Origin of the sequence: Leptospira meyeri, from assembly GCF_004368965.1 — a bacterium.
GTDB classification, from domain to species: domain Bacteria; phylum Spirochaetota; class Leptospiria; order Leptospirales; family Leptospiraceae; genus Leptospira_A; species Leptospira_A meyeri.
Genome location: NZ_SORO01000004.1, coordinates 57,672 through 115,342 on the forward strand (window position 1 = coordinate 57,672; position 57,671 = coordinate 115,342).

Annotated in this window: 44 protein-coding genes (2 of these 44 cut by a window edge); 17 read left to right on the forward strand and 27 right to left on the reverse strand. The window is 36.7% G+C overall.

Annotated elements, in window-relative coordinates:
• Both CLV96_RS17910 and CLV96_RS17915 read right to left on the reverse strand, forming a co-directional pair.
• Positions 1-159, reverse strand: partial view of a MoaD/ThiS family protein gene (locus tag CLV96_RS17910; protein WP_004786085.1) — the 5' portion only. Its footprint begins 84 nt before the window's first position; the window shows 159 of its 243 coding nt (coding positions 1-159); it begins with the start codon at positions 157-159; its stop codon lies beyond the left edge, outside the window.
• The gene (locus CLV96_RS17915; protein ID WP_004785432.1) at positions 160-1,101 is read right to left on the reverse strand and encodes a radical SAM protein; all 942 of its coding nucleotides are present in this window, start codon (positions 1,099-1,101) and stop codon (positions 160-162) included. It lies immediately after the preceding gene.
• Positions 1,102-1,232: 131 nt separating this feature from the next.
• Between CLV96_RS17915 and CLV96_RS17920 the strand changes: the two genes are divergently transcribed.
• Positions 1,233-2,309 (forward strand): HesA/MoeB/ThiF family protein, encoded by a 1,077-nt coding sequence (locus CLV96_RS17920; RefSeq protein ID WP_004787130.1) that lies wholly within the window; start codon positions 1,233-1,235, stop codon positions 2,307-2,309.
• On the opposite strand, the gene CLV96_RS17925 is transcribed toward CLV96_RS17920, so the two are convergent.
• The 7 genes from CLV96_RS17925 to nirB all read right to left on the reverse strand — a co-directional run bounded on the left by CLV96_RS17925 (position 2,306) and on the right by nirB (position 11,931).
• On the reverse strand, positions 2,306-4,462 hold the full coding sequence (locus CLV96_RS17925) for a molybdopterin-dependent oxidoreductase (protein WP_004784906.1): 2,157 nt from the start codon (positions 4,460-4,462) through the stop codon (positions 2,306-2,308). The two genes, CLV96_RS17920 and CLV96_RS17925, sit on opposite strands and share 4 nt — an antisense overlap.
• 94 nt (positions 4,463-4,556) lie before the next feature.
• The gene (locus CLV96_RS17930; protein WP_196795730.1) at positions 4,557-5,912 is read right to left on the reverse strand and encodes an MFS transporter; all 1,356 of its coding nucleotides are present in this window, start codon (positions 5,910-5,912) and stop codon (positions 4,557-4,559) included.
• 205 nt (positions 5,913-6,117) lie between these two features.
• Entirely contained in the window at positions 6,118-7,308 is a 1,191-nt protein-coding gene (locus tag CLV96_RS17935) for a molybdopterin molybdotransferase MoeA (protein ID WP_004786416.1), read from the reverse strand.
• The gene (moaCB, locus tag CLV96_RS17940; protein WP_004785095.1) at positions 7,305-8,219 is read right to left on the reverse strand and encodes a bifunctional molybdenum cofactor biosynthesis protein MoaC/MoaB; all 915 of its coding nucleotides are present in this window, start codon (positions 8,217-8,219) and stop codon (positions 7,305-7,307) included. The genes CLV96_RS17935 and moaCB overlap by 4 nt, the downstream gene beginning before the upstream one ends.
• A 9-nt stretch (positions 8,220-8,228) precedes the next feature.
• Complete coding sequence (cobA, locus tag CLV96_RS17945; RefSeq protein ID WP_004785987.1) at positions 8,229-9,020, reverse strand: uroporphyrinogen-III C-methyltransferase; 792 nt, start codon at positions 9,018-9,020, stop codon at positions 8,229-8,231.
• Between the two features lie 9 nt (positions 9,021-9,029).
• Positions 9,030-9,398 carry a nitrite reductase small subunit NirD gene (nirD, locus tag CLV96_RS17950; RefSeq protein WP_004785526.1) on the reverse strand — a complete coding sequence of 123 codons (369 nt, stop codon included), beginning with the start codon at positions 9,396-9,398 and terminating at the stop codon, positions 9,030-9,032.
• 10 nt (positions 9,399-9,408) lie between these two features.
• Positions 9,409-11,931 (reverse strand): nitrite reductase large subunit NirB, encoded by a 2,523-nt coding sequence (nirB, locus tag CLV96_RS17955; RefSeq protein WP_004786503.1) that lies wholly within the window; start codon positions 11,929-11,931, stop codon positions 9,409-9,411.
• Positions 11,932-12,361: 430 nt separating this feature from the next.
• On the opposite strand from nirB, the gene CLV96_RS17960 reads away from it, so the two are divergent.
• Both CLV96_RS17960 and CLV96_RS17965 read left to right on the forward strand, forming a co-directional pair.
• Positions 12,362-15,883: a nitrate reductase gene (locus tag CLV96_RS17960; RefSeq protein WP_004786671.1), complete on the forward strand. Its 3,522-nt coding sequence runs from the start codon at positions 12,362-12,364 to the stop codon at positions 15,881-15,883.
• A gap of 104 nt (positions 15,884-15,987) precedes the next feature.
• Positions 15,988-17,130, forward strand: a complete 1,143-nt coding sequence (locus tag CLV96_RS17965) for a PepSY-associated TM helix domain-containing protein (protein ID WP_243836544.1) — start codon at positions 15,988-15,990, stop codon at positions 17,128-17,130.
• A gap of 8 nt (positions 17,131-17,138) precedes the next feature.
• Here CLV96_RS17965 and CLV96_RS17970 read toward each other — a convergent pair whose 3' ends face one another.
• Both CLV96_RS17970 and CLV96_RS17975 read right to left on the reverse strand, forming a co-directional pair.
• Positions 17,139-17,696, reverse strand: coding sequence for an LIC_11695 family lipoprotein (locus CLV96_RS17970; RefSeq protein ID WP_004785984.1), 558 nt, complete (start codon positions 17,694-17,696; stop codon positions 17,139-17,141).
• A 16-nt stretch (positions 17,697-17,712) separates the two neighbouring features.
• On the reverse strand, positions 17,713-20,106 hold the full coding sequence (locus CLV96_RS17975) for a TonB-dependent receptor (RefSeq protein WP_004785135.1): 2,394 nt from the start codon (positions 20,104-20,106) through the stop codon (positions 17,713-17,715).
• A 130-nt stretch (positions 20,107-20,236) separates the two neighbouring features.
• Between CLV96_RS17975 and CLV96_RS17980 the strand changes: the two genes are divergently transcribed.
• Positions 20,237-20,668 carry a DoxX family protein gene (locus tag CLV96_RS17980; RefSeq protein WP_004786577.1) on the forward strand — a complete coding sequence of 144 codons (432 nt, stop codon included), beginning with the start codon at positions 20,237-20,239 and terminating at the stop codon, positions 20,666-20,668.
• Positions 20,669-20,735: 67 nt separating this feature from the next.
• Here the strand turns inward: CLV96_RS17980 and CLV96_RS17985 are convergent, their stop codons facing one another.
• Entirely contained in the window at positions 20,736-21,146 is a 411-nt protein-coding gene (locus CLV96_RS17985) for a CoA-binding protein (RefSeq protein ID WP_004785299.1), read from the reverse strand.
• 159 nt (positions 21,147-21,305) lie between these two features.
• On the opposite strand from CLV96_RS17985, the gene CLV96_RS17990 reads away from it, so the two are divergent.
• From CLV96_RS17990 to CLV96_RS18000, 3 genes are all read left to right on the forward strand, one after another.
• Positions 21,306-22,451 (forward strand): hypothetical protein, encoded by a 1,146-nt coding sequence (locus CLV96_RS17990; RefSeq protein ID WP_004784407.1) that lies wholly within the window; start codon positions 21,306-21,308, stop codon positions 22,449-22,451.
• A 15-nt stretch (positions 22,452-22,466) separates the two neighbouring features.
• Positions 22,467-23,189: a flagellin family protein gene (locus CLV96_RS17995; protein ID WP_004787421.1), complete on the forward strand. Its 723-nt coding sequence runs from the start codon at positions 22,467-22,469 to the stop codon at positions 23,187-23,189.
• An 86-nt stretch (positions 23,190-23,275) separates the two neighbouring features.
• A complete protein-coding gene (locus CLV96_RS18000) occupies positions 23,276-23,821 on the forward strand; it encodes a DUF4334 domain-containing protein (RefSeq protein WP_004786421.1) in 546 nt (181 codons plus the stop codon).
• Between the two features lie 52 nt (positions 23,822-23,873).
• Here the strand turns inward: CLV96_RS18000 and CLV96_RS18005 are convergent, their stop codons facing one another.
• Together CLV96_RS18005 and CLV96_RS18010 are read right to left on the reverse strand one after the other, a co-directional pair.
• On the reverse strand, positions 23,874-25,565 hold the full coding sequence (locus tag CLV96_RS18005; RefSeq protein ID WP_004786811.1) for a methyl-accepting chemotaxis protein: 1,692 nt from the start codon (positions 25,563-25,565) through the stop codon (positions 23,874-23,876).
• A gap of 118 nt (positions 25,566-25,683) precedes the next feature.
• Positions 25,684-26,820: a DJ-1/PfpI family protein gene (locus tag CLV96_RS18010; protein WP_243836545.1), complete on the reverse strand. Its 1,137-nt coding sequence runs from the start codon at positions 26,818-26,820 to the stop codon at positions 25,684-25,686.
• 118 nt (positions 26,821-26,938) lie between these two features.
• On the opposite strand from CLV96_RS18010, the gene CLV96_RS18015 reads away from it, so the two are divergent.
• Positions 26,939-28,057: an AraC family transcriptional regulator gene (locus CLV96_RS18015; protein WP_004786683.1), complete on the forward strand. Its 1,119-nt coding sequence runs from the start codon at positions 26,939-26,941 to the stop codon at positions 28,055-28,057.
• 1 nt (position 28,058) lies between these two features.
• Here the strand turns inward: CLV96_RS18015 and CLV96_RS18020 are convergent, their stop codons facing one another.
• From CLV96_RS18020 to CLV96_RS18045, 6 genes are all read right to left on the reverse strand, one after another.
• On the reverse strand, positions 28,059-29,222 hold the full coding sequence (locus CLV96_RS18020; protein ID WP_081581536.1) for a YheT family hydrolase: 1,164 nt from the start codon (positions 29,220-29,222) through the stop codon (positions 28,059-28,061).
• Positions 29,223-29,231: 9 nt separating this feature from the next.
• Positions 29,232-30,923 carry a glycoside hydrolase family 2 protein gene (locus CLV96_RS18025; RefSeq protein WP_004784587.1) on the reverse strand — a complete coding sequence of 564 codons (1,692 nt, stop codon included), beginning with the start codon at positions 30,921-30,923 and terminating at the stop codon, positions 29,232-29,234.
• Positions 30,920-32,251 carry an MFS transporter gene (locus CLV96_RS18030; RefSeq protein ID WP_004786515.1) on the reverse strand — a complete coding sequence of 444 codons (1,332 nt, stop codon included), beginning with the start codon at positions 32,249-32,251 and terminating at the stop codon, positions 30,920-30,922. Before CLV96_RS18030 ends, CLV96_RS18025 begins: the two co-directional genes overlap by 4 nt.
• Before the next feature lie 95 nt (positions 32,252-32,346).
• Positions 32,347-33,870: a lipid A deacylase LpxR family protein gene (locus CLV96_RS18035; protein WP_004785275.1), complete on the reverse strand. Its 1,524-nt coding sequence runs from the start codon at positions 33,868-33,870 to the stop codon at positions 32,347-32,349.
• A gap of 70 nt (positions 33,871-33,940) precedes the next feature.
• Positions 33,941-36,616, reverse strand: a complete 2,676-nt coding sequence (locus CLV96_RS18040; protein ID WP_004784231.1) for a beta strand repeat-containing protein — start codon at positions 36,614-36,616, stop codon at positions 33,941-33,943.
• Positions 36,617-36,901: 285 nt separating this feature from the next.
• Entirely contained in the window at positions 36,902-37,219 is a 318-nt protein-coding gene (locus CLV96_RS18045) for a DUF3817 domain-containing protein (RefSeq protein WP_004784883.1), read from the reverse strand.
• 226 nt (positions 37,220-37,445) lie between these two features.
• On the opposite strand from CLV96_RS18045, the gene CLV96_RS18050 reads away from it, so the two are divergent.
• A complete protein-coding gene (locus CLV96_RS18050; protein WP_004786551.1) occupies positions 37,446-39,458 on the forward strand; it encodes a neutral/alkaline non-lysosomal ceramidase N-terminal domain-containing protein in 2,013 nt (670 codons plus the stop codon).
• A gap of 36 nt (positions 39,459-39,494) precedes the next feature.
• Positions 39,495-41,867 carry a hypothetical protein gene (locus tag CLV96_RS18055; RefSeq protein WP_004787513.1) on the forward strand — a complete coding sequence of 791 codons (2,373 nt, stop codon included), beginning with the start codon at positions 39,495-39,497 and terminating at the stop codon, positions 41,865-41,867.
• Here CLV96_RS18055 and CLV96_RS18060 read toward each other — a convergent pair.
• Positions 41,774-43,213 (reverse strand): hypothetical protein, encoded by a 1,440-nt coding sequence (locus CLV96_RS18060; RefSeq protein ID WP_040917109.1) that lies wholly within the window; start codon positions 43,211-43,213, stop codon positions 41,774-41,776. The genes CLV96_RS18055 and CLV96_RS18060 overlap by 94 nt on opposite strands.
• Before the next feature lie 21 nt (positions 43,214-43,234).
• The gene (locus CLV96_RS18065) at positions 43,235-44,542 is read right to left on the reverse strand and encodes a lactonase family protein (RefSeq protein ID WP_004786898.1); all 1,308 of its coding nucleotides are present in this window, start codon (positions 44,540-44,542) and stop codon (positions 43,235-43,237) included.
• A 268-nt stretch (positions 44,543-44,810) separates the two neighbouring features.
• On the opposite strand from CLV96_RS18065, the gene CLV96_RS18070 reads away from it, so the two are divergent.
• From CLV96_RS18070 to CLV96_RS18090, 5 genes are all read left to right on the forward strand, one after another.
• The gene (locus CLV96_RS18070) at positions 44,811-45,614 is read left to right on the forward strand and encodes an SDR family NAD(P)-dependent oxidoreductase (protein WP_004784836.1); all 804 of its coding nucleotides are present in this window, start codon (positions 44,811-44,813) and stop codon (positions 45,612-45,614) included.
• A 15-nt stretch (positions 45,615-45,629) separates the two neighbouring features.
• Positions 45,630-46,049: a hypothetical protein gene (locus CLV96_RS18075; protein WP_004787413.1), complete on the forward strand. Its 420-nt coding sequence runs from the start codon at positions 45,630-45,632 to the stop codon at positions 46,047-46,049.
• 67 nt (positions 46,050-46,116) lie between these two features.
• Positions 46,117-49,236: an HAD-IC family P-type ATPase gene (locus CLV96_RS18080; RefSeq protein WP_040917108.1), complete on the forward strand. Its 3,120-nt coding sequence runs from the start codon at positions 46,117-46,119 to the stop codon at positions 49,234-49,236.
• Positions 49,237-49,380: 144 nt separating this feature from the next.
• A complete protein-coding gene (locus CLV96_RS18085) occupies positions 49,381-50,622 on the forward strand; it encodes a response regulator (RefSeq protein WP_004786858.1) in 1,242 nt (413 codons plus the stop codon).
• 4 nt (positions 50,623-50,626) lie between these two features.
• On the forward strand, positions 50,627-52,057 hold the full coding sequence (locus CLV96_RS18090) for a PAS domain-containing sensor histidine kinase (RefSeq protein WP_004787556.1): 1,431 nt from the start codon (positions 50,627-50,629) through the stop codon (positions 52,055-52,057).
• Here CLV96_RS18090 and CLV96_RS18095 read toward each other — a convergent pair.
• Together CLV96_RS18095 and CLV96_RS18100 are read right to left on the reverse strand one after the other, a co-directional pair.
• Entirely contained in the window at positions 52,047-53,162 is a 1,116-nt protein-coding gene (locus CLV96_RS18095) for a hypothetical protein (RefSeq protein ID WP_004787029.1), read from the reverse strand. The two genes, CLV96_RS18090 and CLV96_RS18095, sit on opposite strands and share 11 nt — an antisense overlap.
• 73 nt (positions 53,163-53,235) lie before the next feature.
• Positions 53,236-53,520, reverse strand: coding sequence for an STAS domain-containing protein (locus CLV96_RS18100; RefSeq protein WP_035983216.1), 285 nt, complete (start codon positions 53,518-53,520; stop codon positions 53,236-53,238).
• Between the two features lie 114 nt (positions 53,521-53,634).
• On the opposite strand from CLV96_RS18100, the gene CLV96_RS18105 reads away from it, so the two are divergent.
• Positions 53,635-53,940 (forward strand): hypothetical protein, encoded by a 306-nt coding sequence (locus CLV96_RS18105; protein ID WP_040917107.1) that lies wholly within the window; start codon positions 53,635-53,637, stop codon positions 53,938-53,940.
• 7 nt (positions 53,941-53,947) lie between these two features.
• On the opposite strand, the gene CLV96_RS18110 is transcribed toward CLV96_RS18105, so the two are convergent.
• Positions 53,948-54,862 (reverse strand): hypothetical protein, encoded by a 915-nt coding sequence (locus CLV96_RS18110; RefSeq protein WP_004786203.1) that lies wholly within the window; start codon positions 54,860-54,862, stop codon positions 53,948-53,950.
• The gene (locus CLV96_RS18115) at positions 54,859-56,289 is read right to left on the reverse strand and encodes an LA_3751/LA_3752 family putative glycosyltransferase (protein ID WP_004785457.1); all 1,431 of its coding nucleotides are present in this window, start codon (positions 56,287-56,289) and stop codon (positions 54,859-54,861) included. Before CLV96_RS18115 ends, CLV96_RS18110 begins: the two co-directional genes overlap by 4 nt.
• A gap of 47 nt (positions 56,290-56,336) precedes the next feature.
• Between CLV96_RS18115 and CLV96_RS18120 the strand changes: the two genes are divergently transcribed.
• On the forward strand, positions 56,337-57,443 hold the full coding sequence (locus CLV96_RS18120; protein ID WP_004786469.1) for an SGNH/GDSL hydrolase family protein: 1,107 nt from the start codon (positions 56,337-56,339) through the stop codon (positions 57,441-57,443).
• A gap of 17 nt (positions 57,444-57,460) precedes the next feature.
• Here CLV96_RS18120 and cueR read toward each other — a convergent pair whose 3' ends face one another.
• Positions 57,461-57,671, reverse strand: the 3' portion of a protein-coding gene (gene cueR / locus CLV96_RS18125) for a Cu(I)-responsive transcriptional regulator (protein ID WP_004785541.1). It continues 179 nt past the right edge of the window; 211 of the gene's 390 nt are visible here — the last part of the coding sequence; the start codon falls outside the window, past its right edge; the stop codon is at positions 57,461-57,463.

Below are 57,671 nucleotides of genomic sequence, written 5' to 3' on the forward strand. Positions count from 1 at the left end.
TGAAATTCTGCTGACTTTTATCAGGTGACTCGCTTCCGGTTTTTGGTTTTGAAGGTGTTTTTTTAAGTCTAGAACTGTTTGTATTCCATCAATGGTAAGTTCTTGTTTTGGTGGAAAAAAATCTTTCAGTGCAGCAAATGATAAAAGTTGAATCTTCATTTATCCTCCAATAAATTTCATAGACAGTTCTGAACCAGTAAACTGTGTTTTTTTTGTCTTCATTGCTTGTTCTAAAATGGCGGACACTTCGGATGATTCCGAGGGTAAATCAAAAGAGGTTTTGTCGCTCAGACATCCGTAGATTCTGCCAAGGGAATCCATTCGCAATCGATTGCAACCTTCACAAAATGGTTCTGAATGATTGGCGATAATTCCAAAAACAAAACCTTCGTCTGTGATATGATAGGTTGCCGTAGAATCAATGGGAGTAAGGTATGGTTTGAAATTGTATTTTTTTTTAATGGTATTTCGAATTTCTTCCGCTGAATAAAAACAATCCAAATGTTCTTCCTGTAAAGGCCCCATTTTCATAAATTCTAAATAACGAATAGGGATTTTATTTTCGCCAGCCCACGTTAGTAAGTCCAAAATTTCCGTATCATTGTATCCCCTTAATACCGTAGAGTTGACTTTCACTTCCAATCCAATTTGGTTTGCTTCCACAATACGTTTCAAAAGAAGGTTAACTGGAAGTTTGCGATCACTAAGTCTTTCAAAGCCTGATTGAGACAGACTATCCAATGAAAAATTCATTCGAGTGAGGCCTGCTTGTTTCATATTTTCGATCAGTCCATCCTCAAAAAAACCATTGGATGTTATAGCAATTTCTTTGACCTGCAGTTTATTCAAAGTTTTAATTAATAGAATTAGGTCTTTATGAAGAGTTGGTTCTCCTCCTGTTAGGTGGACTTCCTTGATATCAATATGGTTTTTTAGAATATTAATTTTTTCTTCTAAAAGTTCTGGAGTAAGGAAATGAGTTTTAGGATATAAGATGTTTGGGTTTGGTTTGTTTTTCGGCGCACAATAAACACATGCAAAACTACAATGTGATAAAATACTCACTCGGAGAACTTCAAATTTTCTAGTATTCTCTTTCACCTTAAGGTCGAGTTTTATCTAGTTTTCTCAGGTGGAAACAAAAATAGAAGATTGTATTTAGTTATTAAACTATTTTGCCTGCATTTTAATTTCTCCTTGCTTACGTTCATTCGTAAATTCTCCTCTTATTTATGGGTTCTCTCGAGGATCAATTTTTTCAGCGTCAAATCCAAGTTCCTGAAATTGGCTTTGTTGGTCAAAAAAAATGGAAGGATTCATCTGTTCTTGTCATTGGGCTTGGGGGGCTAGGTTGTCCAGCAGCATTACATCTTAGTCTTGCCGGGATTGGTCGTATCGGTCTAGTTGATTTTGATTTGGTCGAGGTTTCCAACCTCCATCGCCAAACACTGTTTACACTTGATGACGTAGGAAAACCAAAAACGGAGGTAGTTGCAAAAAAATTGTCGGAACATTGTCCATGGTTGCGAGTGGAATGTTTTTCTGAATTTATTTCGGAATCAACAAAACCTGAATTATTTAATTCTTGGGATATAGTATTGGATTGTACGGATACGATTACTTCTAAGTATGCGATTAATGATTTATGTATTAAAAAATCAATTCCACTTGTAACTGCATCAGTGTTTCGCACAAGTGCTCAATTTGCAATTTTTTCAGGAGAAGGGAAACCATGTTACCGTTGTTTGTTTCCTGATTTAAAGGAAGGTGATACTCTAAACTGTAGTATTGGTGGTGTACTCGGTGTGCAAACAGCATTGGCGGGAACCTACCAAACTTCCTTGGTCTTACAATACCTTTTAGACCCTGATAATACGGATCTCGCTTCCGTATATTTTTTGGAATGGAATCCTCCCACTCTTTTTCAATCGAAGATCGATCCTAACCTGGGATGCCCATCTTGCGGATCAGGGAAAAAAGAAATTAATTTTGAATCGGATCGATTAGAGATTCATGTTGAGGATTTTTTGTCTTATCAGACAAGAGGAAATGTCCTTCTTGTTGATGTAAGAGAAAAAGAAGAGGCAGACGCTCAACCAATCCCTGGTTGTTTCCATCTACCACTTTCAGAATTAGAGAAAGGCTTTATGCCTGAATTGCAGAACAATATAACGCTTGTTTGTATTTGCGAAACAGGGGTCCGTTCTAAAAAAGCTCTAACTTATCTCCCAAACAATTTGGAAAAATACTCTCTGGTTGGGGGTAGGCGAGCTTACACCCAATTCATAAAAAAACAAATTTCTGATTAGGCTGTTTGTTTTTTAATCAAAACTTTAATCCCACTAAATGCGGCGTTACCTGAGAACTCATCAATGGTTTGGTCATCGGTTAAATCATTGATGCTCACTCCAGAAAATTCTTTAGCCACCTTTTGGTTCGTCCCACTTCGATTGTGTCCAAATCCATGTGGTATACTAACGACACCTTTCATTAATTCTTCGGTAATCTCTACTGGAATTTGAATTTTCCCAACGGAGGATTCAACAATTACCTCTTCTTCATTCAAAATTCCCAATGTACTTGCATCGTCAGGATGGATCATAATCGTACAACGCGGTTTTCCTGTCATTAGTTTTGGTAAGTTATGCATCCAGGAATTATTACTTCGCAAATGCCTTCGTCCTATTAGTAAAAAATGCGAATTTTCTGAAGCCAGGTCTTCCCATTCATTAAACTTCCGACGAAGCCTTGGTAGGTCATCTTTTAAAATACTTGGGATAAGTTGGATTTTTTTATCTTCTGTATACAATCGATCCGGGAAACTGGGTTTCAGTGGACCTAAGTCAATTCCATGAGGATTGTTTTTGAGTAAATCTAAACTCATTTCACCTCCAGGAGTTCCTTTGGAACCGTAAGGTCCCGATTTGAGTGCATGATCAATGATGCTAGCGGGTGTTAGTTTGGTTCTAATGATTTCTTTCGGTAGTTCTTTTCCTGCTCTTGTTAATTCCAAACGTTTTGTAAGATCAGAAAATATTTCCCAATCATGCAACATTCCCGGTTCTGGAGAAAAAAGTGGTTGGTTGTATCTTACTGTATTTCTTACAGCAAAAACATTAAAAATCAAATCATAGTGATCATGTTCTAAAGCGGATGTTGGAGGTAAGATATAATGTGCATGTTTTGTCGTTTCGTTCAGATAAAAATCAACACTAACCATAAAATCTAAACTTGCGAGAGCCTTGTCCAACTTTGTTCCATTAGGTGTAGATAAAACCGGGTTTCCAGCCGAGGTAAAGAGGGCACGTATTTTTCCTTCTCCTTCCGTGAGAATTTCTTCAGCCAGGGCTGCAACAGGCAGTTCTTCGCTGAATTCAGGAAGTTTACGAACTCTTGATTGGTATGAATTAAAACTACCGGGTGACGAGCGCATCACAGATCCTTCTCCAACCAAGTCAACCGCAGGAAGAGTAAACATAGCCCCACCTTTTTGATCTAAATTCCCTGTGACAAGATTAATGACATTGATAAGCCATTGACAAATTGCACCAAACTCTTGCGTCGAAACTCCAACCCTTCCATAACAAACAGCGGAGGCCGCATTCGCAAATTCGAATGTAATTCTTTCGATGGTTTCTTTAGATACACCGGTAATTTTAGAAACTCTTTCTGGACTATATTCTTTTGTGATGTTTTCTAAGGATTTGAGATCTTCATTCCGAATCAAATGACTTGGTTTGATGAGTTGTTTTTCAAAAAGAAAATGAAGGACAGCCAGTAGAAAGTATGCATCTGTTCCTGGTTTGATAAAAAGATGTTCGTTTGCATGTATTGCCGTTTCTGATTTCCTCGGATCAACCACGACGTATTTTCCACCTCGATCCTGAATGGCTTTGAGTCTTTTTTTGACATCTGGAACACTCATTAAACTTCCGTTAGATGCGAATGGGTTGCCTCCTAAAATTAAGAAAAAATCGGTATGGTCAATATCTGGTATCGGTACCAATAGTTGGTGTCCAAACATTAAATAAGAAAGTAATTGGTGGGGTAACTGGTCTACTGAAGTGGCCGAAAAATTATTTTTGGTTTTGAGCCGGCTAGCGAATCTTTGTCCCAGCAACATAGATCCATAATTATGAACAGTAGGATTTCCATTATAAATGGCAACAGCGTTGTTTCCAAACTCAGATTGAATTCTGACAAGTTGATTGGCAATATCAGAGAGGGCATCCACCCAAGTAACAGACTCCCAACCTGATTTTGTTCGTTTGAGCGGGAATTTGATTCGATCTGGGTCTTCGTATAAACTTTTTAGTTCGGGGCCTTTGGGACAAATATGACCACGACTGAATTTGTCGTCAGGATCTCCCTTAAAACCTTGGATAGAACCATCTTTCAAGTCGATCTGAAGTCCACACATTGCCTCACATAAACTGCAAGACCGGTAATGAATTTGATGCATAACTCTCTCCTAAGACGGAGATTCTAAGAGAGAGTTTTTTAAGATACAAGTGCAAAACGGATCGTGTTTCGATAAAATCGATCCATTTTTTGTATTAAGTGGCCGAAGCCAAAGACGTTTCTTTTTCAACCGGAGGTAATATTTTGTTCATTTCGTCGCCAACCTCTTTTTCTTCTTCAGTTGAAAATCGAACAAGTAAGGTAAAGAAGGCGGCTACAGTTACAGTGACACCAATGATGAGTAACGCATTCTGGTAACTAAGATCTCCTCTAAATAAAAATCCAGCAGAGACAGCACCAGCATTTCCACCAGCACCAACAATACCGGAGACGGCACCAATTGCTTTTTTATTCACAAAAGGGACAACAGAGAATGTGGCACCTTCTGACATCTGTACAAACAAACTAAAAACGATCATGGAGGAAATTGCAAGAATCAGTGAACTCATTTGCGAAAATAAAATCAAACAAAGTCCTTCTCCAGCTAAAACAGCTGATAACCAAATGACTCTTCCACGAAGACCCCATTTGATTCCAAATTTATCTCCAAAGGCACCACCAAGTGTTCTTGCAAATAAATTCATTAAACCAAAAAGTCCAGCGATAAGTCCTGCAGTTGTTGGCGACAACTGAAACTGATCTACATAATATAACGCTGCGATATTGTTGATAGTAAGTTCAATTCCAAAACAAGCACCATAAGCAAGAAACAACAACCAAACTCTAGGATCTTTGATGACTAACAAAAAGTTGCTAAGTGAATTTTTCTTTCCACCTTGAAACGTGGGATAGGTTTCTTTGATATCTTTAAAGTTTCCACCAGGAGTATCTTGTGTTCCAAAATAATAAATGATACCCATAAAGAATAATGCAGCACCAGGAACCACCATCGCAAGTCTCCAGGAAACTCCTGTAGTAAAACCAAAGGCAACAAAAAAACCAAAAAGGATTGGCATCACCATTTGTGTCACACCACCTCCTAAGTTTCCCCAACCTGCTGTTGTTGCATTTGCCGTACCAATGATATTAGGTGCAAACATAACAGAAGTATGGTATTGGGTGATTACAAAAGAAGCTCCAATCGCTCCAATGGCCAATCTTAATAACAAAAAAGAAAGATAACTATCGGCAAGCCCAATGCACATGACAGGGATAGATCCCAAAGTTAAAAGAATTGTATAGGAGATCCGTGGTCCAATTTTGTCACATAACCAGCCTATGAACAATCGCATAAAGATTGTTATGGCAACAGAGGCGATGATGATATTGCCAACTTGCGCCTTTGTTAAGGACAGTTCTTCTCTAACATAAACCATAAGTGGAGCAATTCCAAACCAACCAAAAAAACATAGAAAGAATGCAATCCATGTTAGGTGAAAGGTGCGCATTTGTGGTGTCGCCAGGCTGAATAATTCGATTTTAGTTGCTTTCGCATGAGGTGTAATTGTCACGGGAAGTTTACTCCTTTTGCTAAAAAACAATGCAAAAAGCGTACCATAGCGCGAAATGTCCTAAAATGGGCTAAAACGCTTTGAAATTGAACTTTACGCTTATGGATTTCCCTCGTGTAGAAAATGTACTACAATCGGACAATATTTTGACCAAAAAACAAAAGATCTGTGTACGGAATGTACAAATGGAGAGAAAGATTTTTGTTTACCAAGGTAAAAACTCGATAGTATCTTCTTTTTGAATTTGAGAAAGTTCGTTTGGAAAAATGGCAAGCCCGTCAGAGGAAATCCCAGCCCGTATGTCTCCGCTTCCATTAAAAGCAACAGGTGTCAGATAGGTTTTGTCGGAGGTTTCTAATTTTACAGGAAAAAATTCCGTAAGAGAACCTTTTTTTTGTTTGGTGGTAGAAAAGGGGAGTTTATAAACAGGATGGATTGTTAGCCCGAATGATTGTCGTAAATATGGTTCTAAAAAAATACGTGAACATGTTTGTACGCTGAATGGGTTTCCTGGCATTCCGAAAACAATGGTGCCGTTTCGTTTTCCAAACCAAATTGGTTTTCCTGGTTTGATTGCCGATTTGTGAAAAATAAGTTCTACACCTAATTTATGTAAAATGGATGGAACTAAGTCCATATTACCCATCGACACTCCACCAGAAAGAATTAAAATATCACCTTCTAACCCACATTTTATGGATTCCGTCATTATTGATTCAATATCTTGAACATGAGTGATTAATTTTGGTGAGATTTTGAATTTGGATAAAATAGAACTAATTGTAAAAGAATTCGAATCTCTGATTTGGTAAGGGAGCGGTGTTTGGTGAATTGAAACCACTTCGTTTCCGGTAGAAATAATATGGACTTTGGGTGATTGGACAACAGGAACTTTTTCTTTTCCGAGACTTGCAAGTAGTGAGATTTCTGAAGTGCCAATTTGGATACCTTTGGGTAAAACTAGCTGGTTTTTCTTTACATCTTCACCTTGTTTGGCGATATTATTCCATGGTTTAACTTCTTGAATCGAAAAAGAAACTTGTTTTTTGTTGTTCGATTCGTTTAGAATACAATCTTCAATTTTAATCACAACATCAAATCCATTTGGTACGGGAGCACCTGTCATGATCCGAATAGCCTCATCTCCCGATTCTAGTTGGATATTACTTCCTGCAGGGAGTTCTTTTTTATAAACGTAGACTTTGTTCGGAGAAAAATCACCTGAAAAAATAGCAAATCCGTCCATCGCCGAACGGTGGAATGGTGGATAATCTCTATCTGCAGTGACTGGTTCTGCAAGGACTCTACCAAAAGATTGCTCTAATGAAATGACTTCCGTGGGATAAATTTTTGTTTCTGAAAGAATTTTACTGAGAGCTTCCTGATAAGATATCAATGACCTTCACCTCTCATCATTTTTTTTGCATGAAAGATGGCAGGTAAAATCGCAGTCATACTTTCTTTTGCCCCGTTGCTACTTCCTGGAATAGTAACTATGAGTGATTTCCCAATCCTCCCGGCAAGAGAACGAGATAACATTGCAAAGGGAGTTCTATCTTGTCCAAAGGAACGCATTACCTCAGCGATACCAGGGATTTCCTGCTCTAACATTTGTCTAATGGCGTCGGTAGTATTGTCTCTAGGTCCAAGACCCGTACCCCCAGTAGTAACAATTAAGTCAATTTTTTCTGAACTCCAATTGGAGATCACTTTTTGAATTTCCGTTGGTTCATCCGGTACAATTAGTATTTCTAAAACTTCTACTCCTTCTGCTTGGAGAAGTTCAGCAATTACCTTTCCTGATCCATCTTCTTTTTTACCAGCAAAACAAGAATCTGAACAAACCAATATCTTTGCATTCGATCCACTTGCGAATTTTGAGATTTGTGAATCCGTTTTTCCGCCTTTTTTTTCTAAAAGTTTGATAGAAGAAATTTCAATTTCTTTATCGATTGGTTTTAATAGATCGTAAATGACAAGGGCTGCTACTGTAACACCTGTAAGGGCTTCCATTTCAATTCCTGTTTTGCCGATTGACTTTGCTTGCGTTTGGATTCGGATAGCATTTTTTGGCTCTAGAATTTCGAAATGAATGGAAAAAGAATCAATTGGAACCGGATGGCAATGAGGAATTAACTCAGCTGTTTTTTTAGATCCAAGTAGTGCAGCTGCTTTGGCTACACCAAAGATATCTCCTTTTGGAAGATTGTTTGCTTTAACCCTTTCAATCGTGTTGGGATTACAATATACATATCCCTCGGCTTCTGCATACCGAAGTGTGGTTCTTTTTCCTGTGATATCATTCATTCCTATCCCTTATAGGGATGTGAGAATGGAAGAATAGTCATTTTTCAAAATTTCCATCTCTCTATAGAATCTGACAATCTCTCCGATCACAAGAATGGCAGGGGATTTGACTTGGTTTTCTAGAATGATGGACTGGATTGAATCTAGATTCCCTGTAAAAACTCGTTCTGTGTTTAAAGTTGCATTTTGGATGACCGCAATATGGGTTTCGCTAGAGTTCCCTGCAACCAATAGTTCTGATACAATGAGGTCGATTGAATTAAGCCCCATATAGACAATGATCGTTTTACCAACACAGTTTAGGTTTTTAAAAGAATCTGAGTTAACTCCATCTTTTTTGTGGCCTGATAAAAACAAAATTTCTCTCGCATAATCTCTATGGGTTAGTGGGAATCCCAGGGAAGACGCCACACCTGAGGCTGTTGTGATTCCAGCAATAATCTCGCAAGAGATTCCTGCGGAAATAAGGTTTGAATACTCTTCACCGACTCTTCCGAATATAGATGGGTCACCACCTTTTAATCTTACCACTGTTTTATACTCATTTGCGGCTTGGATGAGTTTTGTATTAATTTCGTCTTGTAAACAACTATGGATACCTAATCTTTTTCCAACATAGACCATTTGGATTTTTTTTCGACAAACACCTAAAATTCTAGGGGAAACCAAATCGTCATAAAAAACAATATCTGCTTTGCGTAATGTTTTTAATGCTTTGACAGTCAGAAGATCTGGATCTCCCGGACCTGCTCCCACTAGATACACTTTACCTTTGTTTGTTCTTTTGTTGAGGGTATCCATATATACCAATTAACTATTGCTACATGAAGATGAATCTATCTCTAAGTATACAGATCCATTTTCGACAATCACTGGATAAACATTGACTTTGTAGTTTTCTCCACTTAGGCAATCTCCGTTAGTGAGCGAAAAGTTTCTTTTATGCAGTGGACAAACTATTTTTGGCTCTCCATTATTATCTCCCAAAAACCCCCGAGACAATACCATATCACCGGTATGTGGGCAGGCGTTATCGCAAGCATACCATTCATTTCGAGATTCAAAATAGAATATGGCAATTTGTTTCTCTCCCACTTTTGCAGAGACTCCACCTTCTTTTTCAAAATCAGAAACTGGACCTATTAAAACTCGTTCTTTGTTTTTGATACTTGTTCCCATTTTGGTTCTCCTATTGCGAATTTACTAAATCTTTTTCCACCCAATCCACTGGACGAATTTGCCCGCGTTCTTCAATGAACTTGATATTTGGATCTATTTCAGCGCTGTTAACAAAATGTCTAAACTTCTTTTGTTTTTCTGGATCTTCTACAACGTCTTTCCATTCACAGAGGTAAGTATTCACAAGAGCATTCATTTCTTCATCAAGTTGTGAATTGATACCCAATCGATCATTAATAACCACATCTTTTAAATATTCAATCCCACCTTCCAATTGTTCCAACCAAGTAGAAGTCCTCATTAGTTTATCCGCTGTTCGTATATAAAACATCATATAGCGGTCGATGTACTTGATACAAGTATCTTCATCTAAATCTTCGGCAAAAAGGATTGCATGTTTCGGGTTTACACCTCCGTTTCCACCAATATAAAGATTCCAACCTCTTTCTGTTGCAATGATTCCGAAGTCTTTCCCGCGAGCTTCTGCACATTCGCGGATACAACCGGACACTCCGCACTTTAATTTATGTGGAGCTCGAATGCCTTTGTATCGTTCTTCTAATTTGATTGCAAAAGATGTGCTGTCTTGAACACCGAACCGGCACCAGGTAGAGCCAACACAACTTTTAACAGTTCGCATTGATTTTCCATAAGCATGTCCACTTTCAAATCCAAACTCAATCAAGTCTTTCCAAATGGCTGGGAGTTGGTCGATTCTTGCACCTAATAAGTCAATCCGTTGTCCACCCGTGATTTTGCAGTATAGATTATACTTTTTGGCTACGTCTCCAATGGCAATGAGTTTGTCAGGGGTAATTTCTCCACCTGGGATTCGAGGGACAACGGAATAGGTTCCCCCCCTTTGTATATTTGCAAGGTATTTGTCATTTGTATCTTGGATTTCTCTATGTTTTAAGATTGGTTCGTTCCATATACTTGCAAGAATCGATGCAACAGCAGGTTTACAAACTTCACATCCATTTCCTCGGCCAAGTTCTTTGATCACATCTGGAAAAGTTTTTAATGACTTTACTTTGATGACTTGGAAAAGTTCTTTTCTGGAATATTTGAAATGTTCGCAGAGATGTTCTGTGACTACTTTTCCTTGGACTTTTAATTCTGCTTTTAGGATTGAATTTACTTGTGGTAAACAACCACCACATCCACTTCCAGCTTTGGAACAATTTTTTAAACTGGTAATGTCATAACATTCTTTTTCACGAATGGCTTTTAGAATATCGCCTTTGGACACATTATTACAGGAGCAGATTTTTGCTTCATCTGGCAATATATCTGCGCCAAATAAGTTCTCTGCAGACACAGAGCCAACAATTAAAGTCTCCGGCTCCTCAGGAAGTTCCATTTTATTCAAATAAAAAGACAAAAGGTTCCCATAGGCTTTTGCGTCTCCAACAAGGATACCTCCGAGTAAATATTTCCCGTCCGGAGATATGACTAATTTTTTATAAACACCGCTTCTTGGATTTTTAAAAACAATAGGTATATGTTCGGCTTGCCCAAGTGCATCACCGAAAGAAGCCACTTCAACACCAATTAATTTTAGTTTGGTGGATAAATCTGATCCTGTGTAAACTTTTGGTTTACTACCTGGGCTACATAAGTTAAAAGCAAGAGTCTCGGCCATTTCATATCCGGGTGCCACAAGTCCATATATAAAATTTCTATGTAATGCTACTTCTCCAATCGCATAGATGCCGTATACGTTTGTCCCCATACCATCGTCAACGATGATACCACCACGTTCACCAACGGCAATCCCGGCTTCTTTTGCCAATTCATCTCTTGGACGAATTCCAGCTGATACAATCAACATATCAAACTGTAGGTTGCCTCCATCTTTGAATTCAAATCCCTCTATTTTTTCATTCCCAAGGACTTTTTCTGTTTGTTTGTTTAAATGAATCTCAACACCAATTTCTTCAATTTTTGATTTTAAAATAGAAGCCCCACCATCATCCAATTGCCTTGGCATAAGCCTTGGAGCAAATTCAATAACATGTGTTTCTTTTCCCAAATCGACTAAAGCTTTTGCTGCTTCAAGTCCTAGTAGTCCACCACCTAACACAGCGGCCTTTTTTATTTTTTTGCTGTATTCCATTGTTTGTTCGAGATCTTCAATGGTTCTATAAATAAAAACTCCTTCTTTATCTAAACCTTCGAGGGGAGGAACAAAGGGTGAGGAACCAGTTGCAAAAATCAATTCGTCAAATTCTAGTTCAGTTCCTAAATTTGTTACTAACTTACGTTTAATGGTGTCTATGGATATGGCAGGTTCAGATAATAACAATTTGATTCCGTTAGATCTATACCAGTCGGGTGGACAAAGGTACAAAGAATCTGCAGATTTATCGGCAAAGTATTCAGAAAGATGGACCCGATCATAAGCGCGCCTTGGTTCTTCTCCAAGAACTGTGATTTCAAATTTGTCTGTGCCACCAAACTCCACCAATTTTTCGCAGAATCTGTGCCCAACCATACCGTTTCCGATGACGATTAACTTTCGCTTGATCATTTTGTTACCCTACCTGGATCCAAAAGTATTCCGACTGACGACCTAGAATGGTTCCAATCTTCCTACTATATGCACGAAGTGTACCTAAGAGAGGCAGCTAGTTTAAAAATCCGACTGGTTTGAGGCCGAACTTAGGGAATTCAGAGAGACTAACCAAGAAAAGAGGAGGAATCATTCAGATTCTAAGGTTATCAACTCGATTTCGGTAGCGAGTTTCCAAAGTAACTGAGTTTCCTTTTCCAACTGCTTTCTTCTTTTTTATTAGAATCTAATGAATATGTACGTTTTATACGCAAAATGTTAAACGAAAAATTTGAACCTTTCGGATTCCAAATTTCAAATTGGGAAGATTTAGCTCAAATTCATATTGGAATAAGCATTTTTATGAATTTTTCAGCAATTGGCATAGTTATTGCTGGTTGGTTCCGTGATGACAAGAGAATCCTATCCTTCGACTTGCTCCTACTGCGGAGTTGGTTGCGGAGTTACCGTACATAAAACTAATTCCACTGAGATTTTCATCGAAGGGGATACGGAACATCCTGCGAATAAAGGACACTTATGTTCAAAGGGAATGAACTTACATTATACGGTAATGGATAAAACTGATCGGGTTCTTTATCCATTACATAGAAAAGATAGAAACAATCAATTATCGAAAGTTAGTTGGGATTTCGCTTTGTCTGGAATTGCAGACCAGTTTAAAAAATTGATTCAGACTTATGGACCTGATTCTGTCGGGTTTTATGTATCGGGTCAACTTCTTACAGAAGAATATTATATTATTAACAAACTCATTAAAGGCTTTATTGGTAGTAACAATATTGATACAAACTCTAGACTCTGCATGAGTTCTGCCGTAGTTGGATATAAAATGGCATTAGGGGAAGATAGTGTCCCAATTACATATGAAGATATTGAGTTAGCTGATTGTTTTTTAATTGCTGGCGCTAATCCTGCTTGGTGTCATCCCATTTTATTTCGTAGGATCGAAGCACATAAGAAGAAACATCCTGAAATAAAGATCATCGTAGTTGATCCAAGAAGAACTGATACATGTGAAGATGCTGACTTACATTTGCAAATCCATCCTGGTACAGATATTTTTCTTTTTCATGCTATCGCAAAGATTCTTATCGTTAACAATTGGATCGATTCTGATTTTATTCAAAAGCATACAGAAGGGATCGAAGACTTAAAACTCCTATTGTCAGAGTTCGACGTAGAGTCAGCAGCCGAAATATGTGGTATCCCCGTTAGTGATATTCATTTAGCAGCATCTTATATTGGTAAGGCGAAAGGATTTTTGTCACTTTGGGCGATGGGATTAAACCAAAGTGTAGTGGGTGTCAATAAAAACTTGGCACTTATCAATTTGTCCCTCCTAACAGGAAAAATTGGAAAACCAGGAAGTGGCCCATTTTCTTTAACTGGCCAACCAAATGCTATGGGAGGCAGGGAAGTTGGGGGTTTGTGTAATTTACTACCGGCACACCGAGATTTGAGTAATCTTAGACACCGGGAAGAAGTGGCAAAGTTTTGGGGAGTAGAAACCGAAGTCATTCAAAGTAAACCTGGGTTTACTGCTGTGGAGATGTTTGAAAATCTAAGAACAGGAAAGATGAAAGCAGTATGGATTATTTGTACAAACCCAACAACAAGTTTGCCTGATGCACGTATGGTTGAACAAGGATTACGTGCTGCCGAGCTTGTTGTGGTTCAAGATATATCTTTGAATTCTGCTGCAATCCCTTTTGCCGATTATGTTCTTCCAGCTGCTGGATGGGCAGAAAAACAAGGAACTATGACAAATTCGGATCGTAGGGTTACTTATCTTTCAAAAATTCTGGAGCCACCTGGTCAAGCGTTAGCTGATACTTTTATCATTAAAAAATTTGCAGATAAAATGGGGTTTGGGTCTTCTTTTAGTTATCAAACAGAAGAAGATGTTTTTTTAGAGCATTGCGCTTTAACTAAAAATACAAAGATTGATATTAGTGGACTCGATTATACGATTTTAAAAGAAAAACGATCTGTACAATGGCCTTATCCTCATAAAGATCACGGGGGAACTCCTCGTTTATTTTCTGATCATATTTTTTATCGGGCGAATGGAAAAGCAAAGATCTTTAACGTTTCACCTGAAGACACTTCCGAAAAAACTTCTGAGTTGTTTCCCTTTATTTTAACTACAGGAAGAATTCGTGATCAGTGGCATACCATGACAAGGACTGGGAAGGTTCGAAAATTGATGGAACACAAATCGGAGCCATATCTAGAGATCCATCCAGAAGATGCAAAACGAATTGCTCTCGAAGATGGTGTCATTGCTGAAGTTTCAAATGAAAGAGGACTTGTAAGAGTTCGCTCTAAAATCACTGATACGATTAAACAGGGAACTGTTTTTTTACCAATGCATTGGGGTAAAAAAAATAAAAACGATGAATCCAGGGCCAACAATCTAACGAATAAAGACTATGATCCATTTTCCAAACAACCAGGATTTAAAATTTCTGCGGTTCAAGTAAAACCTTTTACCAAAGAGAAAGAAAAAATTCTGATCATTGGTGGTGGTAATAGTACTTATGCTTTTATAAAAAATTATAAAGAATTAGTTCCTAGTGATGAAATCACTGTTATTTGTAAGGAAGAATATCCACTTTATAATCGAATCCTCCTTCCTGATTTTATCAGTGGTGAAAAAGAATTTCAAGAGCTCTCCAATGCTAATTCGGAAGAAGTTGTTTCGTGGAATATCAATTTACACACTTCAACATCAGTCACAGAAATTTTGCCAGAAGCAAAAATAGTGAAGGATTCTTTTGGTAATTCTTTTTCGTATAACAAACTGATTTTGGCAACGGGAAGTTCTCCTCAGATTCCGAAATACATTGCGGAAGATATGGTTGGAGTATTTAGTTTAAGAGCAAAAAACGATGCGGATCGAATTAAAGGTTTTTTTGTTCCCGATTCCCATGCATTAATTGTTGGTGGAGGACTTCTTGGTTTGGAATTGGCCGCTGCTTTAAAATCGTTGAATGTAAAAGTAACTGTCCTTGTAAGAACGGATCGATTAATGTCCAAACAATTAGATTCCATTGCCTGTGAAATCTTAAAAGAAGAGATTGAAAAACGTGACATTGAGGTATTATTTAATTCTGAAATTTCCAAAGTGAATGGTTTTGGACGAGTCACAAATGTTGAGTTAAAGGATGGTCGTAAACTATTTCCAGATGGTATTGTCTATGCCATGGGAACAAGTCCAAATTTGCAGTTAGCAAAAGGATTAGGATTTGAATTGGGTGAAGGAATCAAAGTAAACGAATTTTTACAAACAAACGATCCTGATATTTATGCAATTGGAGAAGTTGCTGAGCACACAAGTGGTGTGTATGGAACTGTTCTTGCTGCCGAAGAACAAGCAAAAATTGCCGCCTTACATATATATGGCTACAAATATAAAACCTATACTGGTTCCTTACATTCCAATTTATTAAAAATTCCTGGACTTGAATTGGTGTCTCTAAGACTTCCAGGAGTTTCATTTGAAAATCTTTCCGATGAATACGAAGAAATTGTTTTTTTAGATCGGAAACGAAGACGTTATAAAAAATGTATAGTGAAAGCTGACAAGTTAGTTGGTGCCATCCTTATCGGTGATAAAGCAGAGTTTGTTGAATATAAGAACTTAATTTCCAGTGGAGTGGAACTTGGTGAAAAACGAGGAAAACTTCTTTCTGGTGGAACAAGCACCAAACCACCAAAAGGTGCATTGGTTTGTTCGTGTAACAGTGTTGGCCGTGGCAATATTGAAGATGAAATCAAAAACGGAGCCAACAATTTAGAAACCATCATGGCAAACACAGGAGCGGGGACTGGGTGTGGGAGCTGCCGTCCTGAGGTAAACCAAATCATCAAACAAATGCAAGGACTTTCCAAAACCTCCGTTTGATCCAAAAATTAGATTTTTTTTGGCTCATACTTTTCTGCCAACCAGTCAATTACAAACACGGTAAAGGGTTATAGTTTCAGAATTCCTTTAAGAATTACTTGGAAATGAGACCTATTCTCATTTTATGGGATTTATCTAGAGCTGGGAGTTTTTCTTTGAAAGCAAAAACTTGGTATAAGTTGCATATGGTCCTCGGAATTTTTGGGGCTAGTTTCCTTTTGGTTTTGGGAGTGACGGGTTCGCTTTTGGTTTATGGAAAAGAACTCCAGGCGTTCACAGGCCTTCTTACTATTGAGGAAAAACAAGAGCGATTAGGATTTGATCTTCTATACAAACGATTGTTAGAGCAGGTTCCGGAAGGAAGTGTTGCGGGTTGGCTCGTCTCTGATAGCAAAGACCAAGCCGACCAGGTTTGGTTTCATAATTTAGAAATTCCTAGTAGAGAAACGGTTTATTTGATTAATCCTTATGATGGGAATGTTACCGGAAAATTAAAAGAAAATCGAAGCGATAGTTTATATGGATTCCTCCTTGTTTTGCATTATAGTCTTTTTCTTGGAGGAGTCGGTTATTTTTTTACTGGATGTATAGCGCTTATTTATTTGTTTTTGGCAATCAGTGGAATTAAACTCTATAAACGATTTTGGATTAGTCTTTTTCGATTCCATTTCAAAGTAAGTTTACAGATCCTATTTTCTGATTTACACAAGTTTGTTGGCATTAATGCAATATGGTTCCATTTGATTTTGGCGATCACCGGTGGATGGTGGAGTCTAAGGGATACTTTGATCATTAGACATCCAGAGGAAAAAGTGGTTCATCATCTCTGGTCATCGGAATATTCCATTAACCAGTTGTTAGATGAAACGAAAATAAAAATCCCAGGTTTTCAATTAGGATATATATCTTTCCCACATCATTCGCAAGAGGAACCAATTGGGTTCTATGGGAATCGTTTAGATTCATCTGGATTGGAAAGTCGATATGGTTCTTATGTTCGTTATGATGTGAATACCAAACAAATAATTGATCAAGTAGATATTTCGAAAGAGAGTTTTGGTAATAGAGTATTGGATTCTTTCCGTCCCTTACATTTTGGAACTTTTGCCAATCATTTGAGTAAAGTGATTTGGGTGATTGGTGGACTGACTCCGGCGATCCTTGCGATCAGTGGAATTAGTATTTTTTATTTTAAAAGAAAGAATAGAAGAAGAACTCAAAAAATTCTTCTGAGTTCTTCTGTTTGATTATTACCTTATTGCCAACATTTACTTGGATCGTAACAAACATAAGTGCCTTTGAATCTCTCACAAGCTTCTTTTGCACTTTTTAAATCTGTGACTCCATAGTAAGCATTTGCAGGAATTAAATATTTGTGTTCCCCTTCCGTAGTGTATGCATAAGGGATTAGATCATTGATTCCGTCCACACCGTCATAATGACAAGCAGCAACTTTATTAGTAATGGCGCATGGTCCATTGAGTCTTTCTACAACAATCTGGATTCCGATAGCATTCCCAATAGTTGTATAAGTTTGTTCCATGTTTAATTCCCATTCTGCTTTTTTTTCCAGATACGCTGTGGAATACTCTCTACAAAATAAATGTGGGCCGTCTTTGATACTGAACCTATGGCTATACGCAACGTTTAGTCCTAGTCTTTGTGCTTCGCTCATACTGTTTGCATTGATTTGTTGAATCGCTAACATGGAAACGAGGTCGTCGCTAGTAACTTTGTCTTGGGGATCAAACAAATCGCATTGGAATGCGAAGAGTCCAATTGTGATGAGGGTAAGAAGGGTTTTTATTTTCATTGGTTTCTCCAGAAATTTAAATTTTATAAGTTAACATAAATCCGTAGGTTTTTGGTGCACCAGGCACAGCTTGGAATGTCCCATCGATATAGGAGGTGAAGTAATAGCGGTCATTAATGTTGTTCATATAAAGATAGGCAGAAACGGTATCAGTTTCGTATCCAATTCTTGAATTGATTACATAATAAGGATCGCTATACACAGTGTTATCTGCTGCAAAATACATCTGGCCAACTGCCTGGAATTCACCGCGAAAGAATATTCCATATTCGTTTCTATATTGGAGATAACTTACGATGTCATATTTCGGTATAAAGTGAACCCACTTGCCATTGAAGTCTCTGTTTAGAACGGAATCATGAAATTTGTTGAAAATTCCTTCTGTATAACCAGCTGAGAGTCCTATTTTAGTATCTTTTTGTGGTTTAATAAATGATTCTAATTCATAACCTCTTATCGTAACCAGTTCCGCATTGAGATTTATATACTGAGATAGGTTGATGGCGCGGACTACGTGAAAGTCTTGCGTTTCTGTATAGAACTGTGTATACTTTAATCCAAATTTACCCTTAAAGAATTCTGATTTGATACCAGCTTCGATTGTATCGTTAATCTCTGGTTTGAAAGCTGCCCTATCAGGAACATTCACTACAGTGCTATAACCGGCGTTTTTATATCCACGACTAAAGCCGATAAAAAACATAAGATTATCAATGGGCTTGTAATCAAAAATCAAACGAGAGACATTGTAGTTGTATCGATTGTTAATAGTATATGGATCTGATAACACAAGAGTTTCTCCCAAAGGATTATTCGCTCGCGAAATTCCAACGGCTTGTTCAGTATGTGAAAGTCGACTTTCTTGTCTTTCTATCCTGGCTCCGAGTGTTACTGTGAATTTGTCAGCAAACGTGTAACTATTATGTGTATAAAAACTTACGTTTTTATCATGAAGTCTTGATAAATTTTTCTCTCTTGTTGGTGCACTAAGACCTGGAAAATCATTAATAACATAAACTTGCGATCTATGTTCTCTTGCTTGGTCAATGTTCGTAATTTTGTTTGACGCGTAAATCCCCGCTTTGAATTGCAAAGGGTCATGTTTATCTTTTGATTCAAAATAAATATCGTTGAGAAAGGTTGTGGCTTTTTCTACATAAATAGATCTATTTTGGTCTGTTGTAGTAAAGTCGGAGTCAGCTGTAATTGGATCAATATCCATCTTTCGAATCGCTGATGCCGTTTTTAAATTTGCATTTGGGAGTTTGGTTGTTGTCGCTAATGAATAAGTGTTCCCTGTGACATTGCTTTTTCCTTCATAATCCCAATATACTTTTCTGTCTCCGTTTACTCTGTTGATATAAGTTCCATATAACTTGGAACAGTTGGATGGCATAGCAACACAACCTTGTAATAGTGCCTTTTCTCTTTCTGATTTTGCCCCTAAATAGTTTACTAAGTTTAAAGATCCATCATCGAAACTTTCGGCACTGATTTGTAGATCAGCTTCAAAAATATCGTTTGGAGTAAAATATAAACGAAAACGTCCGGCTTTCCCCTTCCTTCCATCGGGATGTGTTTTGTAGATTTCAACAGGGAGTTCATAGGGACGGTTGTTAGGATAATAAAAACCGGTTATGTTGGAAAGGTATCCCTCTCGTTCGGTACTTTTCCCGGCAATTCCAAAAAAAAGTTTATCATGGATGATTGGGGCATTATAGTAGACTGAAGTTTCTTGTTTTTTATAATTCCCTGCATCATATGTGATTTTTCCTTCAGCAACGTTCGTTGGTTTTTTTGTTTTAATTTCAACAACACCACCTTGAAAATTCTTTCCAAATAAAGTTGCTTGGCTCCCACGATAAACTTCGATATTTTCAAGACCATATAACTCTGTGTTAAGTGCCACGTTATCATTTAGAGGAATCCCATCTAAGATTAATCCTACCGCCGGTTCACTAAAGGCAATGCTCCGCATCCCCCGAATATTAAAATACGTAAAGTTACGTGATCCAGAATCGATGATGGAAAAATTGGGAACCTGTTTATCGATATCATTGGTCCGGTTGATACCTGCATCTTGGATGTCTTGTTCATTCAAACGACTGATGCTATTGGGGGTTCGAAGGATTTCGCGATCTCTCGGGTCTTTTTTGCCCGTGACACGAATTCCTCCCTCCATTGGTTTGGAACTTGGATTGGCTACAGGTTCTGTTCCTCCAGTACCTGTTGGGGCCTGGGGATTTTTCTCTTGGTTTTGGGAGAGGAGGGGGACTGCGAATAAGACAGAGAAAATGAAAATAGAGGAAAGGGCTAGGGCAGTTTGGAGGAAGAAAATACGAATTTGAGAAAGATTTGGCTTTCTGATCGAATTATTTATATGAGATCGATTCTCAAAAAGGAAAGTCATACGGCCATTCCCTCAGGTAGACCGTCCCATGTCGATTAATAATTGAGATAAAGACTCAATCTCATATATTTGGGATTTCCCTTAGATCTTTTGATAAAGCGAAAAGATTCTTTGGGGAGTCTAAGCCTCTATGAGTGAATCAGATCCAATCAAAAGAAATATTTCCCAGACAATCTTACGAATTCTACTAGGTGCATTTTTGGTCTTTGCTGGAGCAGGCCACCTAACTTGGCATAGAACAGAATTTTTGGCACAGGTGCCAACTTGGTTACCGATCAATGCTGATTTGGTTGTTCTATTATCAGGTGTAGTGGAAATCGTTTTGGGATTGTCCCTTGTTTTTCTTCGCAGCAAACAAGTGCAAGTTGGTTGGGTTGTGGCATTGTTTTTTGTTTTAATCTTCCCTGGAAATATTTCGCAATATGTGAATGGGATTAGTGCTTTTGGTTTGGATACCGATAGGGCTCGTTTGATTCGTTTGTTTTTCCAACCGGTGCTGGTTTTATGGGCGATTTGGAGTTGTGGTTCCTGGGCTGACTTTCAAGCGAAAAGAAAAAACTAAGTTTTTTCTTTTCTTAGGATACTGGCTTCCGAGAAAACTTGAGAGGTGTTTTTAGTTTGTATCCAAATTAAAAATAATTTCTGTGTTCTATGATTAGGCATCGATTGGAAACAACACGGATGCCTGCTTCTTCTGCTTTTTTTTCCGCCTCTGGGTGATAGATTCCCAATTGAAGCCAAATTACTTCAGTCCCACCTAAACTTAAGATTTCATCGATCACTTCTGGAATTTTATCGGAGCTACGAAACACGTCGATAAACTTACGGTTTTCTTTTGGTACATCTTTTAAACTTTTATAGATAGTAAATCCACCTACACTATGTTCTTTGGGATAGGTACCTACCACTCCCCAACCTTTGTCTCTGATGTAAACAGGAACATAGTGGCTTGGTTTGGAAGGATCGTTACTGAGTCCGTAAACTGTAATATTCTGGTAAGATGTGAGGAGGGATTTGATTTCGGAATCAGCTACATTCATAGGGACAGTATAACATACGAATTTAAAATTGCAAGGGGAGGAATGTTGTAGATTGTCCTAAAGTCCAAATGAAGACTATTTTTTTGTTTAATTAAGATAACAAGAATCAGTTGACATCTTGTGGTTCTTAATTTGATTTAGATACTTATTCTTAAAATTATGTTACGAATTGAATTTCTAAAAAGAATCTCATTAACTGCAATCTTGGTTGCAGCAGTCAATGTGCCGGAAGGAAAGGAGCCAAAAAAAGTTTCTAATGGAACCAAAGGTCTTTTGGAAATTCCTTTGTATCCAATGTCTGTGGCAGACGAGATTCTTTTGTCCATTACAAATAAAATTTTCCAATCTGGTATGGAGTTTGATTCATTTTTAATTTTGTTTTCATCGGAGTTAAAAAATCTCTATCCATACGATGAAAATGCAAAAACCCTAACTTACAAAGATTTATACTGTGCATCTATACGATGTGAAATTCTATTCTGTCTTGCCAATGTGATCCTAAAAGTTTGGCAAAATCTTTGTCTCCAATTTGGTTTTGAAGGTTATGGCACTAAAGAATTCGAATCCGACACTATCCAAATCCAAGAATGGATCATTTCACTTGGAAATCAATTTAAGATGGGTGGAACCCCACATTTTTCTCTAAAAACAAAAGAAGATCAGAATGGGTCACAAACAAAGGTAAATTTTTTTGTTCCCTGGTTTGGCAATTTAAAAACAGAGACCATTCAGTTTTTTCCTTTATCCCTAGAAATACATAAAGTATGGAAAGAGGCAGCTGCATTCAAAAATCAAATTGAATTTAATCAAAACATTGTTTCTGAAGTTTTAAGAATTTTGAACTTGTTGTTATATCGAATGAATGGTGCTCAAGCAAGATGGCACCAATACTCTGTCAGGTTTTATTATTTAAATTTTGTTGAACAAGAATTTGAGCAGAAACAAAACAAAAAAAATCAAGAGATTCAAAATCAAAACTCAAAGAGTTTGGTTTCCGTTCGTGGTGTTTCTTTGGAGTCAGCCGTTCGTACGATCAAAGAAAGAGCTTTTCATATGCAAAGTGGGGTCTATCATGAAATGGATAGACAAAACCAACAAATGGTGGTTTCTTCACTCATTCACGTGATGGATCAGATTTCGGAAAGCATCGATGGCGAAAAAGAAATTACAAAAAAGTTACGTTTGGTCCATAAATATGGTGGAATCATTTCTGTTTCGACCGCAGCTAGTGCAAGAGATTCTCTTTCTGTTATAGAGGATGCTTTGTTTTTATTGCAAAAAGAGCGAAGATTACATTTTCCTTGAGGTATTGGTGAATCTATGAAATTATCAAAGAACCCTATTTGGACCACTGATTCACAAAGAGAAACGATCATTCAAAAACAAATTCATGCCCTTCGCAAAGAAATAGTTGATTGGGTTTCTCGAGAATCCTCTTTAACAGAAGACAAAAAAGAAATAATAATTAGAACCAATACGAGTGAAAATTTTTTTGAATATTCCGTTTTGAATCGAAGAGATGTAAGTGCCATAGATTCGAGGTTAAAGTTCATTTCTTTGAGTTCAGAAAGATTAGAAAAACTGTATGAACTTCAGCCAACTCGCACCACCTTCCAAAAACAAACTTTTCTGATTCGCAAGGCAATCGTGTATTTAGATACTATGCTTTTGATTGCACAAAGAATGTCTTCCATTGCGAAATCAGAGGCTATGCGTGAATTTAAAGACTTACAATTAGAAGTTGCCACATTGATTGATGAAGTCGACCGCATTGCTTCATTTGCTGAATACAACAATATTCGATTGTTTGAAGGACACTTTGCAAGGAATTCTAGAGTTGCATCGATGTGGTTCATCAATGAAACAAATGGTGAGCTCTTTCGAGTTTATCTTGGTACGATGACAGCCAAGTCTCTTGGGTTGACTTCCTCTGATGGAAATCCTGAGACGTTGTCGAGTCCTGTTTTGTTTCAAAAAAAAATGGATGAAGCCATCAATAAAATTATCGAAGAACGAAACCGATTGCAATCTGTTCTTAATTGAAAATTGAAAAATAGGATTTTGTATCAGTATATCTATTTCCTAGGAGTCTCATATTTAAAAGATTGCCTTAGGTAAAAAATTTAATTATGAATACACTTGAAAAAAAATTCAATGAAATGCGCAGTAAAAAGAACAATTCGACTAGTGATTCGTTTGCGTTATTTGATGCGTTACAACCAGTTTCTATAGAAGATACAATTGGTCGGTGGCATGGGTCCGGTTTTCACACTGCTCATACAATGGATGGAGCTTTGGAGACGTTCAATTGGTATGGAAAAGAATTTGTCGATGCTGACAATGTTCATCCTCTTGTATTTCGATCTTTTGGAAAAACTTTATTTAAAGTGAATCCTTCGCTTATGCCCGTACGACTTGCAACATTGATTCCATCGACTCACTTGTGGCCTTTAAAATACTTATTTTTAATGGTTCGTTTTTTGTTTCAAACTTCAAAATCAAAAGCGCGCGTCAGACGAATTGAGTTTCGTGGACAACTGACGGCTGCAATGATCTATGACAATTTACCCATTCACGATGTATTTAAAAAGGTAAATCAGGATACTTTGTTTGGTTGTATGGATTATAAAGGAATGAAACAACCTTTCTTTTTTGTATTAGAAAGAGATAAATAAAAAATACACCCTTGTGTTCCTTGATAAAACAAGGGTGTAAATTATCCGATATTTAGTCGTTTAACCAAGTGATTCCTGATTCCAAACTAGGTACGGATTTTAATTCAACATTACCTGTTTTGAGAGTTTGGTCATCAATGGAAATGGCAGCTAAAGCCGAGTTGGGAACGACAACAGCCATTTTTCTTAGACTCGAATTACTTGCTTTAGGGAACCAGTTGACATTCACCCATTCTTGAGCAGAGCGTGTGACAAGACCCATCCTTCTTGTGTCGGCAAGCCACTTGCGAATGTTATATTTATGTATAATATTCAGGGCTTCGTTTAGAATCTCTATGTATTTATCTTCGCTAAAATTTGGTGTCCAAACAACTTCTAATAGATCTTTTTCTTTTATATAATAAATACTTCCGATATCAGAACGGAATTGGAGCTTGTGAGTGGATTCATCCCTTTCGGAAATTGATGATTCATCGGAAGCTACATTTGTTTTAAAAAGATCAACCATTGAAATTAGTTTATTTGCTGTATTGGCAATGGCAGTAATTTTTTCAGCAAGTAAGTCGCTACTTTCTGAATTGCTAAAGGATGACTGGCTAATGGAGGAGACAGATGCCATTACTTCGTTTGTAGCTGTTTTGTGTTCAGTGACTGCTTCTTTGATTTCTTCTGATCTCTCTTTAACAAAAGTAGCTTCTAACAAAAGTTTGTTTTTTAGTTCTTTCTGTGTATTCACGGCAGAGTGGACTTCTGTAATCTTTTCTGAGATAGAATCAATGTTTCCAATAATCTCTTGGATTTCCATAGTTGTTTTTTCAATTCGTTCTCTTCCTAAAGAAACATCGTTTTGATTTTTCTTCATCAGAGAGTCGATTCCCTTGACAGCGCTAGCAGTTCTTTCTGCAAGTTTTGAAACTTCTTCGGCAACAACCGCAAAGCCTCTTCCTGCGTCACCAGCACGCGCAGCTTCAATCGATGCATTAAGGGCAAGCATATTGACTTGTTCACTGATTTTTGAGATGACATCGACTGTTTTTGAAATTTCAAGTGAACTTTGGGACAAATTGTCCATAGCTTCATTCATTGTTCGAAGTGTATTTTTTCCTGCTTCCGCACGATCAATAATATTCTTAATTGAATCAAGAGTGCCTTCGACATGTTCTCCCGTTTTATCAATAGCTAACGATAACCGATCTACCTCCGAAGTTAAGTTGCTCATACTTTGTGAATTATTTTCTGCTATATTTGAGATAGACACCGCAACTCCAGAAATTTCTTCTATTGATGCTGAAACCTCTTCTGTCGCTGCTGATTGGGATTGTAAGTTGGATGCAAAGTCAAGAGTGACAAGTTTCATTTCTTGAGAGTCGGAAGATAATGTATCAGCGGAAGTTTTAATATGTTGAATAAGTTCTTCTTGTGCTTGTAACATTCTATGAAAGCTTGAATAGAATTCTGCAAGTAAATCATTCTTTTTGAAAACAAGTCGGGTTTGTAAATTTCCAAGTCCAACGTCTTTAAAAGCTATTTCTAATTTTCCAAAAATCTTTTCAAACCAAGAACTTAGTGATAATCCAAAGAAAAAGCTGAAAATTAATAATATCGTCAGAGCAATCCCAATGGCCATTGTTAGGTTTTTAGGTAATGCATTTTGGACCTGCAAAACTATGGCCAAGGTGAAAAGCAAAAGCAATCCGAAGGCCAAAAAAGAAAGGATGAAATAGGTTTTAAGTTTTGAATGCATAATTTTTCTAATTCCAATTTTCAATGCCACAGAGTAGATGCTAGTCTAAAACTCTAATAAAACAATTTTGGTTTTAGTTTTCTAGGATTCGTTTCTCACAAGGGACATAATTGAAAAACTATAACGTTGGATACTCAATCTGTTTTGTGACAAACCGCAATGTTTTCGTTCCATATCTATTTTCAATCTCTGACAACGTTTTTTTAAGCTCATCGACCGGTTTGATTTCATTAGCAATTTTTTTACTCAGTTGACCTTGGTTTTGGTCTTCATTGTTGGTATCAGAAACGAACCTGATTCCTGATTTTGTTACGATCGATTGATTGGGACTTGTCACAACCATTGCCTTGGACTTGTATGTGCGAGAATAAGCATCTGCCACAAGAGCAACCGAAATTTCATCTATCCCTTGGTAGATAGGAATTTCTATCGTTTCGTAATTCCAAATGAATATTAAGTTCTTAGCCGCAGTTGAATACTCATCCCACCCAAAATGAAAAACATCACTGTTGTGGCTTGAGTCCCAATTGGAAACTCCTAATTCACTCGCTATGTCTTTGGCTTTTCTGAAACCTGCGATTGATTCAACAATCGCTAACGAAATGGGAAGGGATGCTGTGACACCTGCTGTAGTAATGACATCCTTGTCTTGTAGATATCTTTTATTTTTTGTCCATATCGTATCTTTGAATGTTTTTGATAAGTCGGGTAAGGAATACCAATGTCCTGTCGCATGTTTATCTTTTAGCAATCCAGCATGGGCCAATGTCCAAACCCCATCACAAATCCCAACGATCGTTGCACCTAGTTTGTTCTGGTTTTGAATCCAATGGATTATTATTTTATTATTCGAATTGTGAATGGCTGGAACAATCACTATATCCGCACCCTCGGGATATAATCTATCAAAGTCTGCAATTGAGGTAGTAATTTCTATTGAAAGTGTTGGGAACATATCCATACGTCCTTTGTTAGGTGCAATGAGTGATACTTCCGCGATTTCTGCTCGTTTTAATACTCCGAATGGAATGAGAAAATCGGTCAGTTCTGTATATTGGTTTTCGCCAATGATCGCTACGACTGGTTTTTTATGAGTTTTTTTTACCGGAAATTTTTCTAAGTTATTCTTTGTCGGCGTTTGGCTAAATAGATGAAATGGTCCCATTCCAAATGGTAAACAAAAAAACAAGTAGGTTAACAGAATTAAAATTAGTGTTACGAGGTGATTTGTTGAAGGGATGCTTTTTAATTTCATTTTATCAGTATTACATTCTTTTGTCTTTCGGTCGTCCATGCGGATACAGACGGACTAAAAAAGGAGAGACTTCCCTTAAAAAAATAGACAGAAAAAAAAACACATTCTTGATAGAGGAATGAATCTGATTCCATTTGCAGGAGCCGTTGTCTCCTCTTTGCTTGCAATCGCACATTGGATTAAAATAAAAGAAAATCGGTTTTTAGAAGATCATCAAATAGTAACGTCAATTCCAATGGAAAACCGTTTTTTGTATCGGTATGCACCTTCGTTTCTTTTCATTTCGCTTACCATTTTACAATTTCATATTTATCTTGAATTAACAAATCAGATTTATGTATTACCGTTTTTTTATGGCATTCATATTCCTTGCCTCCTACTCATTGGACCTCTTAGTTATATTTTTTTTGAAGATATGAGTGGCGGTGGGTTTAAAAAAATCCGATGGTACCATTTTTTGCCTAGTTTATTTGGTTTTATTTATCTTTTTGTAGTTTGGTCAAAAATTTCCTCTCTGCCATTTCTGGATTCTACGGACCATCATTCTATTTCATATGATCATTTCTCCGTTGGAATCTTTTTGTGTTTGGGAGTTTTATCTATTTTTGGATACACACTTGCCATTTTGATTCGTATATATCGTTGGAAGTCTGATTTCAATAAAACAATAGGTTCTTCTTTTTTACCTTTTTTGTATTTTATGGGATATTCTTTGTTAGTTGTTACTTTATTTGTCATTGCACAACTTTTCTTTATGCAAATATTCCTTGTTGCATGTGCGGGGCTAACTTTTCTTTTGGCTTATATTTTATTGTTAAAAATTAACCATAAAGAACTCATTCCAAATTTTAAGAAAGAAACCCGATTGGCTCGTTATCAAGAAAGCCGAATCAAAGGAGTTGATATCACTCTAGTTCTGCAGCAACTAGAAGAACTCATGAGTTCGGAAAAGTTGTTTTTAAATGAAGACCTTAGTTTAGCAGTTTTGTCAAAACGGTTGGGTATTAGTAGTCACCAACTTTCCGAAATTTTAAACTCAAAACTTAATTGTACCTTTCGTAATTATGTCAATGGATTCCGTTTGCAGGAATCAGCAAGACTTCTATTAGAACAACCACAGATGACAATCTTAAGTGTGATCTATGCTTCTGGATTTAATTCAAAATCATCCTTTCATAAACTTTTTCAAAATCGATTTGGTCTTTCGCCACAAAAATACCGATCGCAATCCGACTAATTTACGTTCGTTTCTTCTTTTTTGATGGTTTTTGATTCATTGTATCTGCTTTTAGAACTGCTGCAAAATATTCACCAATAACAATATCTGACCAAGAGTTTGCTTTGAGTCCTTCGAAATATGCAATATGACTTCCGCGTTTCGTATGCAAGTGGATAGTATTTGGAAGAGTTTCTAACCAATGCAAATTTTCCAAGACATTTTGATTCACACAAATAGGATCGTCTGCCGAGTTTAGGACAAGCAAGGGAGTTTTTATATTTTTTGCAACTAACACAGGGTTGGAATGGTAATAGTATTTTTCTTTATTTTTGAACCCTGAAACTGCATGTAGTTTATCTTGAAACTCACCAATAGTTTTGATTTTTAATAATTCCTCAATTCCTTTTAGCTTTGATAAACTTTCATAATGCGTTTTTAAAAAATAGTTAATTAACCTTTGGCCCATTATTTTACTATAAACCGGATGAACTCGATGAAATGCTTTTTCTATATCATAGGCCGGAGAGACTGCAACAGCAGCTTTAAATTGACTTTTTGCACCCGCTTCTCCTAAATAACGAGCGAGTAACCCGGATCCAGCGGAAATACCTACACCAAATAATGGGTTGTCAGGAAATCTTTTTTGGATATGAGATAATTGTTCTTTTAGGTCGGATGTAGAACCCATTGTATTAATTTTAGGTGTTGTGAGAGGTAAGTTCCCATGACCTCTGCGAATGCAGACCACTACAATCCAATTGTATCGTTCTCGTAAGTATTTAACCGTGGATTTAACATCTTGTTCATCCCCACTAATCGTATGGAAAACCACAATAATCGGAGTCCTATCTTTTTTTGTGTTTTTCGTTAAACCTGACCAAGCAAGACCAGTGATCCCTCCATCCTTCATTTTTAATTGTTCCAATTGATCGTAATCAAATTTTTTTGTACGATATTCGCGAAACATTAAAAGAAATAACATTAAGTGTTGGTTAAAACACCAGAAAGTCGGATAATATTTATTTGTTAGGTGTGGCGATTGATCAATGACACGTAGTAAAAAATCTGATTCACTAAATCTGAGAACTGGTGTTTCTACAACTTCCCAAAAATAGTAGATTATAAAAACTATCAAACCAATAAAGAGGAAAGTTATAAGAGGATGGTTTATCAGAAAACTCACTCGATTGTCCTATTTGTAGACCAGTTTTGCATTTAAATTTTTCATAAAATCAATATCAAACTTAATCACTTTTCTATCGTATGTGACAATGCCGTTTATTTCTTCTTCGACATCGCTCACTTGAGTATAAATTGCTGCACTTAATCCTTGGTCGATCAAAGGGATGAGTTCGGATTCAATTAATTTTTTATATTCTTTTTCTAAACTTTGTTTATCAGGTAGGATTTTGTATCCAAAGAGTTTATTTTCATCGAATACATGGCCTTCTGTTTTTAATGAGTATCCACCAAATTCACTGAGAACTATCACTCTTTTTTCATTTTTTGGAACTTTTAGCTTTTGGTAATATAAATGTAAACTTTTTAGATCACTGCTTTCTTGGCCCTGGTCATACCATCCGCTGACACTGTCGATAGTTCTTGTATCATCTAGTTTTTTTAATTTTTCAGTGAGCTGTATGCTATCGAATTGTCCCCAACCTTCATTGAACAATACCCAAACAGATAAACTCACTGTATTTTTTAATAAGTGAACAGTTTTGTCTATTTCGGATATAAACTCTTTTCTTCCTGCTTCATCGGTTCTATTTAAGAATTTATATTTTGTATCTTTAGTTTTCCAGCCAATAAATGGTAGGTAAGCGACCTTCCAAGTTTCATAAGCACCTCCACCACAAACAAAATCCTGCCAAACGAGGATTCCCAATCGATCACAATGATAATACCAACGTAATGGCTCAATTTTAATATGTTTTCTTAACATATTAAAGCCCATATCTTTCATCAATTTTATTTCTTTTATCATTTCCTCATCGTTAGGTGGTGTTAAAAGTCCTTCAAACCAATAGCCTTGGTCTAAAAGTCCATTATGGAAATATGGTTTATTGTTTAAAAATAATCTTTTGAACTTTCCATCAAAGCCGATTGAAAATTTTCTCATTCCAAAATATGATTTTACTGTATCACCAGATGACTTAATTAAAACTTCGTAAAGTTTTGGATTCTCTGGTGACCAAAGTTCCATATTGGGAATTTCTATATTGGCATTTTTTAGAGACGATTCTCCTATGATTTTATTTCCGTCAAAAATTTGAATGATTGTGTTGGTGCTGTCTGTTGTTACATTGATTTCGACAGTTTTTGTATCAATATTGGGTGTGATCTTAATGTCTTTTATATAATCTTTCGATACACTTTCTAACCAAACGGTTTGCCAAATCCCCGATTGAGGCGTATACCAGATCCCACCACGTTTAAGTTTTTGTTTCCCTCTTGCTTGGTGTCCAGTGTCTGTTGGATCTGTTACGATGAGTTGGATTTCGTTTTTTCCAATTTGAATCCATTGGGTAACATCAAATTGGAATGGTAAAAACCCGCCTCTATGCGATCCTACTTCTTTTCCATTGATAAAACAAATACAGGAATAATCTACAGCACCAAAGTGGAGTAATGTGATATCTCTTACAAAATCAGAAGGAATTTCAAAATTTCTTTTATAAACTAATTCTTCATTTGGCTGAAGAATAAAATTTCCGATGCCACTTGCGATTGACTCCGGTGAAAAGGGGACATTGATTTTGTATTCGATTTTGGATTTCCGATCAGATTTAACATGTGTTAGATCCCATTCACCATTTAAGTTAATATAACTATCTCGTTCTAGTTGTGGGCGAGGGTATTCTGTGTGAGAAATTTTTTTCATTTTGGATGGTTACCTTTGAAAAGTAAAGAAAGTGGAATGAATATTAATAAACAGAAAATAGCGCCAACTAAAAAGATTTCAGGAGCAGGTACATGCGCTGTGGCACCATTGACTGGATCAATGTAGCTAAGATTCGTTCTTTCATTGATTGTTTCGCCAATCATTGGACCTATGTACATTGGAATTAGGACAAAGAAGATCATCCTAATCCCTTGCAATTTTCCGGTATTTTCTTGAGGTGTGTAATCGCGAATCTGCGCTCCCAAAAGAGCCAAAACCTGAACAAATCCTGTGATCAAAATAAGACTTGTTAGTCCAGTAAACCACATAACTTCTGTTTTTAAGTTTAGATCAATGGTTTTTGACATTGTATATAAAGAAAGCATCCCAAAAATATAAATTATCGAAAAGTATATTAGTAATTTGTTTTTATTTTTTCCATCAAATTGTTTTCCTAGTAAAACTGTGATGATACTTGCTCCAAGAATCACTCCAGCAAGAACAATAGAATATTGAATGGCATCAAATTTTAAATACTCTTGCATATAAATGATAAGATAGGGCATGTACACTTGGCTTGCAATTCCGTAGATTCCCATGGCTAAAAAATATAAATATAAACTTTGATTTTCTTTGATTACATTCAGTTTAAATCCGTACGCAAGGTCAGACAAAAAATTGGTGTTTTGTTTTTTAAGATTAGGATTGTCCTTGATTAACCAAATTCCAATGATTCCGGAAACCGACATCATGGTTCCTACTGCAACAAAGAGTCCAGGATAACCAAGTGCATTTACTATGATTCCAAAACCACCGGCAACAATCAACATTGCAAGCAATGGCATTGCTGATAGAACCCCTTCTGCAAGACTTCTTGCATTTTCCGTGTTATCGGTAACGTAGGCATTAAAGGCAGCGTCGTTGGCAGTGGAACCAAAGGCTGTCATTATACAATCTAAAGTAATCACAATGGCGATGGTAAGGCTTATTATTTGGTTTGTGTCTGATAAATGAAACCAGTCGGCAGTATTTTCTTTTGAGATGAATGCAAAAGATAGTGTGAGTAGACCCCAAAGAAGATAACCAAAGGAGATAAAATACTTTCGATTTCCTGCTTTATCAGTTAAAATTCCTGCAATTAAGGTTGTGAAGGTAGCAACAATTCCACTCAGTTGAACCATCAGAGTGACGGAAGAAGTGTTCTTCGCGATGGTATTATAAATAAAAAGATTAAAATACATATTCTCAACGGACCAAGCGATCTGTCCGACGAGACCAAATAAAATGAGTACGGACCAGAGTCGTCCACCTAAATTATGATTGTTCATGATCGCATAGTGTCAGCGAAAGACACCTGTCTTGGCGATCAAAATTTTGACACTGGTTCAAATTTCTTTGATAGCAATTCTAATTACAAAAAAATTTAGAATACTTTTCCCAACTGAAATCCCAACCATTGGTGCTGTTGGGGCAAACCTTTTCCTGCTTGGAAGTCGATTGTTTGGTAGTTGTAATGAATTCCAAATAAAAAACCAGCATTGGATACGGACACAAATCCAGCCCGGACAAAACCAACTGCACGTTTTAAATCAGCTACGTACGTTTTTTCATCTCTATACTCAATTTCTTCACGTAACAGCTGCAATAAGATTTCTCTTTGTTTTGGATCTAAAATAAATTGGGACAAAATTTCATAGGAATATAGCCGTACGATTGGCGGCAGCTTCCCTCCATCCGGTCTAAAGATAGAATAAATTGCCAAAGCACGGGCGTTATCTGGTATTTGGTCCCATTGGTCCGAAAGATTTTTTAACAAAAATAATCTCATCCCTCTTTCGATATCTTCTGCACCGTTAAAAATGTTATTAAAAATCAAATAGTTGAGTCCAACATCATAAGGGTTTGTTGTTCCCTTTACTAAAAATTCGTTAAACAAAATGTATCTTTGTAATGAATTTTTACCATTATCTTCTGCAAGAGCCCTATATAGAATTTCTCTTTCGCCTGTTTCCGGGGTGGGATTATTTAAATAGTTATCCCAATTGCTGAATGCGGATTCTCTACTTTGAGCTTTATAAGTTTTGTCTGTTCCTATTTGTCCTTGGATTGTGGCATTATAAAATTGAAACGTTCCACCGGGGTTTATATAGAAATACCAATATCCTTTCCCATCTTCATGAAGAATGGGAGGACCGGGTTGTAAAGCTGAACTTCCTGGTCCTGGGGTTTTATCAACGTTCCCAAATCGAAAGATAAGTCCAAATGATGCATCAGTTTGGATATTCCCTAGATTCAAATTGTATTGTGTACCAAAAAACCGATGATGAAACTTTCTTACATCAGTTCGCAATGCACCTGAATAGGAATTTGGAATTTGTGTATCCCAACCTTGTGGTGTTGGCGAACCAATTAAGTTGTGAAAATTCATTTGGGCTGACTTGCCACCGACAGAAGGCCCAATCATTCCCACTTCTAATTCTGTAGTGATACTTGTGTCTTCAGTTGCAGTCGTTAAAGAATTACTAAAGTAGGCTCGACTTGAATAAGGTCTATCTCCATAAGATACATCCGCCTTTGTGATGTTAGTTGGTGTATAGAACTCCTGTCCTAAAGCAAATCCTTGCAGATGTTTTGTAGTTTGAGACGGAGTAATAAATAAATCATTCCAGTATCCTAATATTCTTCTAGTGGGATTGGATTCACCAGCAGTCATATGAAATTCCAATCGAGAACCATTTGTATAATAACGATCGGAAAAGGCTCCAAAAGCATCATTTTCCATTATGAGTCGAATCTGATACTGGTCTTTGGGCTCGAGAACAGTTTTTTCTATCTCAGGTAGGACTTCCTTTTTGGTCGGGTTTTGTTTTTTTGTCACCTTCGTTGTTTGGGCCTTCAAACTAATATTAAAAATAACCAAAAGGACAAGGAGGTGTAAGGCTTTCATGGTCCTATAGAAAAATCCCTAGAGGAATTCGCAAGGAACTCTCCAGGGATTTGGGGAATGTATGGTAAGATTAATTGACTGTTAAGGTTCCCATTTGGGCATCAGAAAAGGAAAGTCCGGGATTGGAACCATTTCCATCTAAATCACAGTAAGTTGTTGATGTGATGCCAGCGATGGAAAACCGAAAAACAAATCGATAAGTACCTGGTGTGGAAGGAGCGGTAAGGGTCGTGAAATATTCATCGTCATTACCAATCTGAAGGTTATACGTTGCAGGTGTAAATACCCATAAATGAGGGTGGGTGATCGGGTTTGTATTGTTTGGACCATAACCTGCACTTGCTGCAACCCTGTTATCAGCTCCTGCTACATCAGAAATACCTGTATGATAAACTCTACCATAAACGATATCAGTGGTTCCACCAGCGTTTGCGATGAGACCATTTGGCCATTGTAAAACGCAGTAGTGTACGATCGGTAAATTCGTCGGTGTTTTGTTTACTTCGGTGCTGAGAGAACTTTCTCCTCCTGCATGAATTGCGACCAACCGAAAGTAATAAACAGTATCGTTGGTGAGTCCAGTCACAACAATGGGAGAGGATGTACCGGAAACCGATGCATTACTTGTCGTGACCCCAGCCGAAGTTCCATAATAAACTTTGTAACTAGTGGCTCCCGCTACTGTCGAAAAGGCGATGGAGATTTGAGTGTTGCCTACGGTTGCAGAAGAGATTGTCGGTGTCGAAGGGGGGCCGACGGACACAGCTAAACTTGAAACTGTAGAATTATTTCCCGCTTGGTCACAACTTCTAGCCTTTATCGTATAACTTCCATTTGGTAAAGTTGCTGCTGTTGTATATTCCGTGCCACTAGAAATCGTACATGCCGATCCACCACTAAAAGAAGGGTCGGTTCCTGAGGTTGAATATGCAGTTTTTTTGCAACCTGTTCCGCCAGTATCACTACAACTTAAGTTAACAGTCGTTCCACTGGGATGTGGTCCACCCGTTGTGGGAGAAGTGATACTTACGTTTGGTGCCGTAGTATCCTTGGTAAGTGAGAAGGAATTGGATCCATAATTAGAAACAAGGTTTGCAACGCAGATTCGAATTGTATTTGATCCGACAGAAAAATTGTTATTTGTAATGGTGGAAGTGGTGTCTGGTCCACCAGCCGAAACGTTTCCTGTGACGCTGAGATTACCAGATCCATTGGACAACGTTGTGCCAGTTGAACAACTTGAGCCACCGACTCGCAATTGGTAAGTGCCTGCTTTGGAACTTTGCCAAGAAATTGAAACCGTTTCCGTTCCATCTAAATAAGTAGGATGGGAGTTGATGGTAATGTTGGCAACAGTTGTATCGACTTTGTAGAGCCCTGTAGTGACAGCACTTACATTTCCAGCAGAATCCCTAGCAATGTACTTTAAATAATTGGAATTGGCATCGGAAAGTGAAATGGCTGCGGTGTATTCTGTTCCAGAAGTGATATTTCCTGTGGATCCGTTGATGACTGGATTTGGTGGTGCAGAACCTGATTGTAATGCATAAGCAATTTTTGTACAACCAGATCCACCCGTATCGGAACAAGCGAAAGTAACAGATGTCGTAGTGGAAAAATCTCCCTGGCCAGGAGTGGGTGTCACGACTGGTGCTGTATCATCTCGTGTGATCTGAAATGTTTGAGACCCTGTGAGTCCCAAGGCAGTAACACAAATTCTATATTCTTTATTTCCTTCCGAAGTAAAATGAGACCCTGCATTTCTTGTGAAAGTTTTATTTACACTCGCCGTGACTGATCCATTGTCAACTTCCGTTCCGTTGTTACAAGAGGATGATCCTTCTCTAATACTGTAAGTCCCTGTTTTATTAGAAGTCCAAGTGGCAGTTGAGTTGGTGATGGCTCCTGCCGAATTGCTAATATAATTTGCTGAAAGGGATACAGATACCGAAGGAGCTGCTGAATCAATTGTATATGTTCCTGTTGTGACCGTTGATAAGTTTCCAGCAAGGTCTCTACATAAAGCTTTTAATGTGTAATTTCCATCGCCAGAAAAAGTAATCGATCGACTCGGTGGATTAACCGTTATACCAACCTTAGGTGAAAAAGACGGAGTACTGCCATCGATCGTGTAAAGAATAGAACCTGGAGCGATAGAATCTTGGCACTGGATATTGACGTTAATGTTGGAGGAGGAGGTAGCTGAACTAGGAGACAGATTTAATGTCGGTGAAACATTATCAGTTAATACTTGACCAATCGTGGTATCATTGGCAGTTCCATCGCCATCTGTGTCAAATCCATCTGGGATTCCATCTTTATTAACATCAACTAATACGACTGTGGTGCCAGAACCATTAGGACCAGTTGTAATTGTAATGATCCCTAAATCGTTGACGGAAATATAATAGTCGGCAACACCATCTCCATTTTGATCAATTGCATCGGGCACCCCGTCACCATTTGTATCAAGCAAGATAATGGAAGGGAAATCATTTCCATTCAGGGTAATCCCATCCGCTACTCCATCCCCATTCGAATCTGTGAGAATTCCATCGGAGACTCCATTTTGATTCAAATCAATAGTGGCACCAGGTTTTAAGTTTGCCGAATTTCCTGAGGAACCTCCACCTAAACCTAATAAAATAGACTCCATTCCTGATTTTTTGTCTTCCCCAGGCAATAATATACATTGGGTTAGAATCAGAATGGAAATAAACATTGGAGTTAGGTGGTTTTTTTTCATATGGCGTTTCACTTGTTAGACGATAACCACATACGAAAGAAATTTATTAACTTGTCAATAGGAAATTAGCCGGTTGGTACTCATTCTTTTTACGATTTGCTTTTAGCAAATTTGCGTATTCCCTCTAGAAAATGGAGGATTACTTCCTGTATTTAGGTTTTCGTTTTCCGTAATGATTGCATATACAATACGTTTGTCCCGATTGTTAAATCTGTGAGACTTTGCAATCGAGACTACTTGCACCAAGCAGTGTTTTGATATAAACCAGGATTTTCTTAATCTTTTTTATTTTGATTCTTCCGAATCATCTTTTAAGTATAAATAACGTTCTGCTATAAAGGTTCCAAAAGGAAGAACGGAGGCAAGCGCCGCTAAAAAAGTTTTTTTCAGCTTCCAACCTAACTCCACTTTTACTTGGAATAGTTCCACCAAATACAAAAGAAATAATAACCCGTGGATGAGCCCAACGACCTTATTCGGTTCTGGATTTTGATACAGATATTTGAGAGGCATAGTCACAAAGAGAATCGTGAGAAATGAAAGGCCTTCCAAAAAAGCCAAAATGCGAAATCTTCCTAATTTTGTTTGGAGTAAATGATACAAAGGTAAATCCTTTAAAGTTCGGTATTTTCCAGGTTCTTGACTTTCTTTGGATTCGTCCTTACTTTCTTCAGTGACTTACCATTCCCTTTGGGTTTCCTTTTGCCTTTTTTTTAGTCAAAATGATGGGTTTATTGGGAAATGACTCCTTCTCCTTTGGTTCGGATATAGAATTAGTCGACAATTGTTCGGGATTGACATTTCGAACGAAGCCATTACAATCTGAAAGATGCAGTTTCGAATTTCACTAATTGTTCTCTTTTGTTTCACGTTTTCTCTCCATTCTGAAGAGAAACCAGTCTATTCTGCCGCGATGGCAAAAAAAGACATCACAGGTCCATCTGTTGGTGTTATGTTTTGGGGTTATGCGAGAGAGGACCAAACTGGACTTGGGATTCATACAAGGCAGTATGCTCGTTCCCTTGTCATTCGAGACCAAAGTTCCAAAAAACTTTTGGCTTATGTTACTGCGGAGGTGGGAGGAATACCTTTCGAAATCCAAAGAGATGTTGTGAAAAGACTTCAGCTAGAGTTAGATCCATCATTTAACTATGGCAATGTGTTAATCAATGCATCTCATACACACAGTGGTCCTGCGGGACATTTTCATTATTCCGAAGTTTCTTTTTATTCAAAAGAATTCTATTCAGAATCTTATGCGGTTCTTAGAGATGGAATTTTTGAATCAATTAAAGAAGCTTATCAAAAATTAAAACCTGCTGAATTGATCGTCGGAAAGGCCATGGTGAAGGAAGCAGGGGTCAATCGGAGTCTTTCGGCATATCTTGCCAACCCAGAATTAGAAAGAAAAACCTACTCGGACAACATTGATCGGGAAATGCTCCAACTAACAGTATCTATATCTGGAGTTCCAATTGGTTTTGTCAATTGGTATGGCGTACATCCAACTAATATTACTTTTGACAATCGTCTTATTTCTTCAGATAATAAGGGGATTGCATCTTTACTTGCAGAGTCAGAAGCCAAAAAACAAGGTTTAAACGATTTTGTTGCGATTTTTGCTCAAGCAAACGAAGGCGATGTCTCTCCCAATCTTAATTTAAACAACACCGGTCCAGGAAAGGACATGTATGACAGTAGTTTTATCATCGGCAAAAGACAATTTTTAGCTAGTCAAGAGATCTTAAAATCAGAACGCAAACGGTTGTCAGGTGGAATTTCTTTTACACAACGATTTATTGATATGAGTAAACACCCTGTCAGTAGTGAATTTTCTGGAACAGGTAAAACAGAAACCACATGTCCTTCTGCATATGGATATTCATTTGCTGCTGGTTCTACGGAAGAAGGAGGAGGTCATTGGTTGTTCCACGAAGGTATGACAAACCAAAATCGTAGATTTTATATTGATTGGATTGCAAAGTTTATGTTGCAGTCTCCGTCTCAAGAGTTAAGAGAATGCCAAAATCCGAAAGCAGTCCTATTCCCTATGGGAGAGACAAAACCTATTCCGAGTCTTCCGCAAATTTTACCTTATGGCCTCGCAGTTGTTGGAAATTTAACGATTCTTGTTTTGCCACATGAAGTCACAACAATGTCGAGTCGAAGATTAAAAAAAGAAGTTCAGTCTATATTAAAAGATCAATCTTCAGAAATTGTATTGTCTGGGCTAACTAACGATTTTTCTGGATACATCACAACACCGGAAGAATATTCTACGCAAAATTATGAAGGTGGTCATACCTTACACGGACCACAAAGTTTAAACGCCTTAAGGCAAGAGTTTCATAAAATGTCATTGGAGTTAAAAAGTGGTTCACCCGTTCCTACGACTACTGTTATGCCTTTGGATTTGTCCGATCGAATTCATCCTTTGAAAATTCCTTCTGCTGACGTGATTTCAAATAAACCTCAAAATATCATTCAACCTAATGCGGAGACATATAAAAAAGGAGAAGTCATCTCTTGTCGAGTGGCTTCTGCACATCCCAATGTTGGTTATCCAAAAGTTTTTTCTTATCTTTGGGTTGAAGCTCTAGATGGAGGTAATTGGAAACCGATTCGGTCTGATGCAGATTTTGATACTAAATTTATTTATCAAAAACGAGGCCTTTGGGGCAAAAGTGAAGAAAGTTTAGAATTAATTTGGGAAACAGGTGCTGAAACCAAATCTGGTGAATACCGATTGGTTCACGAAGGAATGTATCTCAGTGCAGATGGTAAAAAAAATCAATACCGTATAGAGTGTCCAAACTTTAGAATAGGTGAAGGCAGAATATAAGATTGCCAAACAAATCAGATCCATTATTTTTTTGTAATGGATCGACTTCCTTTTCGCCGAGTTGTATGGGCCAGATATTTGGCTTATGGACTTGGCTTTTTCATTTTACTATCACTTCCATTAAAATTTTGGTATTTGTTTTCTGGAGAGACTTTGAGCGGATGGGATACCCCGGGCCATATTGTTTTAGCTAAAGAGTTTGCAAAACAAATTCAATCAGGCACGGCAACTGGTTGGTCTGATGTTTGGTTTGGCGGCTTTCCTATCTTTTATTTTTATCCTCCGTTCTATTATTTTTTAGTTTATCAAATTCATTTTATCTTTTCGACAAGTATCGAGTCTGCTTTTTCTATATCGATATTTCTAACGATCATAAGTTTATTTTATTCCATTTATTTATTTGGAAAATATTTTTTATGGTCTCTCTATCCAAGATACATTCGTGTTTTATTGGGATTTTCTTCTGTTTTGTTTTACTTTAGTTATGCGGGAGAGGGATTACAGGGGACAAGTTTGGTAGGTATAGTTGAAGGGACAGTGATATCTAGTTTTTCTCATTCATTAATTCTTTTTGGGCTAGTATCATTGGATCGCTATAGAAAAAGTTTAAAGTCTGTTGATTTGGTACTTTTTTCCGGATTAACGTCTATTATTTTTTATTCGCATTTACTGAGTTCCGTTTTTTATTGTTTGGTTTTAGTTTTATATTTTTTTGAATATCGGTTCTTTGTTATAAGGAATATAAAACAGTTTTCTATCGTTGGATTCATTATTTTTTCTTTAATCCTGCCTGTTGTTTATAATTATTTTAAATTCTCCGAATTCACTAGTGGTGTCTTTTATGGATTTGCATACCCTCCGTTGCTTTCTATTTTAGGGAAGGATGTATTTGATTCTGCGTTAGCGGCATCTGCTAGAGGAGAAAATTTAACATTGGCGTACGTCGTTGGTTTGTTTAGCTCAGGCAGATGGTTGTCCATGGTTGCCTTGGTTCTTTTCTTATTTAATTTTAGAAAATTTCATAATTCGCCGCGAAGTAAACTAATCACTACGATTGCACTCGTTTTCTTTTGGTTGTCATTAGATTATTCGCTAGGTTACATCCTACCGAATTTTAAAATCCATAATTACCGCGCTTTCGATTGTTTCTTTATTGCCTTTTCGATTCTGTTTCCATTTGGCATTCGCTCCATTACTGGGAAAAGAACCGGGAAACTTCCTTTGTTTCCTTTAATTTATTTTGTAGTCATCGTTCAGTTTTTTTTGTTTTTAAATTTTGATCTGACTAAATATCAAAAATACTCTTCTCCACTTTGGGCAAAAGCAAGAAGTGCCGAAGAACTAGAATTATATGATAATCTGACAGAAAAATTAAAATCCTTACCCAAAGAGGCATTGGTCCAACCAGAAATTGTTAAATCGAAGTTAATGTTTGGGACTCCTCATTTTTGGTTACCACTTTTATACAATGCAGGAGTTCGAAACAATCTTGGTTTAACAGTAGAGTCTTCTTATTATTCCACACTAGTCTTTAATTGGCAAGAATTTGGTTTTGGACATTGTTTTCGTTGGGGAACGGATTTGGATTGGAGAGACACTCTTATATCTCTGCGAAGTAAAGGGAAAGACTCAGGATATTATTTAGATTTTTTACTTCGTTCTGGAGTGACTCATTTGGTTGGATTTACGCCAGAATACCATGATTATTTGGATCTGCATAAAGATCGTATACAATTAGTCGCTACGGAATCCCCATTTTCTATTGTAAAAATTTTACCAAGTACAATTCAAAAACAAATTAAACCGCTCGCTCTCATTCATTCTGATCTTTTCAATTCAAATTTTGATTATGGATATAGAGATTTTCTCAAAACCAGTAATTTTTTACAAATGCATCTAACCAATGCTGGTTATAGAACAAAAATCATTAGGATCAATCGAAAACAACTAGAACAAATGGATTTACTTGTACCTTTCTTTTCTGCAGTGGTTGTGATGAGTAAGGAAAAAGGATTTGGTGAAGATTCTTTTCTGGAAAGTTTAAAAAACAAAATGATTCCATCAATTGTATTACAAGAATCTGCACTTTTACCTCCAGAAAATCATCAGACTACGAAAGCTTTATCTCTTTTTTTGAATCAGATTCCAATTAGTTCAGAAACGAATAGAAACCAATTCGAAACACAGTCTTTTTTTAAAGGGAGAAGTTCAAATGCCTTTGATCTTTTGTTAGATGATACTGGGAGAGAGTTTATCTTGGCAAATGATAGAAAGAATGCCGAAACTCCCGCATTACCTTCTACGGGAGGAGTTGTTTACCTGATTGGTATGGTATTGTCTTTTTTACTTATGTTTGTTGGGATCTTGACGAAGATATCGTATTTTTCATTCTCAAAAACCAGTCGATAATCAGTGGATAACCTTTTGAATTCGGAGCTAGAGTAACTATAATAATGTTTATTGATCACAACGGTACTATAGTTCATGATCTTGGGGATATGTTGGAACCCTTGGACATTTCCTTCAAAAAAAGCTTTTTGTGTAAAGTATTGGTCTTGGTTGTATGACCAGGCATACAAAGGGTTGAGACCAAATAAAAATTTGTATTCGGGAACTCTAAAAGTAAAGTACGGATAGTCGGCCCATGAAAGGAAAATTTTTTCCCCTTTCGGGATATTAAATCGAATCCACTCGGTGACTATATATCCATATTTTGTTTCTGAAGATCGAAACTGCTGTCCCATTTTTTCATATGCAACTGGGAACTGGATGATAAAAAGTGTTATCCCTATGAGGAGTTGAAATTTATTCGAGATTCTTATATTCAAAAAAATGAATATAAAGAACATGAGCCAACTCATTTCAAAAACCCTCATGGAGGCTCCGGCAAATATCAAACTAAGGATTCCTAAAAATAAAAATACTAAACTTTTTGGATGAAATACGTTATTTATTTTTTCCCTAAAGACCAAAAACAATATTGGTAATATAGGTAAAAAACCTAAAATGAGGATTTCTCTCGTTGGGGGTAACCATTCCGCAATAGCTTCCACTCCTGGTGGTGGAATGGATTGGATCACAAGTTCGATGAAATATCCTTTGAATTGAAAAGGAAAAGATGGATGGAGAACTAAGCCAAAAACCATTCCCAAAACAGAGGTCAAAAATATTTTTGTTTGTTCTTTGTTATTTTCTAAGCAGATTATAAATAATCCAGTAAAAAATAAAAAAGGAAATCCGCTATAAGACCAAACCGATAAAAAGGAAAGAAAAAAAATCCACTTCGTATATTTTATATTCCAAATTCTTAATATTAGGAAATAAAGCGTAAAGAATAATAAATTCCCTCTCCCGAATAACATTCTGCCTGTAAACAAAACAGAACCTAGAATAAAAAAAATAACAATAAGGTAAGGAGATAGGTTAGGTGATTCTGATTCTATATACTTTGTGATTTGGTATAATAAATTCCCAATTGAAACTAAGATAAATAGTTTGATTGCGATTGTTTCCTCAATTGGCAAAAAAAGAAATGGAATTTGTATTAGATGAAAGAGGAAATGATAATCGGTGAATTCTCTGGATTGGATTCCAATTTCTGGCCATGGAAGTTTGGAAACAAAACCTTCCTTTAAATAGAGTTTTGCGACTGCAAAATGATAAAATATATCAGCATCAGGTATACCTGTATAGGCAAAAAGAAGGATTCCGTAAAGAATGATTCCTAAGAGGATTGCATAGCGAAACGTTGTCACAGCTAGAAAAAGTTTTTTTTCTTAATGGTAATAACGTTGGATTGGTTTTATATCTTGTGGTGCATATCCATTTGCCATAGGGCTAATGGTCACAGGGGAATTTTGACCTTTACTTAGTGTTCCGTCAGGGGATAACTTAAAGTATTCAATTTGGTAATTGTTTGTCGTTCCACCTGTGTCCGAAGTAAAATAGACAAATTTTCCACTTTTATCCCATTGTAGAGCATTTGGTCCATTTCCCGCTGTAAATTTCTGATTCGTTTGGATTAGGTTTCCAGATGAAGGATCAATTTGGAGTAAACGAATATTATATGTCGCACCTGTTTGGTATAGAAACGCAGCATAATTTCCCGTTGGATCCACAGCTAAACTTGTGGAGGAGTTCAAATTTGGTATATGTGCGGAAAACGAAGGATCGGGTGAAAACGGCGAACCTGGCAATAAAGTCAATATTCCAGAATTATCATACCTGTACCCATAAATTGGATATGTTGAATTTACTGATGTACCATATAACAACCGTTTTGATTCGACGATGCATAAGTTTTCGAAAAAGGCAGGATTATCTGGTAGTGTAACAGGTGTTCCGCCTACTAATGTAACGCTATCTGGACCTGTTTTTTTGTGTACATTGATTCCAAATGGAGCAATCGAAGTCGACAACGAAAAAATTAAGTCATCATTATCACTTGCTCTTACTGCCACTGGGTTACAGCCAACAGAATACGGGTAACTTCCTACGTTATTTGTTGATAATGATCCAGTGATCGGATTACGGCTCCAACGACTGTTAGATGTTGGGTTAGATGCTGAATTGATTTGATACACTGTTGTTCCATCGGAACTAAAACCCATTACACGGGGAGTCCCGATTGCAGGTTGGTCTTCGAGAAGGCTGATACTCCGATCTGTGCCATACCGGTGAACCACGATTCGGTTACTCGGATAATCTGTAAACGTAACAATATCCCGAGAACTTGGAGGCACTCCGATCCGGTACGGGCTACATCCAGGGAAAGCGGAAGAACTTGATGCCCGTACATCGCTGACGTAATCATCAATGACTCCAATTTCGCTATCCACACGATAGACTCGTATTCCTGCTTCGTAAGGTATGGTGCTTTTTTTTAAAACTACAGCCAGTGCATCGGGTAATACCTTTTCAATCAGGAAGTACCGAACAAATTCCGCAAAAACTGACTGCTTCGCAAACTCGTCAGAAAGTGGATCGCCCGGATTGTTTAATTCAGGCATCTTACATTGGAAGCCAAAGGCGAAGAAAACCGTTACGAATAAAACACGTGAAATGAAATGAGAACGAACTGTCATAAGATCCTTCTATTAGGGACAGGCTTTCGAAAACGGACACCTGGCTTGCATGCAATTTATTGACTGACTCTTTTACTGGTACATATCATTTTTCCCATGTCAATTCAAATTGTCAGGACCCGTTCTGGTTGTACGGATAAGAAAATAGACAAATGTTTAGAAATATTTCTTCCGTTCGAAATCCCAATCCTTTCGAAAAACAAGTTGTGGGAAATCCGTATCTAATGGAAATTTTAGGAAAAAAGAACAGGGATATAAGAGGGAACGTATGAGCGAATTTTACCGAGATGAATGGGTTTGGATTACGGGAGCTTCCTCTGGAATTGGAAAAGAACTAGTTTCCCAAGCCTACCAACAGAAAGCAAAGGTCCTCCTCGCTTCCCGTAAAACAAAGGATCTAGAAGCACTAGCAAAAGAACTTCATTTAGAGAAAGGTCGTTACGCTGTGGAAAAATTAGATTTAGAAGATTATCAATCTACCGCAGGTTTTGCCAAACGTTGTTTGCAAAAGTATGGGATTCCGAAAGTAGTGATTCATAATGGTGGGATCAGCCAAAGATCTTTAACAAAAGAAACAAATTTAATTACTTTAGAAAAGATTATGAACACTAACTTTTATGGGGCTGCGGAAATGACTCGTGCGATGATCCCACAAATATTGGGGAAAAAAGATGTTCACTTTGCCGTGATCTCAAGTGTTGCTGGGAAAATTGGTAGTCCACTTCGATCTGCTTATTCTGCCTCCAAATTCGCATTAGTTGGCTTTTTTCATTCTTTACGATCAGAGGAAGAAAAATCGGGAATTTTTGTGACTATGGTATACCCAGGTTTTATCCAAACCAATATTTCAAAGAATGCACTCAAAGGTGACGGATCTTCCACAGGCACGATGGATTCTGTGATTGCGGCTGGTTTACCAGTTCAGTTATGCGCACATAGAATTCTACATGCAGTTGCAAATAAACAGCGTGAAGTTGTCATTGCAGGCATTAAGGAAAAATTTGGATTGTTTTTACAGACAGTATACCCTTCCTTATTTTTTAAAATGATTCAAAATGCAAAGGTAAGGTAATAGGAGAATACAGATTTGAAACAATTATTTTATGCTTTAGGAATGATTCTATTTCTAACACTGGGAGTTTTTGCTGAACCACCCGTACTCGATTATAAAACTAAAACAAAATCTAACGAAAAAGAACGGACCTATTTATTAGATTTATTGCGGGCAAATCTCTCCAATGAGTTTAAACAGGAGTTTGTTTTTATTGTAGAACATTTTAAAATTTCTGGAGATTATGCTTGGTTTCGTGGAACGGCCAAACGGAAAGATGGAAAAGAAATTTACTTATCGGAAGATATCCCCTATGATTGTTGCCATGTAGAAGCATTATTCAAAAAAGTAAATGGGAAGTGGCAGATTTCTGAATCAGGAGCATTTAGTACGGATGTTTGGTGGGATGGGATTCAGTCCCGTTATCCAAAGGCTACCAAAGAAATTTTTCAATAATCTGAATATTTGTCAGAGGTTTTGATATTGTGATAGAATCTCCATTTAGGTTTTGTTTGATTGGAGTATGCTTCTCGAGTATCTAAATGTTAATTCGATTCACATTCTTCCCAAGGCAAAAAATTGGGACGATATATGCCAGGAGTTATTAAGAAAAGTTGAAAACGACCCTATAAAGGAAGATCTACAAAATCGATTAGACACAATGCCGAACAGTCTGTTCGGTAGTCTTGGCCCCCATATTCTCATTCCACATTTTCGCTCCATACATATCAAAACTCCTGAAGTTTTTTTGTTTTTAATCCCCGGAGGAATTTATTTAGGTGAACGTTCAGTTCAATTGGTTTTGTTTCAAATGATCCCAGAAACACAACCATCTCTCCATCTACGATTGTTGCATGGTTTATCTTCGCTTTTGCCACAGATTTTTGATGAATTATTGAATTGTAATACAGAGTCAGAGGTATTAACAGTAGTGCAACGTGGCGAATCGGAGATGAAGCCAAGTTATAAAAATTTAAACCAATCACAGATCGAATTTGAGCTACAGACAAATTTACAAAACGGGCTTAGCCATTCAGAGGCAAAAATTCGGTTAAAAACATTCGGAAAAAATGCAATAGAGAATGAAAAATCGACACCAATCATTTGGAAATTTTTAAAAAGTTTTTTTAGTTTATTTGCAATTTTGCTTTGGGTTGCAACTGCTCTTTGTTTTGTGCCTGGTGTAGACATGCCTGAATTGGGTGTCGCAATTTTTATTGTTGTCGTCATTAATGGGATTTTTTCCTTCTTTCAGGAATCTAAATCGGATCATGCAGTAGAAGCCTTACGCAAGTTATTAGCTCAAGAATGTCCAGTCGTTCGAGATGGGGAAACAACAACAGTTCCTGCAGACGAGATTGTTCCTGGTGATTTGATCGTTCTTTCTGAAGGAGACATTGTTCCTGCAGATTGTCGTATCATTGAATCAGAAGATGTGGAAGTTGACAATTCATCTTTAACAGGTGAATCTACTTCGGCAAGACGTTATAAATCAGATAACGAAATTGTTTTAGAAGGAAAGTTTCTCTGGTTGGAAATGCCCAATATTCTTTTTGCAGGGAGTTCTCTGATTAAAGGGAAATCAAAAGCACTCGTTTTTGGAACGGGACAATCAACAGAAATTGGACAAATTGCACGCATCACTTCGAAAATAAAAAGAGAAGAGAGCCCGTTACAAAAACAACTGAAACAAACAGTAATTTCTATTTCACTTTTTGCCTTTGTAATAGGTATTGTGTTTCTAATTTTAGGTTATATGGTCGCTGGACTTAGTTTTGTTCAGGCATTTATTTTTTTTATCGGAATTTTTGTTGCCAATGTTCCAGAAGGTTTATTGCCAACTGTCACACTTTCTCTCGCATTAGGTGTTTCACGGATGGCTAAAAAAAATGCCATTTTAAAAGACTTGTCTAGTGTAGAAACCTTAGGTTGTACAACTGTGATTTGTTCCGATAAAACAGGAACCCTAACCCAAAATCAAATGCGAGTGATCGAAGTATACTTTGATTCAAAAACTTACGCACCCCAAGAATTAGAGTCAAAGGAAGGGAATCAAATTTTTCTAAGTTGCGGTTATTATTGCAATAATGCAGTTTTAGATCCTAAGCCAATGGGTGACCCAACAGAGCTTGCATTATTATATTTATCTCAAGGTCGAATCACAAATGTAAATGGAAAAAGAATTCACACGAATGCCTTTGAATCTGTGAGAAAAAGAATGAGCGTTGTCATCAAAGGAGATCAGTTTACGATTGCATATGCAAAGGGTGGCCCAGTTGAAATTCTCTCGGTTTGTACTCATGTCTATGAAAATGGTTCTGTTGTTCCATTGGATGAAGAAAAAAAGCAAAAATTAAAGAATGCTTCTGATGTTTCTGCGGGCAAAGGGTATCGGATTCTTTCATTTGCCTATAAATTGTTAGAAGGTGATCTTTCTCCCACTACTTTGAGTTCAGTTGAATCCTCTATGGTATATTTGGGACATTGTTGCCTTGCAGATCCAATTCGACCAAAAGTACCAGATGCCATTTCAAAATGTCATACTGCTGGAATTCGGATTCTGATGATTACCGGCGACCATCCTCTAACTGCTGAATCGGTAGGCAAATCCATTGGAATTGGAGGGGAAACTCCAATTGTCATCACAGGCGTACAATTGGATAAAATGAATGACCTTGCCTTAAAAGAGTGGATCCGCAAAGGAGAGCCTATATTTGCGCGAGTTTCCCCATCCCAGAAATTAAGAATTGTGACAATGTTACAAGACTTAGGTGAAATTGTAGCTGTCACTGGAGACGGGGTAAACGATGGTCCCGCCCTGAAAAAAGCGGACATTGGAATTGCGATGGGAAAAAGAGGGACCGAAGTAGCAAAAGAGGCAGCAAGGATGATTATCGTTGATGATGATTTCGCAACGATTGCAGATGCCATCGAAGAGGGCAGAGGAGTCTTTGATAACATCCGCAAGTTTTCAGCGTACGTTTTGAACTCAAATCCACAAGAACTCATCCCATTTTTACTTTGGGCGCTGATTCCGGGATTTCCACTTTTAATGACTGTTATGGGTGTTCTTGCTGTTGATGTAGGAACCGATTTAATTCCAGCAATGGGTCTTGGAGCAGAACCACCAGAAAAAGGAATTATGTACCGGCCTCCCAGGAATCGAAATGAAAAGTTGATTTCGATTCGATTTATCCTTAGGTCTTATCTCGTAGAAGGAATGATTTTGTTTTTATCATGTATCGCGACGTATTTTTATTTTGTTTATTCAGAGTGTAATGGCATTTTACCTCTTTCTCCTGAAGGTTTGAATATGGCGAATGCAAGTCCTCTATACCTTCAATCTTTAACTGCATTCTTTTTTCCAACGATCACAGTTCAAATTGCAAATGTTCTTTGTAAAAGATCAAGAACGGAATCCATTTTTCAAATGAACCTTTTCTCAAATCGAATCATTTGGGTTGGGATTTTGTTTTCCTTCTTTTTATGTGGAATATTCTTTTATACAAACCTAAGTTCTGTTTATTATTTTGCTCCAATTCCTTTGCATGTATATCTTTTTGCATTTCATGGAACGGTTGTTATGGTTATTTATAATGAAATAGTGAAATATTTTCGCAGAAAAAAACTTAAATTGAATTAGAATTATTCTAGATTCTTTCCAAAAGAAATTTATTGAATTTTATTTTGTCCCAGATCATCCGTTCCATTCGTATCAGTTGACCATGGAATCGCTAAAATAAACATGATTTGTAAGATGGTTACTACAAAAGTTTGGGATATTTAGGTGCGCGAAAAAAGAATTCTATTAGCTGAAGATGAATTGGTTTCGGCAACCTATTTAAAGGACAGTTTGTCCGCATTGGGTTATAAGGTTACCCTTGCCACTGACGGAAAACAAGCCTTAGAATTCTATTTAGAAAATCCCTTTCCTGTCGTCATTACTGACTATGAAATGCCTGGTTTAAATGGTGCTGAGTTGATTCAGGAATTGAAATCAGAAGAGATTGAACCTGTGATATTTATGTTCACTTCTCATAGTAATCCTAAGTTGATTGTGAACGTGATGAAGTTGGGAATTTATGATTATCTAGTCAAACCATTGGAAGAACACGAACTCTCCATAAAGTTAAAGCGAGCATTTGAATTTTATGAAATGAAAAGAACGGAAACAATTACTAAGAGAGAACGTCAACTTCGTTTGGAAGGTCATTTAGAATGGATCCAGTGGAAAGAAAAAATGGCTGGAGGTGAATTCAATCGACTAAACCAAAATTTATTTGAAAGTTTAAAAAACAGTTTTTGTCAAGGCGCAGGATTTGGAGCTTTGGTTACGCTTCTGAAATTAGTTTCTGATACAACGGTGAAAGAAGGAGAACATTATAAAATAGAATCAGACGTAATGGAGTTAATTCAAATTAATACGGGAATGGCAGAAAAAGCTCTAAAGATGTTTTCTGATATCGATTTAATGGTATCTAGTCCCATGGAGTTTGAAGAAATTACTTGTGCTGAGCTTTACGAACAATTTCTTCTATGGACTGAAGATTTAAAGCCGATATTGGCCTTAAAAAACCAACAGATTGTGATGGGAGATATTAAACAGAACCATTTAAAATATAAAATATCTTATAATAAATTTTCTCTACAGAACTCCTTCAAAGAAATTATTACGAATGCATGTAAGTTTTCACGTGCTGATACTAACATCACAATTGTAACGAATGTTGAATACAATTGGTTTAAATGTGTAATTTATAACCAACCTATACCTAATGCAGATGGAACGTATGGAGTTCCGCTACAATTTGAAAATCTAATTTTTGAACCATTCTATCGTTTATCCAAAAATGTTTTTGATGTTTATGGAACTCTGGATTTTGGATTGGGGCTTAGTTATGTGGATTCATGTTTCAAAAAACATGAAGGAAAATTGTCTGTCCATAATATCGTAGACCATTCTGAATGGAGTGATAGTCCTATTACGAAAGTGGCGTTTCAGTTTTCATTACCCGTAATAAAAAACTAAATTTATGTTTCAAACTAATTACGATGATATACTTTCGAACATCCCAGATTTAATTTGCGAATTAGATTCATTCGATAAAATTCGATATGCCAATTCATTTCACAAACATAGGTTAGGTTATGAGGCACATGAGATATTAGGTCGTTCGGTAGAAGATTTTTTTCATCCAGAAGATCGTAATGAGTTACTCACCAAAATGTCTTATTTGCAAACCCCTGGATCGGAAACCAAAGGGATTTGGCGAATTGCACATAAAAATGGACATTTTTTGACTTTTGAGTGTAGGGGAAAACTACAACAAGATTCAGATGGAAACAAACGAATCTTAGTTGTTGCAAGGGACATTACGGAAGAACTTGGGATTGAATTTAAACTACACACCAAACCTACCCACCAAAACACAACGGATTTACATTACCAAAGTTTTTTTGAATTGAGAATGTCACAGTTTGAGTTTTCACAATTAAAATTTGCTTTTGATGAACATGCAGTGATAACAATTACCGATCGAAACGGCAATATCACCTATGCAAATGATCGATTTTGCGAAATTTCAATGTATTCAAGAGATGAGTTAATCGGAAATAACCACCGTTTGTTGAATTCTGGATTTCATTCATCCGAATTTTTTGAACGTATGTATCATATGATTCAAAATGGATATGTTTGGAAGGGAGAGATTCGGAATCGAACAAAAACAGGTTCTATATATTGGGTCAGTACAACCATTGTTCCCTTGCGATCCATTGATGGAAGTATCAATCGATTCGTTGCATTACATACTTTAATTACAAGAACTATTGAATCTGAAGAAAGGGTGACTCAATTATTGCAGGAAAAGGAGTTACTTTTGCAAGAGGTTCACCATCGAATCAAAAATAATCTTTTTTCTGTTTTTAGTCTTTTGAAAATGCAGTCCAATTTTTCTCATGATTCTCATTTAAAAGAACAATTTGATGAAGCGGCCGGTCGTTTGCGAAGTATGATGGCCTTATATGATCGGTTGTATCGATCGCAGAATCCAAATGAAATTGATCTAAAAGAATACATACCAAATTTAGTCGGACAAATTTTATCAACTTATCCTAAGATGATTCGTTTTGATTTTATTTCAGATGAACCTATCATTGTGAAGCCAGACATTGCCAACAATTTAGGTATTATTTTAAACGAATTAATTTGTAATTCTGTTAAACATTCCTTTCAGATGGCGGAAGTTGGAAAAATTGTTGTCCAGATTCAGAAAAAAGATTTCAAAATTCATTTTCTTTATAGTGATGATGGGGAAGCGTTACCAGAAAATTATTCGTTAGAAAATTCAGAATCTGGATTTGGGATCAAACTTATGAATTTACTGGTTCAACAATTGAAAGGAAAAGTAAATGTTAAACCAGGTCAAAGTGTTCAGTTTGATTTATCTTTTCCTATTCGTTAGTTTTTTTCTTTAGCCAGTGTTTCCATTTTTTATGATAAAAATAGAAGACCATAACGAAAGTAGGAACAATAAACCAAAGAAGGAATATACTGCTCGCAGGTAATACAGATAGTTCCTCAAAACTAACGAATTGTTGAAAGTTTTCAATCATCCAACGAGTGGAATGTTTGAAAGGTCCTTGCCCTTTGATCACTGACAAGGAAATTTCTGTTTTTGCAATAACTGTTTCACCTACAGGGATTGTAAAACGATTTACTTCAACGGAAGGTAAAACTAATCCAGTACTAGGATCTACCGAATTACAATAGTTAGATTCGCATTGAACACAATGTCCAGTTTTCCCTTTTGAATCTGGATTCCCTGCAATATATGCATTGGCGGTAAATCCTTGGATACTTTTGTGTTCATTCCCAATATAAGTGCATGTCGTAAAAAGATTATCTTCCGTAACAAATTTAAGTTCTAATGTATGTGATCCTGCATGTCCATTTCCATCGGAAACATCAATGGGAAATTCTTTGGGGATGATGAAACTCGCTCTACCAAGAAGTGGAAATCTGTCAATACAACGTGTTTCTGATAGATTGTAATAACAATTGTTTAATGAAGCGTTGTTGGACTGATTTTGGAAACTATACATTTCAACATGATTGTTATCGATAGGAATTGGTCTTAGAAAACAAAATAGATTAGACTTTTTGTCTTTGGGGAACAAGCGATCACCTACTTCGATAGTTGTTGGGAAATCAATGCCTACATAAGAGCGAGGATCCAAAAGAATTGGAATGCCGTTTTCATCCAATTTAATTCCGATACAACTTGGATCCAGTTCGGAAGGAGAACAAGTTCTCTCTTCACCTTCTATGTATTGAATCAAAAGCCCTCCATAAAGTGGACAAAATGTCTCGATTGATTCTGGACTAAGAATGCTCAGTCGGATGGAGGTGGGAACAGTCACTCCAACTGGGTTTGTAGGTTCATCGGGTAGGCTCTGGGTTACGTTTGTGTTCCCGAGCAAAGGAAAAAGCCAGAGAAGGGAATCAGTTTTCCTGTGAGAACAAGTTGTGATAAAAAAGAGAATGAGGATGGACCATAGTGGTTTCATCTACAATCAGACGAAATGGAAAGGAAAGACTCTTAAGAAATCAGAGTGGATGATTCGTACTCTTACGTATATCTCAGTCGATTAGGTGAAGGATCGTGTCGAGTTTGTTCAATCGAAAAACAGTGCGGATGAGTTTATTAACACCTCGGATTTGCAATTGTAGCTGTTGGGATTCCAGTGCAGAATGAAATTTCATCAATTCGCCAATGGTCGCACTATCCAAAGACATGGAAATCTCCGTAAAGTCCAAAACCACATCTTCCCTCGTGTTGTGAATGGTAGACATAATTCTTTCACGGAATCCGCTGAGACCATCAAAAGAAAGATCATTGTTCTTGATTTCGATTACAATTGCCAAGGTTTAAAACTATTTTTATAAGTTCGTAAATTTTGAAAGGATTTTTCCAGTTTGATTTTTTGTTTCTGAATTGTTTTTCAAATCTTTTTATGATGGGATTGTGTTTGGTTTTGTATGTCAGTGAGTCAAAGGCAATTAAAATTGATTAAGGAAGCGGCTGAGTTACTTGTTATGGAACACCGCCTAACATCAGAGGAAGCAGTGTTGGTTATCTCGACAGCCATAAAAAAAGAACTTTCCGTTCGCAATACCAATTTTGAAAAACTGGAAACTGGTTCAAAAATTGATCGCACTAACTTTACGCGAAATGTAGTAAAATCTGTTCAGGATGCACTAGAAGCTAATCCATATTGGAGGTCTCATAATTTAGATAAATCCATCGACAACTTTTACAGAGTTTTGCATAGGCATTGGGACTAATCCTTTTTTATTGACTTGTATTCTCTTTCAAAATAGAATCTGTTTCGCAATAGTAAGAGTCAGGAATTTGTTTTGCTCTGACAAAATTAATTTCGAAGTTTATCGATTCTTTTGGTAAAAAATCTTCTTTTTCTAAACTAATACTTCCGTAATCAATGGTTTTATTTTGTTTATCAATGAGCAAACAGGTGATGCGGGTAAAGTTTGCAGTTGTGATTCCCTTATTTTTAATTTTTCCAACAAGTTTAATTTCTTTGTATGGATTCCTTTTGAAATCTATTTCTTTTAATACTAGCTCTGGTCTTTTATGATCACTGGGTATCGTTGTGGCTGTAACTTTGGTTTCGAAATTAGTAAACTTTGGTGGGCTTTCGGCTAACACTTGAAAAACGACAGACTCTCCATCGGGAACAATGGTTTTTTCCGCATAACCTTCGCTTGATCCAACGATTAATCCTTCTTCATTTAATAAATCTACTGTAAACTTGGGCATTAACAATTGGTGTCCACTTTTGTTAGTGAATTTCCCAACGAAGTATATGTTTCCAATCCCGTCTGGAATTGGCGTTGTGTATTGAAATTCTCCATCCGGATTAATTTCTATGGATTCCAAATTGGGATCTATTTTGATGGTTGTAGGTTCTTCTTCTAAAGTGCCTTGGCCCGATTGGAGTTTTTGAAAGTATGTAAAGATAGAAGATCCTAACACAACCCAAACCAGAACAATTCCTGTGATTAGATTTTTCCAATTCCCAAATGAATTTGTTTCTGATTTTTTTTGTGTTCCGTATACTTTGGGAGGAGGAAGATCAACCATACTACCTGTGGGAAGACGATCAAAACAATCCCCACAGCGATACACTGTCGCAGACTCTTGGTAAATGTTTGTACTTCCGCAACTTGGGCATTGTTTTGTATTCATTGGCGTTTGTATTCCGTTATTTGAATGGGGAGTAAGGCATTTGGCAATTGATATTGAATTCCCTTTTTATATTCTCCCAGCTTTCTATTGTTTGGGTTCGATACAATTAGACCGAGTGGGATTGGTGAAGGTGGAAGTTCTAAAAAAACAAATGAGTCCACATTTTTGGCAGATAAAATTTGTATGAATGTTTTTTTACTGAAGTTTGGCCTGAGTAACAAAAGTTCTTTTTGTGCCTCCGAATTTGGTAGAGTCTCTAATGCAGGTAAATTTACAAAAGAAAAATCGGAATTATTAAAAACCAAAACCTTATCTTTTATTTTTCTAATCATTTGAACCGTGTTTGTTTGGTATTTAGAGATTTTTGTAAGTTCTTTTGATTTCTGGAAAAGCAGATTGATTTGATACAATGCTAGGATGAAACAAAGAACTCCCCAAGTATTTGTGAGTTTAGTATTTGTTGTTTCATTCCCATTGTCTCTGAATAATAGAATATACAAAGGAAAGAGCCCATAAAAATACCGCGGTGTATTATGCCCTCCTGTATTGGGTGAAATGAGGACCAATAAAAAAGTTATGAGAATTAACGAGATATATTGGTATAATTTTTTTTTCCGAATGATTGCCTTTGACAAATAAAAAATAAATAAAATAAAAATTGGAATTTGTTCTAACAAAATTTTAAATAAAAATAAACTTGTGTCTGCGTTGAAATTAAATTTTGGACTCTTTACAAGGCGAAGGGGAAAGAAAGTTCCTAATGTTAATTTGTTAACAATCGAAAAAACAAATCCGGTAACAATAAATGTAATGATAATTTTTTTCCAATTTTTCTCTTTAGAGAAAAAAATGAGGATCAAAAAAATGGAGAAAACCATTTCGGGTCGCATCCAAACTAAACAGATGGATAGAATTCCTGGAAATACAGTCCATCTGCGATGAAACAGGAATAATATGGAAATTTCTAAAAAGAAAAATAAGATCGTATCATGAATCAAAAAAATATAGAGAGAAATTGATGATCCAAACAACAAAAGTATTGTGGCGATTTTATCTTTTTTAATTTGATAAAAAATATAAATTGATAAAAAGAATAAAATGAATTGTGCGAATCTAATTCCAACTTGTTCATTGATTGCATAAAATGGTGCAGAAAAAATAGGATAAAAATTTGGAAAAGTGGAGTAAACAAAGCCTTTGTGTACATGAAAAAAAAGATCAGGTAAAGGAAAAAATTGAAAGTTTGGATCTTGCAATAAGGAATCATAAGGTAAATAAAATTTACCTTGTAGTGCCAATTTGATTTGCCATTCCAAAAGTGCAAAATCAGAAAAAGCTTCGATTTGTTTTGTTGTGACCAACAAATACCCTAAAACCAAAATTCCCAAACTAACAAAGAAACCTATTGCTTTTTTTGATTGATCCATACGAAATCGAAAACAGGTATACTCTTCTTCCTTTCTAAAGATCCGCAATGAAAAAAGATATTCGCAAAGCCACTTTTCTTTCTAAAGGCATAAAATTGACTTTTTATGCCTTTGTTTTCTTTTGTGGGTCGTTGTTTGTGACAAGAACTTTTGATTCCTTCGGATTTTTGGAATTTTCTTATGGCCATTACCATTTCCCTATCAATAGAAAAATCCCTTATTTTCGGCAAGGTGAAAGAGAATTTGGGCAAATCGATGAATTTGGGGTTCGAATCGGAAGTAAAAAAAGTAACTTTAAATGCGGTTATTTGTTATTAGGTGATTCGCAAACATTTGGTTCAGGTATTTTTTGGAAGGATACTTTTTCTGAAATATTAAATCGAGAGACAAACTGCCAATGGACCAATCTTGGAATTCCCGGGTTTACGTTGGAAAACGAATTGTCAATGTATCAAAAGGTAAGTGCTTTTTTAAAAGAGAAAACTGTATATTTGTTTGTGTATGGAAATGATATTTATGAAACAGGGGATACTCCTGACTATTTACATTTTGTAAATCATCAAAAATGGTACCTTCACCTTTCTTCATTTTTTTTTCCAAAATCAACTCGTTTGTATTTTAAAAAAAAATATTTTGAATCCATTCAAAAACGAATGGAAGATGAGTTGGAAAGAGTCGCAAAACTTCCTTATTTTCCTTTTGCTCAAAAGTCAAAAAAAAATGAGGTCGTTGATTTTCTTCCTCTGAAAACACTATTCCAAATTAGTCCCACTTACCTTTCAAGTTCTCTTGATACAAAGTCATTTGCAAAAATAAATTTTGAACGATGGAGTCAGATTTTTTTCCAATTGAAAGATCAAATAGAAAAAGACGGCAAACAATTAAGGGTAGTTTATCTTCCATTGGAAGTTGAATATGATAGAACTCGGTATGAAATTTATAAGAACATAGGATTTAAAATGAATGTTAGCTGGTTGGAATCTGATTCTGAGTTGGTTTTGGATTTGATCCAGATAACCAAAGAAAACCATATTCCGTTTATCGATTTGCGAAACTTTATGAGATACAGAACGGATTTGCTGCAAAAGGGCGATATTCATATCAATGAAGCGGCTACTAGAATGATTGCCGAAGTTCTCAAAAAAGATTTATAAAATATTTTGATTCTCGATCAGGTTTGTTCCAAGTTTTTTAAAATGGGGCAGTCCGGTCTATGGTCACCATGGCAATGTTTAACGAGGTTTTTTAAAGTATCTGACATATCCTTTAGTTGTTTTAATTTTAAATCTAAATCATGTAAATGTTTTTCTGCCAGTAACTTTACCTGTTTGCTACTTCGGGACTTGTTTTTCCAAAGCCCAAGTAAACTTTTTATATCTTCC

Coding starts and splice junctions, on each gene's coding strand:
- CLV96_RS17920 (WP_004787130.1), top strand. CDS start 1,233: ATGGGTTCTCTCGAGGATCAATTTTTTCAGCGTCAAATCCAAGTTCCT.
- CLV96_RS18050 (WP_004786551.1), top strand. CDS start 37,446: ATGCAGTTTCGAATTTCACTAATTGTTCTCTTTTGTTTCACGTTTTCT.
- CLV96_RS17980 (WP_004786577.1), top strand. CDS start 20,237: ATGAGTGAATCAGATCCAATCAAAAGAAATATTTCCCAGACAATCTTA.
- CLV96_RS18105 (WP_040917107.1), top strand. CDS start 53,635: ATGTCAGTGAGTCAAAGGCAATTAAAATTGATTAAGGAAGCGGCTGAG.
- CLV96_RS17990 (WP_004784407.1), top strand. CDS start 21,306: ATGTTACGAATTGAATTTCTAAAAAGAATCTCATTAACTGCAATCTTG.
- nirD (WP_004785526.1), bottom strand. CDS start 9,398: ATGGGAACAAGTATCAAAAACAAAGAACGAGTTTTAATAGGTCCAGTT.
- CLV96_RS18120 (WP_004786469.1), top strand. CDS start 56,337: ATGAAAAAAGATATTCGCAAAGCCACTTTTCTTTCTAAAGGCATAAAA.
- CLV96_RS18025 (WP_004784587.1), bottom strand. CDS start 30,923: ATGAAAAAAATTTCTCACACAGAATACCCTCGCCCACAACTAGAACGA.
- CLV96_RS18065 (WP_004786898.1), bottom strand. CDS start 44,542: ATGACAGTTCGTTCTCATTTCATTTCACGTGTTTTATTCGTAACGGTT.
- CLV96_RS17985 (WP_004785299.1), bottom strand. CDS start 21,146: ATGAATGTAGCTGATTCCGAAATCAAATCCCTCCTCACATCTTACCAG.
- moaCB (WP_004785095.1), bottom strand. CDS start 8,219: ATGAATGATATCACAGGAAAAAGAACCACACTTCGGTATGCAGAAGCC.
- CLV96_RS18115 (WP_004785457.1), bottom strand. CDS start 56,289: ATGGATCAATCAAAAAAAGCAATAGGTTTCTTTGTTAGTTTGGGAATT.
- CLV96_RS18055 (WP_004787513.1), top strand. CDS start 39,495: ATGGATCGACTTCCTTTTCGCCGAGTTGTATGGGCCAGATATTTGGCT.
- CLV96_RS18015 (WP_004786683.1), top strand. CDS start 26,939: ATGAATCTGATTCCATTTGCAGGAGCCGTTGTCTCCTCTTTGCTTGCA.
- CLV96_RS18010 (WP_243836545.1), bottom strand. CDS start 26,820: ATGAAATTAAAAAGCATCCCTTCAACAAATCACCTCGTAACACTAATT.
- CLV96_RS18080 (WP_040917108.1), top strand. CDS start 46,117: ATGCTTCTCGAGTATCTAAATGTTAATTCGATTCACATTCTTCCCAAG.
- CLV96_RS18040 (WP_004784231.1), bottom strand. CDS start 36,616: ATGAAAAAAAACCACCTAACTCCAATGTTTATTTCCATTCTGATTCTA.
- CLV96_RS17925 (WP_004784906.1), bottom strand. CDS start 4,462: ATGCATCAAATTCATTACCGGTCTTGCAGTTTATGTGAGGCAATGTGT.
- CLV96_RS18035 (WP_004785275.1), bottom strand. CDS start 33,870: ATGAAAGCCTTACACCTCCTTGTCCTTTTGGTTATTTTTAATATTAGT.
- CLV96_RS18110 (WP_004786203.1), bottom strand. CDS start 54,862: ATGAATACAAAACAATGCCCAAGTTGCGGAAGTACAAACATTTACCAA.
- CLV96_RS18090 (WP_004787556.1), top strand. CDS start 50,627: ATGTTTCAAACTAATTACGATGATATACTTTCGAACATCCCAGATTTA.
- CLV96_RS17995 (WP_004787421.1), top strand. CDS start 22,467: ATGAAATTATCAAAGAACCCTATTTGGACCACTGATTCACAAAGAGAA.
- CLV96_RS17975 (WP_004785135.1), bottom strand. CDS start 20,106: ATGACTTTCCTTTTTGAGAATCGATCTCATATAAATAATTCGATCAGA.
- CLV96_RS17965 (WP_243836544.1), top strand. CDS start 15,988: ATGAGACCTATTCTCATTTTATGGGATTTATCTAGAGCTGGGAGTTTT.
- CLV96_RS17970 (WP_004785984.1), bottom strand. CDS start 17,696: ATGAAAATAAAAACCCTTCTTACCCTCATCACAATTGGACTCTTCGCA.
- CLV96_RS18000 (WP_004786421.1), top strand. CDS start 23,276: ATGAATACACTTGAAAAAAAATTCAATGAAATGCGCAGTAAAAAGAAC.
- cobA (WP_004785987.1), bottom strand. CDS start 9,020: ATGGATACCCTCAACAAAAGAACAAACAAAGGTAAAGTGTATCTAGTG.
- CLV96_RS18005 (WP_004786811.1), bottom strand. CDS start 25,565: ATGCATTCAAAACTTAAAACCTATTTCATCCTTTCTTTTTTGGCCTTC.
- CLV96_RS17960 (WP_004786671.1), top strand. CDS start 12,362: ATGACAAGAGAATCCTATCCTTCGACTTGCTCCTACTGCGGAGTTGGT.
- CLV96_RS18095 (WP_004787029.1), bottom strand. CDS start 53,162: ATGAAACCACTATGGTCCATCCTCATTCTCTTTTTTATCACAACTTGT.
- nirB (WP_004786503.1), bottom strand. CDS start 11,931: ATGATCAAGCGAAAGTTAATCGTCATCGGAAACGGTATGGTTGGGCAC.
- CLV96_RS18030 (WP_004786515.1), bottom strand. CDS start 32,251: ATGAACAATCATAATTTAGGTGGACGACTCTGGTCCGTACTCATTTTA.
- CLV96_RS18070 (WP_004784836.1), top strand. CDS start 44,811: ATGAGCGAATTTTACCGAGATGAATGGGTTTGGATTACGGGAGCTTCC.